47 protein-coding genes and 1 tRNA gene (2 of these 48 cut by a window edge) are annotated in these 57,671 nt (G+C 70.2%); 21 read left to right on the top strand and 27 right to left on the bottom strand.

Annotated features, from left to right (window positions below; genetic code table 11):
- A protein-coding gene (locus OG522_RS27665) for a DEAD/DEAH box helicase (RefSeq protein ID WP_443074757.1) crosses the window boundary here: on the top strand, positions 1 to 988 show its 3' portion. Its footprint begins 746 nt before the window's first position; the window shows 988 of its 1,734 coding nt (coding positions 747-1,734); its start codon lies beyond the left edge, outside the window; its stop codon occupies positions 986 to 988.
- A gap of 308 nt (positions 989 to 1,296) precedes the next feature.
- Here the strand turns inward: OG522_RS27665 and OG522_RS27670 are convergent, their stop codons facing one another.
- From OG522_RS27670 to OG522_RS27685, 4 genes are read right to left on the bottom strand one after another with little or no spacing between them, the layout of a single operon-like run.
- Complete coding sequence (locus OG522_RS27670) at positions 1,297 to 2,346, bottom strand: NAD(P)H-dependent flavin oxidoreductase (protein WP_329467759.1); 1,050 nt, start codon at positions 2,344 to 2,346, stop codon at positions 1,297 to 1,299.
- 17 nt (positions 2,347 to 2,363) lie between these two features.
- Positions 2,364 to 3,110, bottom strand: a complete 747-nt coding sequence (locus tag OG522_RS27675; protein ID WP_329465721.1) for a CoA-transferase subunit beta — start codon at positions 3,108 to 3,110, stop codon at positions 2,364 to 2,366.
- Positions 3,107 to 3,949, bottom strand: a complete 843-nt coding sequence (locus OG522_RS27680; protein ID WP_329465722.1) for a CoA transferase subunit A — start codon at positions 3,947 to 3,949, stop codon at positions 3,107 to 3,109. The genes OG522_RS27675 and OG522_RS27680 overlap by 4 nt, the downstream gene beginning before the upstream one ends.
- Positions 3,946 to 4,707 carry an enoyl-CoA hydratase family protein gene (locus tag OG522_RS27685; RefSeq protein ID WP_329465723.1) on the bottom strand — a complete coding sequence of 254 codons (762 nt, stop codon included), beginning with the start codon at positions 4,705 to 4,707 and terminating at the stop codon, positions 3,946 to 3,948. Before OG522_RS27685 ends, OG522_RS27680 begins: the two co-directional genes overlap by 4 nt.
- 55 nt (positions 4,708 to 4,762) lie before the next feature.
- Between OG522_RS27685 and OG522_RS27690 the strand changes: the two genes are divergently transcribed.
- The 3 genes from OG522_RS27690 to OG522_RS27700 all read left to right on the top strand — a co-directional run bounded on the left by OG522_RS27690 (position 4,763) and on the right by OG522_RS27700 (position 7,046).
- A complete protein-coding gene (locus OG522_RS27690; RefSeq protein WP_329467760.1) occupies positions 4,763 to 5,539 on the top strand; it encodes an SDR family oxidoreductase in 777 nt (258 codons plus the stop codon).
- Positions 5,536 to 6,501 carry an SDR family oxidoreductase gene (locus tag OG522_RS27695; RefSeq protein ID WP_329465724.1) on the top strand — a complete coding sequence of 322 codons (966 nt, stop codon included), beginning with the start codon at positions 5,536 to 5,538 and terminating at the stop codon, positions 6,499 to 6,501. Before OG522_RS27690 ends, OG522_RS27695 begins: the two co-directional genes overlap by 4 nt.
- A gap of 128 nt (positions 6,502 to 6,629) precedes the next feature.
- Positions 6,630 to 7,046, top strand: a complete 417-nt coding sequence (locus tag OG522_RS27700; RefSeq protein WP_329465725.1) for a ribonuclease domain-containing protein — start codon at positions 6,630 to 6,632, stop codon at positions 7,044 to 7,046.
- A gap of 63 nt (positions 7,047 to 7,109) precedes the next feature.
- Here the strand turns inward: OG522_RS27700 and OG522_RS27705 are convergent, their stop codons facing one another.
- From OG522_RS27705 to OG522_RS27740, 8 genes are all read right to left on the bottom strand, one after another.
- Positions 7,110 to 7,862: a GntR family transcriptional regulator gene (locus OG522_RS27705; RefSeq protein ID WP_329465726.1), complete on the bottom strand. Its 753-nt coding sequence runs from the start codon at positions 7,860 to 7,862 to the stop codon at positions 7,110 to 7,112.
- Positions 7,863 to 7,872: 10 nt separating this feature from the next.
- The gene (locus tag OG522_RS27710) at positions 7,873 to 8,520 is read right to left on the bottom strand and encodes an HAD family hydrolase (RefSeq protein WP_329465727.1); all 648 of its coding nucleotides are present in this window, start codon (positions 8,518 to 8,520) and stop codon (positions 7,873 to 7,875) included.
- Entirely contained in the window at positions 8,517 to 9,566 is a 1,050-nt protein-coding gene (locus OG522_RS27715; RefSeq protein WP_329465728.1) for an ABC transporter ATP-binding protein, read from the bottom strand. The genes OG522_RS27710 and OG522_RS27715 overlap by 4 nt, the downstream gene beginning before the upstream one ends.
- Positions 9,566 to 10,408: an ABC transporter permease gene (locus OG522_RS27720; protein ID WP_329465729.1), complete on the bottom strand. Its 843-nt coding sequence runs from the start codon at positions 10,406 to 10,408 to the stop codon at positions 9,566 to 9,568. Before OG522_RS27720 ends, OG522_RS27715 begins: the two co-directional genes overlap by 1 nt.
- Complete coding sequence (locus OG522_RS27725; protein ID WP_329465730.1) at positions 10,396 to 11,292, bottom strand: ABC transporter permease; 897 nt, start codon at positions 11,290 to 11,292, stop codon at positions 10,396 to 10,398. The genes OG522_RS27720 and OG522_RS27725 overlap by 13 nt, the downstream gene beginning before the upstream one ends.
- A 7-nt stretch (positions 11,293 to 11,299) precedes the next feature.
- Positions 11,300 to 12,466: an ABC transporter substrate-binding protein gene (locus OG522_RS27730; protein WP_329465731.1), complete on the bottom strand. Its 1,167-nt coding sequence runs from the start codon at positions 12,464 to 12,466 to the stop codon at positions 11,300 to 11,302.
- A gap of 147 nt (positions 12,467 to 12,613) precedes the next feature.
- A complete protein-coding gene (locus OG522_RS27735; RefSeq protein WP_329465732.1) occupies positions 12,614 to 13,549 on the bottom strand; it encodes a hypothetical protein in 936 nt (311 codons plus the stop codon).
- 220 nt (positions 13,550 to 13,769) lie between these two features.
- Positions 13,770 to 14,663 (bottom strand): hypothetical protein, encoded by an 894-nt coding sequence (locus tag OG522_RS27740; RefSeq protein WP_329465733.1) that lies wholly within the window; start codon positions 14,661 to 14,663, stop codon positions 13,770 to 13,772.
- Between the two features lie 170 nt (positions 14,664 to 14,833).
- On the opposite strand from OG522_RS27740, the gene OG522_RS27745 reads away from it, so the two are divergent.
- The 3 genes from OG522_RS27745 (at position 14,834) to OG522_RS27755 (ending at position 19,877) form a co-directional block, all read left to right on the top strand.
- Positions 14,834 to 15,481 carry a response regulator transcription factor gene (locus OG522_RS27745; RefSeq protein ID WP_329465734.1) on the top strand — a complete coding sequence of 216 codons (648 nt, stop codon included), beginning with the start codon at positions 14,834 to 14,836 and terminating at the stop codon, positions 15,479 to 15,481.
- 7 nt (positions 15,482 to 15,488) lie between these two features.
- The gene (locus OG522_RS27750; protein WP_329465735.1) at positions 15,489 to 16,634 is read left to right on the top strand and encodes a sensor histidine kinase; all 1,146 of its coding nucleotides are present in this window, start codon (positions 15,489 to 15,491) and stop codon (positions 16,632 to 16,634) included.
- Positions 16,635 to 16,796: 162 nt separating this feature from the next.
- On the top strand, positions 16,797 to 19,877 hold the full coding sequence (locus OG522_RS27755) for an endo-alpha-N-acetylgalactosaminidase family protein (RefSeq protein WP_329465736.1): 3,081 nt from the start codon (positions 16,797 to 16,799) through the stop codon (positions 19,875 to 19,877).
- A 74-nt stretch (positions 19,878 to 19,951) separates the two neighbouring features.
- On the opposite strand, the gene OG522_RS27760 is transcribed toward OG522_RS27755, so the two are convergent.
- A complete protein-coding gene (locus tag OG522_RS27760; protein ID WP_329465737.1) occupies positions 19,952 to 21,727 on the bottom strand; it encodes a glycoside hydrolase family 35 protein in 1,776 nt (591 codons plus the stop codon).
- Positions 21,728 to 21,853: 126 nt separating this feature from the next.
- On the opposite strand from OG522_RS27760, the gene OG522_RS27765 reads away from it, so the two are divergent.
- The 5 genes from OG522_RS27765 (at position 21,854) to OG522_RS27785 (ending at position 28,778) form a co-directional block, all read left to right on the top strand.
- A complete protein-coding gene (locus OG522_RS27765) occupies positions 21,854 to 22,741 on the top strand; it encodes a helix-turn-helix domain-containing protein (RefSeq protein WP_329465738.1) in 888 nt (295 codons plus the stop codon).
- A 5-nt stretch (positions 22,742 to 22,746) separates the two neighbouring features.
- On the top strand, positions 22,747 to 23,055 hold the full coding sequence (locus OG522_RS27770; RefSeq protein WP_382801381.1) for a chorismate mutase: 309 nt from the start codon (positions 22,747 to 22,749) through the stop codon (positions 23,053 to 23,055).
- Positions 23,056 to 23,246: 191 nt separating this feature from the next.
- The gene (pepN, locus tag OG522_RS27775; RefSeq protein WP_329465740.1) at positions 23,247 to 25,730 is read left to right on the top strand and encodes an aminopeptidase N; all 2,484 of its coding nucleotides are present in this window, start codon (positions 23,247 to 23,249) and stop codon (positions 25,728 to 25,730) included.
- 232 nt (positions 25,731 to 25,962) lie between these two features.
- On the top strand, positions 25,963 to 27,369 hold the full coding sequence (locus tag OG522_RS27780) for a pyridoxal phosphate-dependent decarboxylase family protein (protein WP_329465741.1): 1,407 nt from the start codon (positions 25,963 to 25,965) through the stop codon (positions 27,367 to 27,369).
- A complete protein-coding gene (locus OG522_RS27785; protein ID WP_329465742.1) occupies positions 27,366 to 28,778 on the top strand; it encodes a lysine N(6)-hydroxylase/L-ornithine N(5)-oxygenase family protein in 1,413 nt (470 codons plus the stop codon). Before OG522_RS27780 ends, OG522_RS27785 begins: the two co-directional genes overlap by 4 nt.
- Before the next feature lie 16 nt (positions 28,779 to 28,794).
- Here OG522_RS27785 and OG522_RS27790 read toward each other — a convergent pair whose 3' ends face one another.
- Complete coding sequence (locus tag OG522_RS27790) at positions 28,795 to 30,615, bottom strand: bifunctional metallophosphatase/5'-nucleotidase (RefSeq protein ID WP_329465743.1); 1,821 nt, start codon at positions 30,613 to 30,615, stop codon at positions 28,795 to 28,797.
- 170 nt (positions 30,616 to 30,785) lie between these two features.
- On the opposite strand from OG522_RS27790, the gene OG522_RS27795 reads away from it, so the two are divergent.
- Together OG522_RS27795 and pyk are read left to right on the top strand one after the other, a co-directional pair.
- A complete protein-coding gene (locus OG522_RS27795; protein WP_329465744.1) occupies positions 30,786 to 31,484 on the top strand; it encodes an SIMPL domain-containing protein in 699 nt (232 codons plus the stop codon).
- A gap of 190 nt (positions 31,485 to 31,674) precedes the next feature.
- The gene (gene pyk, locus OG522_RS27800; protein WP_329465745.1) at positions 31,675 to 33,111 is read left to right on the top strand and encodes a pyruvate kinase; all 1,437 of its coding nucleotides are present in this window, start codon (positions 31,675 to 31,677) and stop codon (positions 33,109 to 33,111) included.
- A 41-nt stretch (positions 33,112 to 33,152) separates the two neighbouring features.
- Here pyk and OG522_RS27805 read toward each other — a convergent pair whose 3' ends face one another.
- Both OG522_RS27805 and OG522_RS27810 read right to left on the bottom strand, forming a co-directional pair.
- Positions 33,153 to 33,920, bottom strand: coding sequence for a transcriptional regulator (locus OG522_RS27805; RefSeq protein WP_329467761.1), 768 nt, complete (start codon positions 33,918 to 33,920; stop codon positions 33,153 to 33,155).
- A 109-nt stretch (positions 33,921 to 34,029) separates the two neighbouring features.
- Positions 34,030 to 34,104: transfer RNA gene (locus OG522_RS27810), tRNA-Leu, on the bottom strand.
- 99 nt (positions 34,105 to 34,203) lie between these two features.
- Here OG522_RS27810 and OG522_RS27815 point away from each other — a divergent pair.
- Complete coding sequence (locus tag OG522_RS27815) at positions 34,204 to 34,863, top strand: ANTAR domain-containing response regulator (RefSeq protein WP_329465746.1); 660 nt, start codon at positions 34,204 to 34,206, stop codon at positions 34,861 to 34,863.
- Positions 34,864 to 34,934: 71 nt separating this feature from the next.
- Here OG522_RS27815 and OG522_RS27820 read toward each other — a convergent pair whose 3' ends face one another.
- From OG522_RS27820 to OG522_RS27855, 8 genes are all read right to left on the bottom strand, one after another.
- Positions 34,935 to 35,651: an ABC transporter ATP-binding protein gene (locus tag OG522_RS27820; protein WP_329465747.1), complete on the bottom strand. Its 717-nt coding sequence runs from the start codon at positions 35,649 to 35,651 to the stop codon at positions 34,935 to 34,937.
- Entirely contained in the window at positions 35,648 to 36,517 is an 870-nt protein-coding gene (locus tag OG522_RS27825; protein WP_329465748.1) for an ABC transporter ATP-binding protein, read from the bottom strand. Before OG522_RS27825 ends, OG522_RS27820 begins: the two co-directional genes overlap by 4 nt.
- On the bottom strand, positions 36,514 to 38,316 hold the full coding sequence (locus OG522_RS27830; RefSeq protein WP_329465749.1) for a branched-chain amino acid ABC transporter permease: 1,803 nt from the start codon (positions 38,314 to 38,316) through the stop codon (positions 36,514 to 36,516). Before OG522_RS27830 ends, OG522_RS27825 begins: the two co-directional genes overlap by 4 nt.
- 5 nt (positions 38,317 to 38,321) lie before the next feature.
- The gene (locus OG522_RS27835) at positions 38,322 to 39,251 is read right to left on the bottom strand and encodes a branched-chain amino acid ABC transporter permease (protein WP_329465750.1); all 930 of its coding nucleotides are present in this window, start codon (positions 39,249 to 39,251) and stop codon (positions 38,322 to 38,324) included.
- A gap of 102 nt (positions 39,252 to 39,353) precedes the next feature.
- Complete coding sequence (locus tag OG522_RS27840; protein ID WP_329467762.1) at positions 39,354 to 40,568, bottom strand: branched-chain amino acid ABC transporter substrate-binding protein; 1,215 nt, start codon at positions 40,566 to 40,568, stop codon at positions 39,354 to 39,356.
- 410 nt (positions 40,569 to 40,978) lie between these two features.
- Positions 40,979 to 41,434 (bottom strand): hypothetical protein, encoded by a 456-nt coding sequence (locus OG522_RS27845; protein WP_329465751.1) that lies wholly within the window; start codon positions 41,432 to 41,434, stop codon positions 40,979 to 40,981.
- A 132-nt stretch (positions 41,435 to 41,566) separates the two neighbouring features.
- Positions 41,567 to 42,034, bottom strand: coding sequence for a PaaI family thioesterase (locus tag OG522_RS27850; protein ID WP_329465752.1), 468 nt, complete (start codon positions 42,032 to 42,034; stop codon positions 41,567 to 41,569).
- Positions 42,035 to 42,192: 158 nt separating this feature from the next.
- Positions 42,193 to 44,466 carry an FdhF/YdeP family oxidoreductase gene (locus tag OG522_RS27855; RefSeq protein WP_329465753.1) on the bottom strand — a complete coding sequence of 758 codons (2,274 nt, stop codon included), beginning with the start codon at positions 44,464 to 44,466 and terminating at the stop codon, positions 42,193 to 42,195.
- Positions 44,467 to 44,729: 263 nt separating this feature from the next.
- Between OG522_RS27855 and polA the strand changes: the two genes are divergently transcribed.
- On the top strand, positions 44,730 to 47,438 hold the full coding sequence (gene polA, locus OG522_RS27860; RefSeq protein ID WP_329465754.1) for a DNA polymerase I: 2,709 nt from the start codon (positions 44,730 to 44,732) through the stop codon (positions 47,436 to 47,438).
- A 39-nt stretch (positions 47,439 to 47,477) separates the two neighbouring features.
- Here the strand turns inward: polA and OG522_RS27865 are convergent, their stop codons facing one another.
- Positions 47,478 to 48,335 carry a DUF4184 family protein gene (locus OG522_RS27865; protein WP_329465755.1) on the bottom strand — a complete coding sequence of 286 codons (858 nt, stop codon included), beginning with the start codon at positions 48,333 to 48,335 and terminating at the stop codon, positions 47,478 to 47,480.
- A gap of 266 nt (positions 48,336 to 48,601) precedes the next feature.
- Between OG522_RS27865 and OG522_RS27870 the strand changes: the two genes are divergently transcribed.
- The 3 genes from OG522_RS27870 (at position 48,602) to OG522_RS27880 (ending at position 51,605) form a co-directional block, all read left to right on the top strand.
- Positions 48,602 to 50,302 carry a lytic transglycosylase domain-containing protein gene (locus OG522_RS27870; protein WP_329465756.1) on the top strand — a complete coding sequence of 567 codons (1,701 nt, stop codon included), beginning with the start codon at positions 48,602 to 48,604 and terminating at the stop codon, positions 50,300 to 50,302.
- A 136-nt stretch (positions 50,303 to 50,438) separates the two neighbouring features.
- The gene (locus OG522_RS27875) at positions 50,439 to 50,594 is read left to right on the top strand and encodes an SPW_0924 family protein (RefSeq protein WP_329465757.1); all 156 of its coding nucleotides are present in this window, start codon (positions 50,439 to 50,441) and stop codon (positions 50,592 to 50,594) included.
- 15 nt (positions 50,595 to 50,609) lie between these two features.
- Positions 50,610 to 51,605 carry a DUF3068 domain-containing protein gene (locus OG522_RS27880; protein ID WP_329465758.1) on the top strand — a complete coding sequence of 332 codons (996 nt, stop codon included), beginning with the start codon at positions 50,610 to 50,612 and terminating at the stop codon, positions 51,603 to 51,605.
- On the opposite strand, the gene hrpB is transcribed toward OG522_RS27880, so the two are convergent.
- Both hrpB and OG522_RS27890 read right to left on the bottom strand, forming a co-directional pair.
- Positions 51,595 to 54,087 carry an ATP-dependent helicase HrpB gene (hrpB, locus tag OG522_RS27885; protein ID WP_329465759.1) on the bottom strand — a complete coding sequence of 831 codons (2,493 nt, stop codon included), beginning with the start codon at positions 54,085 to 54,087 and terminating at the stop codon, positions 51,595 to 51,597. The genes OG522_RS27880 and hrpB overlap by 11 nt on opposite strands.
- A 333-nt stretch (positions 54,088 to 54,420) precedes the next feature.
- Positions 54,421 to 55,260, bottom strand: coding sequence for a class I SAM-dependent methyltransferase (locus OG522_RS27890; RefSeq protein WP_329465760.1), 840 nt, complete (start codon positions 55,258 to 55,260; stop codon positions 54,421 to 54,423).
- Between the two features lie 362 nt (positions 55,261 to 55,622).
- Here OG522_RS27890 and rpsA point away from each other — a divergent pair, with 362 nt between their 5' ends.
- Complete coding sequence (rpsA, locus tag OG522_RS27895; protein WP_053729297.1) at positions 55,623 to 57,122, top strand: 30S ribosomal protein S1; 1,500 nt, start codon at positions 55,623 to 55,625, stop codon at positions 57,120 to 57,122.
- A gap of 341 nt (positions 57,123 to 57,463) precedes the next feature.
- Positions 57,464 to 57,671 carry the start of a PAC2 family protein gene (locus OG522_RS27900; RefSeq protein WP_329465761.1) on the top strand. Its footprint extends 731 nt past the window's final position, so only the first 208 of its 939 coding nucleotides appear in the window; the start codon lies at positions 57,464 to 57,466; the stop codon falls past the right edge of the window.

Below are 57,671 nucleotides of genomic sequence, written 5' to 3' on the forward strand. Positions count from 1 at the left end.
CCTGGACGCCAACATCGACCGCCTGGTCCGGATGTTCCTCACCGACCCGGTGGTGCACTCCGTCGACCCGTCGGCCGGCGCGGTCACCACGATGGAACACCACGTGCTGTACGTCCTGGACGAGACCGACAAGAAGGCCGTCACCACGCGCATCGCGGCCCGCGACGGCCGCGTCATCATGTTCCTCGACACCAAGCGCTCCGTGGACCGGCTGGTCAAGCGGCTGCTCTCCAGCGGGGTCCGTGCGGCCGGGCTGCACGGCGGGCGCTCCCAGCCGCAGCGCAACCGCACCCTGGACCAGTTCAAGAACGGGCAGGTCACCGCTCTGGTGGCGACCAACGTCGCGGCCCGCGGCATCCACGTCGACGACCTGGACCTCGTCGTGAACGTGGACCCGCCCACGGACCACAAGGACTACCTCCACCGGGGCGGGCGCACCGCGCGAGCCGGCGAGTCCGGCAGCGTGGTCACGCTCGTGCTGCCCGAGGAGAAGCGCGAGATGACGAAGCTCATGTCGTTCGCGGGGATCCGTCCCCGGACGGCCGAGATCAAGTCGAGCTCCGAGGAGCTCGTGCGGGTCACGGGTGCGCGCGAGCCGTCCGGTGTCCCGGTCGTCATCGAGGTCCCGGCCCAGCCGGAACCGAAGCGGGCGCCCTCCGGGGGGCGCAGCCGCAGCCGCCGCGGGGCTTCCCGTGGGGGCTCGGGCCAGGGCGCCCCCGCCCAGGCTTCGGCTCAGGGCGGCGCCCGCACCGGCTCGGCTCAGGGTGGCCGTGCCCAGGGTTCGGGCCAGGGCAACCGCACCGGCTCGGCTCAGGGCAGCCGCACTCAGGGTTCGGCTCAGGGCGGCCGCGCCCAGGGTTCGGGCCAGGGTGCTGGGCGGGGCCAGGGCGCCGGTCAGGGTGGGCGTGCGCAGGGTGCGTCGTCCCGGGCGCAGGGTGGACGTGGGCGTGGACAGGGTGGTGCGGGGCGGGGTCGGGCCGGGGCCTGATCTTTTCCCCACCCCGCCCCTTCCCGAGACCCTCCGGGGGTGATGGCGCCCTGGGGCTCCGCCCCAGACCCCGTTCGCGCCCGAAAGGCGCTAGTCCTCAAACACCGGACAGGCTGGGATGGCTAACGCCCCACCCCGCCTGGGGGCGCAGGGAACTGCGCGAGCGCCACGCACGGTCTGCGGTCGAGCGACCGTCTAGGGGCGCGGGGAGCTGCGCGGGCAACCCCGCACGGTTCGCGGCCGAATGACCCCCCTCCCCCCAGGAGGCACCGCCCCGCACGCACCGCCGCCGAGCCCGCTCGCAGGTGTCAGCCCCGTGACGGCAGGGTCGCCAGTACCTGAGCGGCCTCGTGCATCACGCGGGTGATCAGTTCGTCGCAGCTGGGGAGGTCGTCGATCACGCCGGCGACCTGTCCCGAGGCCATCACCCCGAGGTCGGTGCGACCCTCGACCATGGACGCCCGCAGCAGTATCGGGGTGTTGGCCGCCAGTAGTACTTGACTCCACGTCAGGTCCTTGCCGTGCTTCATCGCCAGGCCGTCCCGGACCAGTTGGGGCCAGGAGAGGCCGGAGAGCTTGCGGAATCCGGCCGCCCGGCGCGCCGCGCGCGCCAGCGTCCGCGCCCGGCCCGCCCCTTCGAGCGAGGCGACGAGTTCGGTACGGAGCATGCGGTGCGGCAGTCCGTCCACGGCCCTGGTGACGGTGATGTCCTTGACCGTCGCCGCCAGATACGCGGCCTTCACCGTGTCGGGGACCGTCGAGTCCGAGGTGAGCAGGAAGCGGGTGCCCATCGCGACGCCCGCCGCCCCGTAGGCCAGCGCGGCCACCAGCCCCCGGCCGTCGTGGAAGCCGCCCGCCGCGACGACGGGAATGTCCACCGCGTCCACAACCTGCGGGAGCAGCACGGTGGTTGCCACCTCTCCGGTGTGGCCGCCGCCCTCGCCGCCCTGCACGATCACCGCGTCCGCGCCCCACGCCGCGACCTTCTCGGCGTGCCGCCGGGCGCCGATGGACGGGATCACGACGACGCCCGCGTCCTTCAGCTCGGCGATGAGGTCGCGGGACGGCGCGAGTGCGAAGGACGCCACCTTCACGCCCTCCTCGATGATGATCCGCACCCGCTCGCGGGCGTCCCCCGCGTCGGCCCGCAGATTGACCCCGAACGGCGCGTCGGTGCGGGCGGCGACCTTGCGGACCGCTTGCCGCAGCTGGACCGTCGTCATCGTCGCCGAGGCGAGGACGCCGAGCGCTCCCGCGTTCGCGGCGGCCGAGACCAGGCGGGGACCCGCCACCCAGCCCATGCCGGTCTGCACGATTGGATGCCGGACGCCGACGAGTTCGGTGAGGGCGGTCTCGATGCGGGAGGGCGCGGGAGTCATGGACGTACCTCGCGGTCGCGCAGGTTCTCCGGGTCGAGCACGTCGCGGATGAGGCGCAGCTCCTCGCCGGTGGGATCGCGGGTGTACGGGACCTCATCGGCGACGGCCAGCTCGAACGCGGTGGCCTCGCGCACCTGCTCCACCGTGACCCCGGGGTGCAGCGACGCGAGCCGCATCGTGTGGTCCGGGGTGGCGAAGTCGAAGACGCCCAGATCGCTCACGACCCGCGGGATGCGGTGGAAGCGGGTGGCGGAGGGGCCCGCGGCCGCCGCGCTGTCGTAGCCGACGCCGCTGATCATGTCGACCTTCGGCACGAAGACCCGGGTGGAGTGCTTGGGCACCCAGTAACTCACCGGATTGTTCAGGGTGTTGACGGGTGCGCCTCGCACGCCGAGGAGCTGACGGGTGGGCCGCTCCCAGTCGCCGATGCAGGAGATGTTCTGGTTGCCGAACCGGTCGAGCTGGCTCGCGCCCATCATGACGTGCCGCCGGCCGCCGGTCACCATGGTGAGGTGCCGACGGTAGGGCAGCCAGCCCTCGGGCTCGCCGTCGGGGCCGATGAGCATCGCCTCGCCGTCGGTGAGCAGCAGGTCGGGCGAGAAGGTCCGCCGGGCCAGCCGGGCCCCGATCGAGGGGACCGGACCCATCGGGCTCGCGAGCACCTCCCCGTTGTCGCGCCAGGCCTCGGCGCAGGCGATCACGCAGTACTCGGCGCGGGTCGCCCGCGCGGTGCTCGTCGTCACTTCTGCTCCTCGTGCCAGCTCTGCACCGAGCTCTGGTAGGACTTCTCGTCGGGCCCGGACAGGAAGCGTTCGGCGAACTGCGGCCAGGGCGTGGTCGCGTACAGCTTCTGGAAGGGCTCGTCGCGGCCGTGGTCGGGGGCGCAGGAGGTGAAGTGGGCGCCGTTGGGGCACTCCACGACCCCGGCGACCGAATGCCGCCCCACCAGCAGGGACTGCGGCACAGCGGATCCGAAGCCGTCCACGATCCGCTCGCACGACACGTACGCGCTGTCGGCGGCCTCGCAGAACAGGTCGTCGAAGTAGGGGTCGGGGCCCAGGTACTGGCCGTTGCCGAGCCGGTCGGCGCGGTTGAGGTGGACGAGGGCCGCGTCCATGCGCAGCGCCGGCATCGCGACGAAGCTCTCGCCGTCCTCGTACGGTGAAGTCACCGTACGCAGCCGGGGGTTGACCCGCATCACGTCGGAGCCGATGCCCGCGCGGACCGGCAGGAACGGCAGCCGGTTGGCGGCGGCGTGCAGCCCCCACATGAACATCGCCTCGTCCACCTCCATCAGCTCGAAGGCGCCCCTTTGGCGGGCCGCGCGGAAGTGCGGCTCCAGGGGGATCGAGTCGAGCGTGGCGAAGGGCGCCACCAGCTTGCGGATCCTTCCGGCGGCGGCGAGCAGGCCGACGTCCGGGCCGCCGCAGGAGATGACGGTGAGGTCGGTGACCGGGGAGCGGAGCAGGGCCCGCACCAGCGCCATGGGTTTGCGGCGCGAGCCCCAGCCGCCGATGCCGATGGTCATGCCGCTGCTCAGGCGCGCGACGACGTCCTCGGGCGTCATGGTCTTGTCCGTCACCGCTCCGCCTCCTCGGTCCCCGCTGCCTTGAACGTGTCGCGCACGCGGTCGGCGACGCCGCTGAGGTTGGCCTCGAAGGTGAAGCCCTGCTCGAAACGGTAGCTGCGGCGTACGTCGACGGGGTCGATGCCGTTGATGGCGGCCTTGGCGAGCCGGATGAGGGTGCCGTCCTTGCGGGCGATCTCGCGCGCCAACTCCAGTGCTGTGGCGGGGAGTTGATCGCGCGGCACCACTTTCCACACCGAGCCGTGGGCGTGCAGCTCATGGGCCGTCGCGGTGCGCGAGGTGTAGTACAGCGCGCGCATGAGGTGCTGCGGGACGAGGCGGGCGAGGTGGGTGGCGGCGCCGAGCGCGCCGCGGTCCAGCTCCGGCAGGCCGAAGACGGCGTCGTCGCTCGCCACGATCGCGTCCGCGTTGCCGACCAGACCGATGCCGCCGCCCAGGCAGAACCCGCCCACCGCCGCGACGACGGGCACCTCGCACTCGTACACCGCGGCGAAGGCCTCGTAACAGCCGCGGTTGGCTCCGAGGAGGGCGGTGTGGCCGCGGTCGCGCTGCATTTGCTTGATGTCGACCCCGGCGTTGAAGCCGCGGCCCTCGGCGGTCAGGACCACGCAGCGCGTCTCGGGGTCGCGGCCCGCCGCGCGCACCGCGTCGGCGAGCTCGTACCAGCCGTGCACGGGAAGCGCGTTGACGGGTGGGAAGTCGACCGTGACGACGGAAATGCCCTTCTCGGGGCTTGCGGTGGAGACACCCATGGGCGGATCAGCTACCTTTCCACCAAACGTTTGTTAGGTGAGGAAGGTAGCGCGGATGGAGCTGGCCGGGAAGGCAGTCGTCGTCACCGGTGGCACCCGGGGCGTCGGCGCGGGCATCGCGAAGGCGTTCCTCGACGCGGGTGCGGACGTGATCGTGTGCGCCCGCAGACCGCCCGAGGCGGCCGTCGAATCCGGCGGCCGGAAAGCCGAGTTCCGCCCGCTCGACCTGCGCGACGCCGAAGCCGTACGGGACTTCTTCGCGGCGGTCGCGGCGGACCACGGGCACCTGTACGCGTTGGTCAACAATGCGGGCGGCACGCCCTACCGGCTGCTCGGCGAGGGCGAGGCGGAACGCCATGCGCGGGTCATCGCCCTGAACCTGACCGCCCCGCTGACGGCTTCGCTGGCAGCCCGGCCGTATCTGGCGGCGGCGCACGGCTCGATCGTGATGATCGGCAGCGTGAGCGGGGCGCGGCCCTCACCCGGCACGGCGGCCTACGGCGCCGCGAAGGCGGGCCTGGAGAACCTCGCCCGTTCGATGGCGGTGGAATGGGCGCCCGGTGTCCGCGTCAACACCCTCGTCCTCGGGATGGTCCGCACCGAACTGAGTGAACTGCACTACGGGGACGCCCGGGGCGTCGCCGCGGTGGGCAGGACCGTGCCGCTGGGCCGGCTCGCCGAGCCCCAGGAGGTCGGCGCCGCCGCCGTCTTCCTCACCGGCGCGCGGGCGTCCTACATCAGCGGCGCCTCCCTCCTCGTCCACGGGGGCGGCGAACGCCCCGCCTTCCTGGACGCGGCCAACGTCAACAAGCCCGAAGGGAACGGAAGATGAGTGGACTGTGCGAGGGCCGGGTCGTGGTCGTGACCGGTGCGGGGCGGGGCCTTGGCCGGGCCCATGCGCTGGCGTTCGCCGAGCAGGGGGCGCGGGTCGTGGTCAACGACCTGGGGGTCGGGCTCGACGGGGCGGGCGTTCCCCAAACACTCGGCTCCGCCCGTCCGGGGCGGACCCCGCTCGGCGGGCCCGCGCAGTCGGTGGTGGACGAGATCCGCGCCGCGGGCGGCGAGGCGGTCGCGCACGGCGGTGACATCGCCACCACCGAGGGCGCGGCCTCGCTCGTCGCGACGGCGCTGGAAGCGTTCGGTGCGCTGCACACGCTGGTCAACAACGCGGGGTTCCTGCGCGACCGGATGCTGGTGAACCTGGACGAGGACGACTGGGACGCGGTGGTGCGGGTCCACCTCAAGGGGCACTTCCTGCCGCTCAAGCACGCCGCCGCGCACTGGCGGGCCGAAGCCGGGGCGGGCCGCGAGGTGGTGGCGCGGGTGGTCAACACCAGCTCGGGAGCAGGGTTGCTGGGGTCGGTCGGGCAGGGCAACTACAGCGCCGCCAAGGCCGGGATCGTGGGGCTCACGCTGGTGGCGGCGGCCGAGATGGGCCGGTACGGCGTCCAGGTCAACGCCATCGCCCCGGCGGCTCGCACCCGCATGACCGAACGCACCTTCGCGGACACCATGGCCGCGCCGGGCGAGGAGGGGGCCTTCGACGCGATGGCCCCCGAGAACGTCTCACCGCTCGTGGTGTGGCTGGGCTCGGCCGCGAGCGGGGGTGTGACCGGCCGGGTCTTCGAGGTGGAGGCGGGGCGCATCACCGTGATGGAGGGCTGGCGGCCGGGCCCCACCAGCGACAAGGGGGCGAGGTGGACTCCGCGGGAGGCGGGCGAGGAGGCGCTGAAACTGCTCGCCGGGGCGGCGGTGCCGGGCGCGGTGTACGGGGCGCGGGAGGGCCGCGGGTGATCTTGGGTTTCGTACACCTTACGGTCCGGGCGCGGTTTTGTTACCTGCTCTCCATCTTGGTGAACAGGTAGAAAAATCAACAGAGTTGTCGTTGACGGCCCCCGCTCTACGCGCGTCATCATGTGTGCATGACAACCCCCCACCGCATCGCAGCCCTGGGTGGCGCCGTCGCCGCCGCCCTCGCCCTCCTCACCGGCCCGGCCGTCACCACCGCGTCGGCCGCCCCCACCGTCACCGCCGCCTCCGTATCCGTGCAGTCGGTCGGCAGCGTCTGTTATTCGGCGCTGCCGTCCGAGGCGCACGACACCCTTGACCTCATCGCCCAGGGCGGCCCGTTCCCGTACTCCCAGGACGGCGTCGTCTTCACCAACCGCGAGCAGGTGCTCCCGAGCCAGAGCAGCGGCTACTACCACGAGTACACCGTGATCACCCCGGGCGCGCCGACGCGCGGCGCCCGCCGGATCGTCACGGGCGAGCAGTCCCAGGAGGACTACTACACCGCCGACCACTACGCCACGTTCAACCTCGTCGACTTCGGCTGCTAGCACGGCAGTTGACGCGATCCGGGCCCGCTTCCCGCTGGGGGAGCGGGCCTCGTCATGGGCGGCTCACTCCTCGCCGAACCGGCGTCCCAGCGCGCTGGCCGCCGTCGAGTTGTGCACCGTGAACGCCACCGTCCCCGGCAGATAGCGGTCCTGCGACCACTCGACCGGGGCGCCCGCCGGGTCGGTGGAGCGCCGCCGCTCGCGCAACAGCGCCTGACCCGCCGGACAGTCGAGCAGCCGCACGTCGTCGGCGTCCGCGAGAACCACGTCGATGGTGTGCTGGGCGTCGGTGAACAGGACCCCGTGCAGCTCCAGTTGGTCGGTGTGCGACACCGCGTCGGACGGCATCGCGGCCACCAGCTCGCCGATCCGCTCCGGATACGTCGTACGCTCCACCATCACCGGCGCGCCCGACAGGGTGCGCACCCGCAGCACCTTGAACACCCGCTGTCCGACCGGTAGTTGGAGGTGGTGTGCCTCCTCCTCGTTCGCCGCCGCCGGCTCGATGGACACGGTCTTGCCGCCCGGCTCCTCGCCGAGCGAGCGCGCCCAGCGGGCGAACGAGCTCAGCTCCGCGAAGCTCTGCAGACGGGTGGCCCCGCCGAGCACCACCCGGCGGGTGCCGCGCCGCGAGGTCACCAGACCGTCGACGCGCAGTGCGGCCAGTGCCTGGCGGACCGTGCCCCTGGACACGCCGTATCGGCGGGCGAGTTCGTCCTCGGCGGGCAGCCGCGCCCCCGAACCGTACTCACCCGCCGCTATCGCGGTCCGCAGGTCCGCGGCCACCTTCCGGTAGAGCGGCGACTTGCTGGACACCCCGACCCCCTCAACTGCCGATCAGTGAGCGGAGCAAGGTGAGGTCCGCCTCCTCCAGACTAGTCAGCACCGTGCGGCCCGCGGCGGGCGCGATGGGTTCCACCGACGGCACCGCGAGCACCGCGCAGCCCGCGGACTCCGCCGAGGCGACGCCCGTCGCGGTGTCCTCCACCGCCACGCAGTGCGCCGGGTCCGCGCCGAGCGCCGCGGCCGCCGCCAGGTAGGGATCGGGGGCGGGCTTGGTGCGTGCGGTGTCCTCGGCCCCGTACACCGCGTCGAAGCGGTGCCCGTCGAGCGAGGTCGCGACCCTGCGCACGATGGCGCGCGGCGACGCCGACACCAGCGCCGTCGACACCCCCGACTCCCGCAGGGCACGCAGGAGTCGGAGCGCGCCCGGCCGGGGCTCGGCGCCCAGCGCGACGCGGGCCGCGAAGTCCGCGCCCAGCTCGGCCGTCAGTTCCTCGCGCGGCGCGCCGAGGAACTCGTGCAGCAGCTCGGCGGTGTCCTCGACGGAGCGCCCGTACACCGCCCTGCGGTTCTCCCCGGCCAGCACCCGGCCGTGGCGGGCCGCGACCTTCTCGACGACCTCGACCCAGGCCTCCTCGGTGTCGACGAGGGTGCCGTCCATGTCGAACAGGACCGCCCGCAGCCCGCTCACGCGTCCTCACCCGCCGCGAGCACGGGACGCGACCGCGGCCGTACGGTGACGCGGGCGCCCGCGCCGAAGGAGCCCGCGGCGTGCGACGGCAGGTCGGCCTTGACGGCGGTGCCGTCGGCGAGCCGGACGCTCAGCCGCGTACTCGCGCCGTGGAAGGCGCTGCCGGTCACCGTGTCGGGCCCGCCGTCGGTCACCTCCAGGGCCTCCGGGCGCAGCAGGAACGCCGTGCCGGACGCCGGGCCGTCCACGGGCAGCCGCACGCCGAGCACCTCGGCGAGGCCGTCGGCGGTGATCTTTCCCGGGACGCGGTTCATGGTGCCGATGAAGGAGGCCACGAACGCGGTCGCGGGACGGTCGTACAACTCGGCCGGGGCCGCGCACTGTTCGAGCCTGCCGCCGCGCATCACCGCGACCCGGTCGGCCATCGAGAGGGCTTCCTCCTGGTCGTGGGTGACGAAGACGGTGGTGATGCCGAGTTCCAGCTGGAGGCGCCGGATCTCCTCGCGCAGCTGCACGCGGACCTTGGCGTCAAGCGCGGACAGCGGTTCGTCCAGGAGCAGCAGCCGGGGTTGCAGGGCGAGCGCGCGGGCGAGCGCCACGCGCTGCTGCTGGCCGCCGGACAACTGGTGCGGGAAGCGGTCGCCGTGGTCGGGCAGACCGACCAGTTCCATCAACTCGGCCGCGCGGGCCCGGCGTTGGGGAGCCGCCACCTTGCGCATCCGCATGCCGAACGCCACGTTGTCGGCCGCGCTCAGATGCGGGAAGAGGCTGTACGACTGGAAGACCATCCCGGTGTCGCGCCGGTTGGCGGGCACCGGCACGATGTCCTCGCCGTCGAGCAGCACCTCGCCGGCATCGGGGCGCTCGAAGCCCGCGAGGACCCGCAGCGCGGTGGTCTTGCCGCAGCCGGACGGGCCGAGCAGCGCCAGGAGTTCACCCGGCGCCACATCCAGGTCGAGCCCGTCCAGGGCCACGGCGGACCCGAAGGCGCGGCGAAGCCCCCGGATCGTGAGGGCGGTGCCGGTGCGCGGCGGTGCGGTGGTCATCAAACGGCTTCCTTCTTACGAGACTTGACGGGGCCGCGCGAGCGGGCCAGGCCCGTCACCACGAGCAGTAGCCCCCACGTCAGCAGCAGGCTGAGCAGCGAGACCGCCACCGACAACTGGGCGTTGGAGCCGGACGCCTGCACGATCCACACCGCGAACGGCTGGAACCCGAGCAGCGAGGCCACGGTGAACTCGCCGAGCACCAGCGCGAGCGCCAGGAACGAGGCGTTGAGCAGTGCGGTACGCAGATTGGGCAGGACGACGGCGAACAGGGCGCGCGGCCAGGAGGCGCCGAGGTCGCGGGCGGCCTCGACGAGGGTGCGCACATCGACGGCCCGCAGCCCCGCCTCCAGGGAGCGGTACACGAAGGGCAGTGCCATCACGACGTACGCGAAGACCAGGATCAGCGGGAAGGACGGTTTCTGGATCGCGACGAACGTCTCGTACAAGGGGGTCGTGGCGAGCTGGTCCGGCCCCCACTTGAGGACCGTGCCCAGGCCCGCCACCAGTGCCACCGGCGGCACCACCAGCGGCAGCGTGCACACCACTTCGAGCACTGCCCGCAACCGCCCCGAACCGGAAAGCCGCACCGCGAGCGCGGCCGGCAGGGTCAGGACCAGCGCGAGCGCCACCGTGCACAGACCGAGACCCAGCGACCGCAGCAGCGCGGCGGTGAAGCCGTCGGCGGCGAAGATCTGGGTGTACGAGGAGAGCGTGAGGCCCGTGCCGGGGACGTCCACGGTGAACACGAAAGAGGCGAGCAGCGGGACCAGGAAGTAGGCGCCCGCCACCAGCAGGACCGCGCCGCGCCACGGGCGCGGCGGATGCGTCAGGCGAGCCATCGGGCGCTCCTTCGTTGCAGGGGCAGATGGACGGCCATCACCAGGAGGGCGACGATCACCATGTCGAGGCTGAGCGCGAGCGCCACGTTCTCCTGGCCGACCAGCACGTTGCCCGACAGCGCGTCCGCGATCTGCATGGTGACCAGCGGCACCGAACTCCCCACCATCGAGGCGGCCGTGGCATACGCGGCGAACGCGCTGCCGAACAGCAGGACGAAGCCGCCGAGCAGAGTGGGAAGCAGCACCGGGATGCCGACGTGGCGCCAGTACTGCCAGGCGCCCGCCCCGTTGTTGAGGGCGGCCTCGCGCCACTGCGGGCGCAGGCCGTCGAGCGCCGGTGCCACGGTGAGCACCATCAGCGGGATGAGGAAGTAGAGGTAGGTCAGGGCCAGGCCCCAGAAGCTGTAGAGGCTCCAGCCGTGCTGGGCCAGACCCAGCTTGGTGGTCAGGACGCCCGCGTTGCCGAGGGTGGCGACGAAGGCGAAGGCGAGCGGCACCCCGCCGAAGTTGGCGAGCACCCCCGAGGCGGTGAGCACGGCCTCGCGCAGCGCCTTGCCGCGCGAGGTGACGACGGCCTGCGCGAGCAGCAGACCCAGCACGGCGGCGAGGGCGGCGGTGGTGGCCGCGAGCTTCACGCTGCCGAGCAGGGCGGTCCAGTACGCGCCGTGCAGCGACTGGCTGAGATTGCCGAGCCCGTACGAGCCATCGACGGACAGCGCGCCGTTCAGCATGGCGAACGCGGGCACGCCGAAGGCGAGCGTCACGAAGGCGAGCAGCGGAGCCGCGGCGAGCCAGGCGCCGGGACGCCTGCGGCCCCGGCGTCGCGTCGGCCGCTCAACGTCCGTGATGGCGACCGGAGTTGAGGTGGTAGTGGTGAGGGTCATGGAGTGATCAGCCCGAGATCGCCTTGGCCCAGCCATTGGCGAGGACCGTCTTCGCCTGGGTGTTCTGCGCCTCGGTGGGGAAGGTGGGGGTGCCGGCGACCTTCGGGAGCTTGGCGGCGGCGGCCTTGTCGAGCGTGCCGTCCTGGTCCATGGCGGGCATGAGCGCCGGGCGGGCGTACCCCTTCAGCCACAGGTTCTGGCCCTCGGCGGAGTACAGGTACTCCTGCCACAGGCGGGCGGCCGCCGGATGCGGGGCGTCCTTGTTGATGGCCTGCGAGTAGTACTGGGCGTAGACGCCGTCGGAGGGCACGGCGGTCTTCCAGTCGAGGCCCTTGCCCTTGAACTCGTCGGTGTAGCCGGCGTTCAGGTAGTCCCAGTCGATGGAGATGGGCGTCTCGCCCTTCTCCACGGTCGCCGGGGTCGACTCCACCGGGTTGTAGTTGCCGGCCTTCTTCAGCTTGGCGAAGAAGTCCAGGCCGGGCTGGATGTTGTCGAGCGAGCCGCCGTTGGCCAGGGACGCCGCGTACACCCCGGCGAAGGCCGAACCCGACTTGGTGGGGTTGCCGTTGAGCGCGACCTGCCCCTTGTACTCGGGCTTGAGGAGGTCCGCGAACGTGGTCGGGCACACCTTGACGCGCCCCGCGTCGCAGCCGATCGAGACGTAGCCGCCGTAGTCGTTGAACCAGCGGCCCTGCGCGTCCTTCTGGGCCGCGGGGATCTTGTCGAAGCCCTCGACCTTGTACGGGGCGGTCAGGCCCTGCTCGCCCGCGGACTGCGCGAAGGAGGCGCCGAGGTCGAGGACGTCGGGGGCGCGGCCTTGGCCCTTGCGGGTCTTGACGGCGTTGATCTCGTCGGCGCTGGTGCCGTCCGGGTTCTCGACGGACACCTTGACGCCGTACTTCTTGGTGAAGCCGTCGATGAGCGCGCCGTAGTTCGCCCAGTCGCGCGGGATGGCGATCGCATTGAGCGTGCCCTCCTTCTTCGCGGCGGCGGCCAGGGCGTCGATGCCGCCCGCGTCCTTCGCGGAGGTGGCGGACGCGGGGCTCGCGCCGCCCTTGCCGGCGTCGGCCGCGGCGGTCGAGGGGCCGGGCTTGGCGCCGCAGGCGGCGAGGGCGAGCGCGGAGGCGGCCAGGGTCACGGCGAGGCCTGCGGTGCGTATGCGTGGGGCGGTCACGGGAGCTCCAAGTTGTACGGACAACTGTTGTACAGACAACTCCATTACGAGGGTGGTGGGTGTCCCGTCGGTGAACGCGGGGCGAAGCGCGCGATGCGGTTGGCGGGCGGATCCGGTCAGCTGGTTTCGGCCACGCGGGCAGGACGGTCAGGAAGCGGCATCGCCGGTGTGACGGTCGCCGCCGCCACGGCGCAGCAGACCGTACGCCCAGCGTTCGTTCAGGCCCGCGAGGAAGCCGATCGTGCCCCAGAAGAAGAACGCCTTGATCAGCGCCTCGTGGGCGGCCAGCGACAGCGGGCCCGCGGCGCACAGGCCCGCGGGGGTGGCGGGCGGCGCGAAGATGGTGAGGACACCGCCGTTGATCAGCAGGAACAGCGAGGTGGCGAGGAACCAGCCCACCACCACCCGGTACCAGCCCTCCTGCCGCATGATCTGGGCCAGCTGACGCGGATCGGGCGGTATGTTCTGCACCCCGCCGCGGCCCGGCGCCCGCCGCATCAGCTGGTAGGCGTTGCGCAGCCGGACGATCACGCTGAAGACCGCGCCGAGCGCCCCGCCCGCGAAGCAGACAAGGGCGTGCATCAGGCTCAGCTGCTCCGGGCAGGCGAGCTTGGCGTGGAAGAGCGCGGGCACCGCCTCGCCGACGGCGAAGGCGAGGACCAGGACCACCGGGCTGAGCACCATGCCGAAGGCGAGCCCGGTGTTGAGCCCGCGCCCGCTGGCCAGTGCCGCGTCCGCGTCCAGGCGCCGGGCCGCCGCGTCGGCCTCGTCCTTGAGCCGCTCGGCGGCCGCGGCCCGCGTCTCCGCGTGCTCGACGGAAGCCATGCGCACCCCGCCCCGCACCGCCTGCTCCAGTGTCCGGCACACATCGTCGCGGGTCCGCCGCTCGAAGGCCCGCTGCGCCGCAGCGTAGAGCTGCTCGATCCGGTCGAGCTGCTGCGGCTGCCACCGCCACAGGCGTTGCAGATCGGGGGAGTTGTCGGCCAGATCGAGCGCGTCCGACAACGTCCTGGCCTCGGGAACCGCCGCCCCCGCCAGCCACTCGCCGATCCGCCGCACCCGTCGAGTCCGCTGCGCACCCATACGTAACACCACCCCGTCGTCCACCGGGGCAGTCCTGACGTCGCAAACCCCTGGTGGGGAACATTAGTTGGCGCGACGCCGGGGGCTCCAAAGGGCCCGGGGAACCGCGCGACCAGCCCACGACGGACGGTTGGCGCGCGGCGTCCCGGATGGCGGAGATGCACCACAGGGGCGCGAAGCCCCCGAGGCCCCGGCCGATGACGCGCGCCCCGGTGGAGCGCTACGCGTCGCACTCCAGGACCGTGCGGCACAGCCCGCACCGAGCCCGGACCCGCCCGCGCGCGGGCACCCGGATCCGCTGGCAACAGGTCGGGCAGGCGAAGCAGACCCGCGGCCCGTCCGGGCCCGGCTCGAAGGAGTACGGGGCGCCGGGCCCGGACCAGTCGCCGCCGTGTTCGCGTGCGTACCGCCGGTCCTTGGCATAGCGCCGCCGCCCCGCCCAGCCGGCCGCGACCAACGGGGGCAACTGCGCGTCGCCGCGCGAGCGGGCCGCGCCCGCCGTGTAGGCGGGATAGGCCTGCGGGCTGGTGAACCACGGCGAGGGGTCCTCACCGAACAGCTCGGCCCGCTTGGCCAGGACGTACCCGAACTCCTCCGGGGTCAGATAGCCCAGCTTCTGGCTGGAGAGGTCATCCTCGCGGAAGGCGTCCAGGAGCAGCCAGCCCGCGCCGAGATAGGTGGTCGCCGTGTCGGTGAGGATCTCGTTGTCGCGGGTGCCGGGGAACGTCAGGTCCAGGCGGTGCAGGAGCACATGGGTGATCTCGTGCGCGAGGGCGGCCCCGATGTCCCTGCGATGGGTACGGAAGCGATCGTTCAGCTCGATGAAGTACTCCGGCCCGGCGGCCAGTTCGACGCTCGCCGCGTGCTGCATCTCGCGGAAGCAGACGATCATCCGGGCGTCCGGCAGATGCAGGTGCTGCACCAGTGCGCGAGCCACACGCTGGGCGCCCAGGTGCAGGTCGTCGTGGTCGGCGAAGGCCACGTCGGCGGGCAGCACGCTGGTCGGGTACCCCTGGAGGCCGTCGTAGGAGAGCCGCCGGTGCAGCGCGGTGATCGCCGCGCGCACCGTCTGCAGGTGCGGATATCCGTGCACGACCGGGCTGTCGGCGCCCACCCTGCCACCCCCGTTCCCAACCGCGGACCGGATTCCACTGTAAGGGCGGCGGGCGCGCCCCGGTGCCCGCCGGAAAGGCCCTTGTGAGGGGCGCGGCGGCCGCCGGGCGCCCGCTCCGGCCGGGCGCCCCGCGTTTGCGGGCATCCGGCCCAACCTGGTCATATGGGGGCATGTCGATCACAGTGGTCATCGCGGACGACCAGGAAATGGTCCGGACGGGCTTCCGCATGATCCTGGAGAGCCGCTCCGACATCGAGGTCCTGGACGATGTGGTCGACGGGCTCGCCGCCCTCCAAGCGGTCGACCGCCTCAACCCGGACGTGCTGCTCCTCGACATCCGGATGCCCGGCCTCGACGGACTCGAAGTCACCCGCCGCCTGGCCGGCCGCGACCGCCCCCGCATCGTCATCTGCACCACCTTCGACCTCGACGAATACGTCCACGCCGCGCTGCACGGCGGCGCCTGCGGTTTCCTCCTCAAGGACGCCAGCCCCGAAATGCTGGTCGAGGCGGTGCGCGCGGCGGCCAACGGAGACTCCCTGGTCTCACCCGCCATCACCGTCCGGCTCCTGAAGGAACTCGCCCGCCCCGCCCAAGGCGTGCGCACACCCTCGGAGGCCCTCACCGACCGCGAACGCGACGTCGTGCGCTGCCTGGCCCGCGGCGCCACCAACGCCGAGATCGCCGGCGAACTGTACGTCTCGCTGTCCACCGTCAAAACCCACCTCGCCAACGTCCAGGGCAAACTCGGCGCGCGCAACCGCGTGGAGGTCGCCGCCTGGGCCTGGGAGAGCGGGCTCGCCACGAGCCCGGCGTGAGCCGCCCGTGAGCCCGCTGCGCAACTGGACCGGGCGCCATCCGCGCGCCGCCGCCACCACGCGCCTGCTGCTCGCCGCCGTCCTCGTCACCCTCGTCACCTACGAAGGCGTCGCCCTGGCCCGCCAGCCCACCGCGCCGCACGCCATCGTGTGGAGCGCCGGGATCGTGGTCTGCGTCTGCGCGGTGCCCTGGCCGAGTATCCCGCTCATCCCGCGCGCCTGGACCGCGGCTGCCGTCAGCTGGACCGCCACCGGACTGCTCTTCACCGACCGCCCGGAGATCGTCTGGGGCATGGGCGAGGCCATCGCCCTCCTGGTGCTGCTCTCCTCCGTGCTCCTGTACGCCCCCGCCCGCACCGCCGCCGTCCTCGGCCCGCTGCTCGGCCTCGGCTGCACCGCCGCGCCCGTACGCGACGCCCAGCCCGGCCGGTTCACCCTGCTGTTCGCGGTGCTCGCCGTCGTCGTCGGCGCGTACTCGCTGCTGATGCGCGCCCAGTCGGGCCAGCGGGTCCGCGACCTGGAGGCCGTCCGCGCCGCCGAACGCATCGAACTCGCCCGAGAACTCCACGACTTGATCGCCCACCACGTCACCGGAATCGTCGTCCAGGCCCAGGCCGCCCGCTTCACCGCCCTATCCGGCGAACGCGCCGCCGAGTCCTTCGCGCGGATCGAGGAATCGGGCGGCGAGGCGCTCGGCGCGATGCGGCGCCTGGTGCGGGTGCTGCGCGAGGGCGCCGCCGAGACCCGGCCGGTGGCCGGCATCGCCCAAATCCGCTCGCTCGCCGAAGGCTTCTCCCGCGCCGGACCGCCCGCCGTGCTGTACGTGGAGAGGGGCCTTCAGGAGCGGCTGCCCGGCGACGTGGCGGCCGTCGCCCACCGGGTGGTGCGCGAGTCACTGACCAACGTCCGCAAACACGCGGCGAACGCCACCGCCGTACGCATCGGCCTGCGCACCACCCCCGGCGGACTCGAAGTGCGCGTCGCCGACGACGGGTCGAGCGCCGTGGAACTCGCCGAGCAAGCCCGCGGCGGCGGCTTCGGCCTGGCGGGACTGACCGAACGCGTCACCGCCATGGGCGGCCACCTCACCGCGGGCCCCGCACCCGAAGGCGGCTGGCAGGTCACCGCGGTCCTGCCGCTCGACACCCACTAGCCCATCCGCGACCCGGCAGCCCCGCAGCCGCTCGCGGCGCACCGATTCCTCGCCGACGCACCCCCGTTAGTCCAACACCTGTCACTCCTTTGTCCATGGGCGCACCCGCGCACCTCGGCACATCGTGGCGTGCACCCGAAGCCGTCACGAGGAGGAGCGAGCGTGAACGCCGAACAGCACGGGCCGAAGCGGAGGACGGTGGTCGCGGCCACCGCGCTGGCCGGAGCCGGAGCCGCCCTGGGCATCCCCTCGACAGCGCGCGCCGCCGACCGCACACCAGCGGAGGCCGTGGTGCGCTCCGCCGCACTCGACGTACGCGTCGACACCAGGTTCCCCCGCATCGTCTCGTACACCGACCGCGCGAGCGGCGCCGTCCTGCACGGCCAGGAGGACCCCCTCACCGACGTCGTCATCGACGGCACCGCGCACACCCCCCGGGTGACCTCGCGTCCCGGCACGGACCGCATCACCTACACCCTCGCCTTCGACGGCGGCACCGAGGTCGGCGTCGAGATCCGCGCCGAGGGCCACCGCGTCGACTGGCGCGTCACCCGCATCGCCGACACCGCCGCCCTGCGCGTCGGCACCCTCCAGATCCCGGGCCTCGCCCTGCTGTCGGTACGCAGCGACCAGCCCGGCGCCCAACTCCTGGCCGCGATACTCCAGTTGGACAAGGCCAAGAGCGGCGACACCCTCATCACGCCCACCGCCACCACCACCCCCGACGCGGCTCCCATCGGCTGCGCCTACGCGGTCCTCGCCCACCACGGGCTCGGCGGCGCCATCGAGACCAACACCGTCTACGACAATCCCGCCGGCACCCCCGGGGCGAGCTGGGAGAACGGCCGGCTGTGGCGCCAGACCCTCAAGCGGGACGGTTACGTCAAGACACAGCTGGCACCCGGACAGTGGACCCACCGCGCGGCGACCGCCGCCACCGCCGACACCGAGCCGCTCCCGTACGCCACCGTCGTCGTCACCGGCGACCGGGGCGGCGACGGCGTGGTCGACTGGCAGGACGCCGCCATCGCGTTCCGCGACATCATGGTCACCCCGCTCGGCGCCGACGACCAGCACCTCAGAGTCGTCCCGCACATCCCCTTCAACTTCGCCTCGCAGGCCACCAACCCGTTCCTGGCCACCCTCGACAACGTCAAGCGGATCTCGCTGGCCACCGACGGCCTGCGCCAGTACACCCTGCTCAAGGGCTACCAGTCGGAAGGCCACGACTCCGCCCACCCCGACTACGCGGGCAACTACAACCAGCGGGCCGGCGGACTCGCCGACCTCAACTCGCTGGTACGCGAAGGCAAGAAGTGGAACAGCGACTTCGCCGTCCACGTCAACGCCACCGAGTCCTACCCGGTCGCCCACGCCTTCTCCGAAACCCTCGTCGACAAGACGAACCCCCAGTGGGACTGGCTCGACCAGTCCTACCGCATCGACCAGCGCCGCGACCTCATCTCCGGCGACATCGTCCGGCGCTTCGCGGACCTGCGCCGCGAAGCCGACCCGGCCCTCAACGCCGTCTACATCGACGTGTTCCGCGAATCCGGCTGGACCTCCGACCGCCTCCAGCGCGCCCTGCGCGACCAGGGCTGGCTGGTGGCCTCCGAATGGGCCCACGGCCTGGAACGCTCCTCGCTGTGGTCGCACTGGGCGAACGAGACGGACTACGGCCCCGACACCTCGCGCGGCATCAACTCCCAGCTGATCCGCTTCGTACGCCACCACCACAAGGACGTCTTCGCCAACAAGTGGCCCACCCTGCTCGGCCACGTCCACATGGGCAACTTCGAGGGCTGGGTCGGCAAGACCGACTGGACGGCGTTCTACGATCTGATCTGGACCGAGTCGCTGCCCGCCAAATACCTCCAGGCGTACCCCGTCCAGCGCTGGACCGACCACGAGGTCACCTTCTCCGGCCCCACCCGCACCTCCGTCTCGGACGCCTCCGGCGCGCGCCGCATCACCACCGACACCCGGCTCGTGTACGACGGCGGGACCTACCTGCTGCCGTGGGAGCCACGCAACGCCACCGACCCGGCGAAGCTGTACCACTACAACCCGGCCGGCGGCACCAGCAGTTGGCGCCTCCCGCGCGGCTGGGCGGGCCTTGGCAAGGTGGCCCTGTACCGGCTCACAGACCAGGGCCGGGTGCACGTCCGCGACCTGCCGGTCCGCGCCGGAAAGATCACCATCGAGGGCGCGGCGGCCGGGCAGCCCTACGTGGTGTACCGGGACCGGGCACCCGCCCAGGGCGACCCGCGCTGGGGCCAGTTCACCCCCGTGCACGACCCCGGGTTCAACTCCGCCTCGCTGAAAGGCTGGCAGGTCACCGGCACCGCGAAGGTCGCCCTCAGCCCGCTCGGCGACTACGAACTCGTCCTGCCCGGCGGCGGCGCCACCACCGTCGCCCAGCGCCTGGCCCGCCTCGCCCCCGGCAGCTACGTCGCGTCCGTCCAGGTCGAGGTCGGCGAGAGCGCGGGGGAGCGGCGCCGGGCCGCACTCGACATCCGCACCGCCGACGGGGTGACCGCCACCAACTGGACGGACACCTCCACCGCCGGGAACCACGTCGCCGCCGACCGCAAGCACGACACCCGCTTCCAGCGCATGTCCACCCCCTTCACCGTCCCCGCGGGCGGCGGCCCCGTCACCCTCACCCTGCGCGCCGACGCGGGCGCGGCCCGGGTCCGCTTCGACAACGTGCGCGTCGTGCCGGCCGCCCCCACCACCAAGCCCGGCACCCTCGCGTACGAGGACTTCCAGAACGTTCCCCAGGGCTGGGGCGTCTTCGTCAAGGGCGACGCGGGCGGCTCCACCGACCCGCGCACCCACATCGCCCAGCGGCACGCCCCGTTCACCCAGCGCGGCTGGAACGGCAAAGCCATCGACGACATCGTGGACGGCACCCAGTCCCTGAAGTCCCGGGGCGAGAACAGCGGCCTGGTCTACCGCACGGTCCCGCACACCGCCCGCTTCCGGCCGGGCCACCGCTACCGGATCTCGTTCCGCTACGAGAACGAGAAGGCGGGCCAGTACGCCTGGATCACGGCCGTCGACGGACCGGCCCCGCGCGAACTGACCCGGGCCGCCCTCCCGGCCACCACCGAACCGGCCCTGTTCTCCTACGAGTTCACGGCACCCGCATCGGGGGAGGCGTGGGTGGGCCTGCGAAAGGTGGGCGACGACGGCTCGGCGGAATTCACCCTGGACACCTGGGAGGCGCAAGAGCTCTAGCGGGGCCCGGGTGGCCCCCCACGCGGCGATGGCCGCACAGTGCCACAGCGGGAAGGGGCGGGCGGAAGCGAAGGTCAGCCCAAGCTCACGGCGTCCGCTTCCTGCGCCCCTTCCAGCTCAAGCACCCACACCTCGTTCACCCCCGCCCGCAACACCGGCCCCGGCACATGCAGCACCCGCTGCGGACCCACCCACCAGTACCGCCCCAGACAGAACCCGTTCACCCACACGAACCCCCGCCCCCAACCAGGGAGTTGAAGCTCCGCCCAGGAATTCGCGTACGAGGAGGAAGGCGCGCCGGCGGGGAGGTCGACCCAGCCCCGGTACAGCCCCGCCGCCCCCACCTCCGCAGGTTCGCCGAAGGCCACCTTCGCCACCGCCCCGACCACCTCGAACGCGTCCAGCCGCAGCCCCTGAGATCGCACCCCGTGCAGATACTGCCGCTCATGCAGCACCCCGCCCGTGATCCCCTTCGGCTCCCCGCTGCACGGCCCGTAGTTGACCCGCCCGAGCGACTCCACCCACAACTCCACCACCGCACCCCCCGCCACCGGCTCCGCCAGCGTCGCGTCCTCGGTGTCCAGGACCCCCGCTCGCTCCCCGTCGACGTACACCGTCGCCAGATCGCGGAGACCGAGCACACCCAGCGGATACGGCTGCCGGGGCCCGGGAACGTCCACGCGGTAGCGGACCAGACCCCGATCGACGTCCAGCTCCTCGAACGTCGCCGGGAGGGGCGACTCGCTCTCCTCGCCGCCCAGCACATCCAGGACACCGGCCAAAGGCGCCCAGCCGTCCAGCCGCGCCGCATGGGTACCCGCCAACCGCACCGGCTGTGGCGGCAGTTCGGGCAGCGGCCCGTCCTGGTAGGACGCCAGCACCTCACGCAATCGCCAGAACTTCTCCGTGGGCCGGCCCGCCTCGTCGACGGGAGCGTCGTAGTCGTACGACGTCGCCGTCGGTTCGAGCACCCCCACATGCAGCTCACCGGCCCGGTTGGCACCCGACCAGCCCGCGAAGTTGGTGCCGCCGTGCGCCATGTAGATGTTGACCGACGCCCCGCACTCAAGGATCTCGCGCAGCGTCGCCGCAGCGTCCGCCGCGTCCCGCACGACATGGTCCGCACCCCAGTGGTCGAACCAGCCGCACCAGAACTCCATGCACATCAGCGGCCCCGACGGCTGATGGCGGCGCAGCACCTCGAACGCCTCGCGCGCCCCGCTGCCGAAGTTCGCCGTGGCCAGCACCCCGGGCAGTGAGCCCCCGGTCAGCATGTGGTCCTCGGGCCCGTCCGAGGTGCACAGCGGCACCGTGATGCCGCACTCGCGCAGCAGATCGGCGAGATGGCGCAGATAGCCGCGGTCACTGCCGTAACTGCCGTACTCGTTCTCCACCTGCACCATCAGCACCGGCCCGCCCCGGTCGATCTGCCGCTCGGCGACCTGGGGGAGCAGCGTGCCAAACCAGCGGTCCACATGCGCCAGGTACTCCGCGTCACCGGTCCGCGCCCGCCGCCCGAGCCGGCCGGTCAGCCAGTGCGGAAGCCCGCCGTTCTCCCACTCGGCACAGATGTAGGGGCCCGGCCGCACGATCGCCCACAGACCGGCCTCCCGCGCCGCGTCCAGGAACCGGCCGAGCGCCGCCACATCGCGGTACTTGCCGGGGAACGGCTCGTGCACGTTCCACGGCACATACGTCTCCACGCAGTTCAGGCCCATCGCCCGCAGCATCGCGAGCCGGTGGCCCCACTGCGCCTCGTGCACCCGGAAGTAGTGCAACGCGCCCGAAAGCAGGCGCACCGGCCGCCCGTCGAGCAGAAAGTCCTCGTCCCCCACGGTGAAGTCGCCCACCGGCCGCCCGCCCATCTCTCTCGGTCACAACGCCCCGCCCACTCTTGCCCCTGGCGCGACGGGGGTCCATGGACAAAGATCGGCGCTGATTGGACCCAAGGGGGACATCGGAGAGGGCAAACCGCCATGTATCACACCTGGATGCGGTATTTCACCCCGAGCCCGGCCCACCATCGGCTCGGCCTGGTCTGCCTCGGCGTGGGACTCCAGCACGGCACCCTGCCCACCGTCGGCCCCCGCACCCTCGACCACCACGTCGCCGTCGTCATCGGCGCGGGCAGCGGCTGGTTCAGCGGCGCCGACGGACGCCGGGTCCCCGTCGCCGCCCCCGCCCTGATCTGGCTCACCCCCGGGGTCCCCCACCACTACGGGCCCGACCCGGCCACCGGCTGGGACGAGTCCTTCGTCGACTTCACCGGCCCCGCCACCACCACCTACACCGAACTCGGCTACATCGAACCCGACCGCCCCGTCGTCCCCCTCGGCGACACCGCGGGCGCCCGCGCCGCCGTCGGACGCATCGCCCGAGCCGCCCGCCGCGGCAACCCCCTCCTGGAAGTCGAGACCGCGGCCGCCGTCCACGAACTGCTCGTCGCGCTACGCCGGGCCCGCGCCGACATCGCCCCCGACGGCGACCCGGTCCTTCAGGCCCTGGCCCGCGACGCCTTCCAGCCGCTGTCGGTCGCCGAACACGCCGCCCGCCACGGCATGAACCCCGCCGAACTGCGCACCGCCGTCCGCAGGGGCGCCGGATGCAGCCCCAAGGACTACCTCCTCGGCATCCGCCTCGGCCGCGCCAAGGAACTCCTCGCCGCCACCGACCTGCCCGTCGCGGCCATCGCCCGCCGCGTCGGCTACGACGACCCCGCCTACTTCTCCCGGCTGTTCACCCGCCGCGTCGGCCTCGCCCCCGTACGCTTCCGCGAGCAGCAGCAACGCACCGTACCCGGAGGGTGGAGCAACCGGATCCCGCATCCTGAACATCCGCCGACCATCGCGGGCCACGCCACGTAAGCTCGATGACCATGACCACGATCGACCCCTCCGTGCAGGCAGAGCTGACCCGGCTCCGCGACAGCATCGACAACATCGACGCGGCTGTCGTGCACATGCTGGCCGAACGCTTCAAATGCACCCAGCAGGTCGGCCACCTCAAGGCCGAACACAAACTCCCCCCGGCCGACCCCTCGCGCGAAGCCGAACAGATCGCCCGGCTGCGCCGCCTCGCCGAAAGCGCCAAACTCGACCCGGCCTTCGCCGAAAAGCTCCTCAACTTCGTCATCGCCGAAGTCATCAGACACCACGAAACGATCGCCAAGTCCGCCTGACTCCCTCGTCCCGCAGTGCCGCACTCCCTGCGGGACGAGGAAGAGCAAAGCTCCACCTCGACTCACGCGCGCTCCTCCCACTCCCGCTCCCGCAAGCCGAGACCCCAGCGCCGCGCACCCGCACCCCCTGACCTCGCCGGAAGATCCCCCGGCCCCTGTGCGGGCCCGCTCGTTTCAGGCAGCATGGCCCCATGCCCGTACTGACGCGCGACGAAGCGCAGACCCGAGCCCAACTCCTCGACATCCAGCGGTACGAAGTCGACCTCGACCTCACCACCGGCGAGGACACCTTCGACTCCCACACCGTCATCCACTTCACCGCGCACACCGCCGGGGACACCTTCGTCGAGCTCAAGCCCGCCACCCTGCGCACCGTCACCCTCGACGGACAGCCCCTCGACCCGGAAACCCTCCTCGGCAACCGGCTCGCACTGAACCTCACCGCCGGCCCCCACGAACTACGCGTCGACTGCGCCATGCGCTACTCGCACACCGGCGAAGGACTCCACCACTTCACCGACCCCGCCGACGGCGAACGCTACGTCTACACCCAGCTCTTCATGGAAGACGTCCAGCGCGTCTTCGCGGCCTTCGACCAACCCGACCTCAAAGCCGTCTTCGACCTCACCGTCACCGCCCCCGACGGCTGGAGCGTCCTGGCCAACGGCATCACCGAGCAGCAGGACGACGGCCGCTGGAAAGCCGCCCGCACGCCCCTGCTCGCCACCTACTTCGTCGCCGTCGCCGCAGGCCCCTGGCACTCCCTCACCACCGAACACGCCGGACTGCCCTTCGGCCTGCACTGCCGGCGCTCACTCGCCCCCCACCTCGACGCCGACGCCGACGAACTCTTCGAGATCACCCGGCAGTGCTACGACCGCTACCACGAGAAGTTCGAAGAGCCCTACCCCTTCGACTCCTACGACCAGGCCTTCGTCCCCGAATTCAACGCGGGCGCCATGGAAAACCCCGGCCTCGTCACCTTCCGCGACGAATTCATCTACCGCTCCGCCGTCACCGACACCGAACGCCAGACCCGCGCCATGGTCATCGCCCACGAAATGGCCCACATGTGGTTCGGCGACCTCGTCACCCTGCGCTGGTGGGACGACATCTGGCTCAACGAGTCCTTCGCCGAGTACATGGGCTACCAGACCCTCACCGAAGCCACCCGCTTCACCGACACCTGGGTCGACTTCGGCATCACCCGCAAGGCCTGGGGCTACGACGCCGACCAGCGGCCCTCCACCCACCCCGTCGCCCCCGCCCCCGACGCCGTCCCCGACACCGCGTCCGCGATGCTCAACTTCGACGGCATCTCTTACGCCAAGGGCGCCTCCGCACTACGCCAACTCGTCGCCTGGCTCGGCGAAAAGGACTTCCTGGCCGGCATCAATACCCACTTCAAGCGCCATAAGTTCGCCAACGCCACCCTCGCCGACTTCATCGACTCCCTCGCCTCCGCCACCGACCGCGACGTCCACGCCTGGGCCGCCACCTGGCTCGGCACCACCGGCGTCGACACCCTCACCCCCGAGATCACCGAGACCGAGTCCACCTGGGCCCTCGCCGTCAACCGCGACGGCAGCCGCCCCCACCGCATCACCGTCGGCGCCTACGACACCGACCCCGCCGACACCAGCCGACTCGTACTGCGCGAACGCCTCGACATCGACGTGCCCGGCGAAAACCACATCCGCCAGGGCAACCGCCCCGCCCTGCTCCTGCTCAACGACGGCGACTACACCTACGCCAAGGTCCGCCTCGACGCCGACTCCTGGAACACGGCACTGCGCTCCCTGTCCGGACTGCCCGACCCCCTGACCCGCGCCGTCATCTGGAACGCCGCCCGCGACATGGTCCGCGACGGCCAACTCGCCCCCACCGCCTACCTGGAAGCCGCCCGCGCCCACCTCCCCCACGAAAACGACCTCGCCGTCGTCCAAGGCGTCCTCCAGTTCGCCGCCGCCCAGGTCACCGACCGCTACCTGCCCGCCGCGCAGCGCCCCGCAGCCCTCGCCCTGCTCACCGACCTCACCCGCGACCTGATCCGCCGCACCGAGGACGGCTCCCACCCCGGCCTGCGCCTCACTGCCGTACGCCACTTCATCTCCGCCGCCGCCCAGCCCGACACCCTGCGCGCCTGGCTCATCGAAGACAGCGTGCCCGGCGGCCCCGAACTCGACCCCGAACTGCGCTGGCGCATCCTCACCCGGCTCGCCGTACTCGGCGCGAGCGACGAACGGGAGATCGCCGCCGCTCTCGCCGCCGACCCCAGCGCCACCGGCGAAGAAGGCGCCGCCCGCTGCCGGGCCGCCCTGCCCGACACCTCGGCGAAAGAAGCCGCCTGGACGGCCATGTTCACCGGCGACGCCCTGTCCAACTACCTGTTCACCGCCACCGCCCAAGGCTTCTGGCAGCCCGAACAAGCCGAACTGCTCCAGCCGTACGTGGCCCGCTACTACCAGGACGTCGTCCCCCTCGCCGTCCGCCGCGGCCCCGCCATCGCCGACGCGGCAGGCCGCCACGGCTTCCCGCTGCACGCCATCGACGAGGAATCCCTGACCCTGGGCGAAACCTGCCTGACCCAACCCGACCTCCTCCCCGCCCTCCACCGCAAACTGACCGACCAGGTGGACGACCTGCGAAGGGCACTCAAGGTACGCAGCGCCTGACCCGAGCCCCCGCGGCCGAGCCACCACGCGGCACTAGCCGCAACATCGCACAACGGGTAAGGGGCGGGCAGGGGGACAGGATCCGCAGGGCAATACCACCCCCCACCCTCCCCAACTCCCCCGAACCGCCGGGGAGTACCACTTTCGGGTTGAGATCGTTCGGCACGACGGCTGCACCAGCAGCACCCACCGCACGCTGGTGCAGCCGAGCCGTACACCCGAAGGAACATTCATGCACCCGCCCCTCGCCGGGGGCCCCGCAGGCCCCACCGCCCTGCGCCCCCTGCTCGACGTCGTCCTCGACGCCCTCCACCACGGCGCCCGAGCACGAGGCGGCCCACTACCCGACGGCGGACCCCAAGCCGTCACCCAGCGCGTACGCGACGCGGCCGCAGACGTATTCCCACAACACGGCACCGGCGCCGAAGAAGCCCTCACCACCCTCGTCCGCACCCTCGCCGAAGGCTCCGCCGACCCCGCCGAACCACACTGCGCCGCCCACCTGCACACCCCGCCGCTCGCCCTCGCGGCCGCCGCCGACCTCGCCGCCAGCGCCCTCAACCCTTCGATGGACTCCTGGGACCAGGCCCCGGCCGCCTCCGCCCTCGAAACCCTCGTCACCACAGCACTCGCCACCGAGATCTGGCCCCACGCGGACGCCCTGGTCACCACCGGCGGGACCGAATCCAACCAACTCGCCCTCCTCCTCGCCCGAGAACGACACGGCCCCATCCAAGTCGTGTGCGGTGCCCCCACCCACCACTCCATCCACCGCGCCACCTGGCTCCTCGGCCTGCCCCAACCCGTCGTCATCCCCGCCCCCGCCGGCACCATCGACCTCGCCGCACTCGACACCGCCCTCACCGGCCACCACCAGCCCCTCCTGGTCGTCGCCACCGCCGGTACCACCGACACCGGCGCCATCGACCCGCTGCCCGCCATCGCCGAGCTGTGCGCCACCCACCACGCCGAACTCCACGTGGACGCCGCCTACGGCGGCCCCCTCCTGTTCAGCGACCGCCACCGCCACCAACTCGCCGGCCTGGAACGCGCCCAGTCCGTCACCCTCGACCTGCACAAACTCGGCTGGCAACCCGTCGCAGCCGGACTCCTCGCCGTCCCCGACCCGGCCCAGCTGGCCCCCCTCACACACACCGCCGACTACCTCAACGCTGACGACGACACCGACGCCGGCCTACCCGACCTCCTCGGCCGCTCCCTGCGCACCACCCGCCGCCCCGACATCCTCAAAATCGCCGTCACCCTGCGCGCCCTGGGCCGCGACGGCCTCGCCGCCCTCATCGACCGCGTATGCCAGACCGCCCAGGAACTCGCCCAACTCATCGACAAACACCCAGAGTTGGAGCTCTACCAACAGCCCACCATCAGCACCGTCCTGTTCCGCCCCCACGGCGCCGACGACCCCACCGTCGCCCACATCCGCCGCACCCTGCTCACCAACGGCACCGCCGCACTCGGACGCGCCCGCGCCGACGGCCGCCTCTGGCTCAAAGCAACCCTCCTCAACCCCCACCTCACCCCCCACGACCTGCACACACTCATCGACACCGCACTGCACACCAGCGAAACGAGCACCACCGCACCCCCCACCCACCCGGAAGGCAGCACCCCCCGATGACCCCCCAGCCCCCCACCCCCGAAGAACAGCCCCACCACCTCGTCGGCATCGGCATCGGCCCCTTCAACCTCTCCCTGGCCGCCCTCGCCCACGGCGTACCCGGCGGACTCGACACCGCCTTCTACGAACAACGCCGCGCCTTCCACTGGCACCCCGGCCTCCTCATCGAAGGCGCCAACCTCCAAGTCCCCTTCCTCGCCGACCTGGTGACCCTCGCCGACCCCGCCAGCCCCTGGTCCTTCCTCAACTACCTCAAGCACCGCCAACGCCTCTTCCCGTTCTACTTCGCCGAAAAGTTCCACATCCAACGCACCGAATACGACGCCTACTGCCGCTGGGTCAGCGAGAACCTCACCGACCTCCACTTCTCCCACCAAGTCGACGCCGTGCGCTGGAACACCGAACGCGCCCTGTTCGAAGTCGACTTCACTCACCTCGACAGCAACGGCCAAGCCCAAGCCCTCGGCCGCAGCTACGCCCGCAACCTCGTCGTCGGCGTCGGCACCGAACCGTACGTACCCGACACCCTCAAACCACTCGCCGACGCCCCCGCCGTCCCCGTCATCCACTCCGCCGACTACCTCGACCACCGCGAACAACTCCTGGCCGCCGAACACATCACCGTCATCGGCTCCGGCCAGTCGGGCGCCGAAGTCTTCCTCGACCTCCTCAAGAACCGGCCCGAAGGCGCCGAAAAACTAGCCTGGCTGGCCCGCACCGAAGCGTTCGCCCCCATGGAGTACTCCAAGCTCGGCCTCGAACACTTCACCCCCGACTACACCCGCTACTTCCACGCCCTGCCCGAAGCCGCACGCGACCAGCTCCTGCCCCGCCAATGGCAGCTCCACAAGGGCATCGACGCCGACACCCTCGCCGCCATCCACGACGAGCTCTACCGCCGCACCCAGCACGGCGGCTGGCCCGACGCCACCCTCACCCCCGGCGTCACCGTCCGCACCGCAGGACGCGTCGCCACCACCAAGGTCGAACTCCACCTCGAACACGTCCAGCAGAACACCCGCTCCCGCCTCACCACCGACGCCGTCGTCCTCGCCACCGGCTACCGCGAACGCCCCCTCGGCCAGATCCTCGCCGGACTCGACCCGTACATGCGCTACGACGAAGCCCAACGCCCTTGCGTGGACGAACAGTTCAGGCTCGTGCTCGACCCCCAGGTCACCGGCTCCGTCTACGTCCAGAACGCCGAGAAGCACACCCACGGCGTCGGCGCCCCCGACCTCGGCCTCGCCGCCTGGCGCAGCGCCGCCATCCTCAACTCCGTCACCGGCAAGGAGCCCTACCCCCTGCCGACCCGCACCGCCTTCACCACCTTCGGCCTCCACAAAAAAGACCAGGCCCGCCCGGCACAGCAACCGGAGGGCCTGGTCCCACTCGTCGAGCAGAGGTGACACATCAACCAGCGGCTCAGAACACGGCCACACCGTTCTGCGTCAGCTTCCAGTCCACCGAAGCGAACTCCGCCTGATCAATGACACCCTTCGCCTTCACCCACGCGATCATCGTGTTACGGATCTCCTCGGAACTCGACCACACCTGCTGGGCGGTGGCGACCCCCGGGAAATTGCCGCCCCCATTGGCCCGGTAGTTGTTCACCGCCAGCACGAACTGCGCCTTGTCGTCCAGCGGCTTGCCCTGGAACATCACGTTCGCGATCCGCGACCCCGCCGGCTTCGCGATGTCGACCTCGTACGAGACACCGCTCACCACGTCGTAGTTGTAGTCCGGCGTGCTGTTCGCGTTGGTGATCGCCGCGGGATCGACCTTGCCCGTCGTCTGCACGTAGTAGTTCGCCGAGAACTCCAGATACGCCCGCACCTGAGCCCCCGTCAGAAGCCGCGCCTCCAGCGTGTTCTCGTACACATACAGGCCCGCGACATCCTTGATCGTCACCTTGCCCGCCGGAATCACCGCGGAACGCGAGAAACACGCCGCCTGCGAAAGCACCGGCAGCGACGCGTACTGCGACGACGCGAGCGCCGTCTTCACCGTCTCCGCCTGAATGTGATTGATCAGATCGATGATCGGGACATCCTTGTACGGAGCCTCCACCGACCGCATCTCCGCACCATTGGTGCCCACCACCTGGTTCACGTACGCCACGACCTTGTCGTGCTCCGCCTTCACCAGCTTCGCCACCACCGGGTCCTCAGCCACCATGTTCGCGTTGCGCACATCCGCCGTCACCGACGTCACGTGCCAGCGCCCCCGCGAAAACTCCAGCGCGAAGTCGAAGACACTCAGCCGCATGCCCCACATGTACGGCTCCGACAGCACCACGGACTTCCCGGTCTCCTTGTTCACCACCGTCCGCGACGCCACCTCCTTGTGCGTGTGCCCCACCAAAATCGCGTCGATCCCCGGCACCTGCTCCGCCACCAACGACGAAGCGTTCTCCGGATACGGCAACGCGTCCCCATAGGACGTACTGCCATCGAGACCCGAGTGATCCGTACAGATCACCACGTCACAACCCAGCGCCCGCAACTTCGGCACATAGATCTTCGCCTGCTCCACCAGACCCGGGAACGTCATCTGGCCCTGCACATTGGCCTTGTCCCAGATCGCGATGCCCGGATTCGTCAGACCCAGGATCCCGACCTTCACATCAGGACCGTGCGGCACCTTCAGGCAGCGCACCGTGTACGGAGGGAAAGCGGGCTTCAGCGTCTTCGCGTGCAACGCGTTCGCACCCAGCAGCGGGAAGTCCAACTGCTCCTGGAACGCCCGCAGCGTCGGAATGCCGTAGTTGAACTCGTGGTTGCCCAGCGCCGCCGCGTCGTACCGCATGTGGTTCATGGCCAGCGCCATCGGATGCTCCGGACCACGCTTGCCGTTCGACCCCGTGATCGGCTCCACCCGCGCGTAGTAGTACGCCAGCTGGGTGCCCTGGATGATGTCACCGGCGTCGATCAGCAGCGTGTTGCGGTGGCCCTTCTCCTTGCGGACCTGCTCCACCAGCGTCGAGATCTTCGCCAGGCCGACGTCGTTGTGGCCCGCGTCGTCGTACTCCTTGTCGGTGAAGTAGTCCCAGTTGAACACGTGGCCGTGCAGATCCGTCGTGCCCATCACGGTGAACGCGTACCGCTTCGGCTCGTGCCCGTGCCCATGGGCCAGATCCTGGTCCTGGGTCTTCGCCTCGGCGGGCAGCGCGGTGCCCGTGGCGACGGCGACACCGGCTCCGGCGGCGGCCGTACGGCCCAGGAACGTCCTGCGGTTCAGCGGCATGGTCTCTCCCTGAAGTGGTGTGACGCGCGTAGAAGTTGGCGCAGAGACCGCGACGCGCGTAGACCCCCGGATTCTGACGCAGAACCAACCACCCGCAACACCCCCCGCAGGTTTCGATCTGATGACCGGACCCTGACAGAACCGCAAGCGCCAGATGCCACAGTGAGCCCATGACCACCACCCAGCCCTACGGAACCCCCGAAGCCCCCCGCCTCGCCGTCCACGGCGAAGCCCACCTCGACGTCGACCCCGAACTCGCCCGCATCACCATCACCATCACCGCCCGAGGCACCAACCGCCGCACCACCCTCGACGACCTCACCCACCGCAACACCCACATCATCACCCTCGTCAAAAGCTACGGCGACGCCGTCGAAAAACTCGAAACCAGCGCCTTCTCCCTCAGCCCCGAACTCACCAAACACGGCCGCGGCGAACGCGTGAAGACCTACCGCGGCACCGCCTGCACCAGCGCCGAACTCACCGACTTCACCGCCCTCGGCGAACTCACCACCCGCCTCGCCGACCTCGACCTCACCCGCGTCGACGGCCCCTGGTGGTCCCTGCGCCCCAACTCACCCGCCCACAGCGAAGTACGCCGCCGAGCCGTCCACCAAGCCGTCGCACGCGCCCGCGAATACGCCGACGCCCTCGGCACCACCCTCGCCGCCCTCGTCGAACTCTCCGACCCCGGCGCCGAGAACACCGCCCCCGCCTACGGCCGGCCCGCCGCAGCCGGCATGGCCTTCCGATCCGCCGCCCCCGGCAGCGCCGAACCCACAGCCCCCGCCCTCGACCTCGAACCCCAACGCCAATCCGTCCACGCCCGCGTCAACGCCCGCTTCATCATGACCCCACCCACCCTCTAGCCCCCGCCACGCCGCCACAGTGAAGGCCGCAGTGAAGGCCGTGGTGAAACCGCGCGCCGGGCACCCCGGAATGCTCATCGGAGCGCCCCCGCGCACAATTCAACACTTGTCAATAACCCTTCACGCAAAGGTTGTTGAGTCGTCATGCCGGACCAATTCTCTACCCACCGGTAAGCCCTAGGCTCGAACCATGCGCCGAGCCAAAATCGTCTGCACCCTAGGGCCCGCCACCGACACATACGACCAGATCAAGGCACTGGTCGAAGCCGGAATGGACGTAGCCCGCTTCAACCTCAGCCACGGCACCTACGCCGAGCACGAGGAGCGCTACCAACGCGTCCGCAAAGCCTCCGACGAAACCGGCCGCAGCATCGGCATCCTCGCCGACCTTCAAGGCCCGAAGATCCGCCTCGGACGCTTCCGCGAAGGCCCCGTACTCCTTGAACGCGGCGACGAGTTCACCATCACCGTCGAAGACGGCACCCAAGGCGACCGCCACCTCTGCGGCACCACCTACCCCGGCCTCGCCGCCGACGTCACCACCGGCGAACGCATCCTCGTGGACGACGGAAGGGTCGCCCTCCAAGTCACCAACATCGACGGCCCACGCATCCACACCCTCGTCGTCGAAGGCGGCCTGGTCTCCGACCACAAAGGCCTCAACCTCCCCGGCGTCGCCGTCTCCGTACCCGCCCTCTCCGACAAGGACCAGGACGACCTCCGCTGGGCACTGCGCACCGGAGCCGACATCATCGCCCTCTCCTTCGTCCGCAGCGGCCGCGACATCCAAGACGTCCACCGCATCATGGACGAAGAAGGCCGCCGCCTCCCCGTCATCGCCAAGATCGAAAAGCCGCAAGCCGTCGACAACATCCAAGACATCGTCGCCGCCTTCGACGGCATCATGATCGCCCGCGGAGACCTCGGCGTCGAAATGCCCCTCGAACAGGTCCCCATCGTCCAGAAGCGAGCCATCAAACTCGCCAAACGAAACGCCAAACCCGTCATCGTCGCGACCCAAATGCTCGACTCGATGATCGACAACTCCCGCCCCACCAGGGCCGAAGCGAGCGACGTCGCCAACGCCGTCATCGACGGCACCGACGCCGTCATGCTCTCCGGCGAAACCAGCGTCGGCAAATACCCCGTCGAAACGGTGAAGACGATGAGCCGCATCGTCGAAGCGGCGGAAGAGGACGTCCTGGCCAAGGGCCTGCCCCCACTGACCGAACGCAACAAACCCCGCACCCAAGGCGGCGCCGTGGCCCGCGCGGCAGCCGAAATGGGCGACTTCCTCGGCGCGAAATTCCTCGTCGCCTTCACCCAGTCCGGCGACACGGTGAAGCGCTTGTCCAGGTACCGCTCCCCGATCCCGCTCCTTGCCTTCACCCCGGTGCCGGCCACCCGCTCCCAGCTCAACCTGACGTGGGGCGTCGAGACGTTCCTCGGCCCGCACGTCGAATCCACCGACGAGATGGTGGCCCAGGTCGATGAAATGCTGCTGAAGGTCGGCCGCTGCCAGAAGGGCGACGTGGTCGTCATCACCGCGGGCTCCCCGCCGGGCGTCCCCGGCTCGACCAACCTGGTCCGCGTCCACCACATCGGCGAGGACGACAGCCCCAAGTAACCCTGGGGACTGGCCCCTTGTCCCTGTGCGCAGGGGGCCCCTCAGTATTTGGGACCGATGTGCTGGTCCATCAAGGCGACTGAGTCCCGCTTTGCGATGGAAGTGTTCTGGGCATTCGAGGGCTTCCATTCGACGCCGACCGCGTCGAGGGCGCTCGTGAAGAGACGGATGATGTCCGCCGACCTGTTGGTGAAGAAGTAGCGCGGATACTCGTACCGCTTGCGCTCGCCGCCGACCAGGCGAGTGGTCCAGTTCGTGATCCGGCAGCCGTCCGAGTGCACAAGGCCGCGGATGAACTCCCAAGGGTGCGCGTTGACGATGTCCCGCTGCCAGGGTTCGAGTGCTATGGACCGGTCGTGCTTTCGCCCTGGCCCGTGTTGCGGGAAGAGACATGGCCAGTGCCGACCGTAGCTGGTCACCATGACGCATCCCTGCTTCTGCAGGACGTACACCTGATCTTCCGGGCGGACAGCCTTGATCGCGCTTCGGCACGCCTCGATGAGGCCGGGCCAGGCGTCGGCGCATGCGATGCGCAGGTAGTGGCCGACGCCGCGCGGGTGCGCACTGATGCAGCCGTCGCCGAGGTAGAGCCCGAGCAGATACGCGTACGCGGCGGTGTCCTCCGGTGCGCCCGGCACGGGGCGGCATCTCGGGCATGGAGTGATGAGCAGGCGGGGCAGCGGCTCGATCCGGGTCTGCCAGGCGCGTATCGCTGCGCGGGATATCCCGGTCTGCTTGCTGACGGAGTTCAGGCTGCGGCCGCTCGCGACCAGGGCGACGGCGTGTTTGCGGGTGTCGATGCCGTACATGAGTACGAGCGTCATGGAATGAACGCCGCGGAGTGGCCGGAACGATATGCATTCACGCGGGCGAGTGAAGATCACAATTTGCGAGCTGACCTTCGAAGTGAAGGAAAAGTGCCCCAGGTGGGATTCGAACCCACACTGTCCGCTGTTTGAGAGCGGCCTCTCTGACCAGTTGGAGTACTGGGGCCTTAGAAAGCAAGGCGCCTGGTCACCCTGCGTGCACCCACCATACCGCAGCTAGGTACGCTCTTGGGAAGCAGTACTTGCCTTAAAACGAGGAGCCCCCGTGACCGCCCCCGAGTCGCCCCAGCCCATCGCAGACGACGACGATGCGACGCACGTCCCGCCGCTGACGACCCGCGTCGTCATCGCCGAGGACGAGGCCCTCATCCGCCTCGACCTCAAAGAGATGCTCGAAGAAGAGGGCTACGCGGTCGTGGGTGAGGCCGGTGACGGGCAGCGGGCCGTTGAGCTCGCCCGGGAGCACCGGCCCGATCTGGTGATCCTCGATGTGAAGATGCCGGTGCTCGATGGGATCTCCGCCGCGGAGTTGATCGCGAAGGAGTCGATCGCTCCGGTGTTGATGCTGACGGCGTTCAGTCAGCGGGATCTGGTGGAGCGCGCGCGGGATGCGGGTGCGATGGCGTACCTGGTGAAGCCGTTCTCGAAGAGCGATGTGGTGCCGGCGATCGAGATGGCGGTGTCGCGGTTCACGGAGTTGAAGGCGCTGGAGCAGGAGGTCGCTGACCTTTCGCAGCGTTTGGAGACGCGGAAGCTGGTGGATCGGGCGAAGTCGATTCTTCAGACGCAGTACGGGTTGTCGGAGCCGGCGGCGTTCCGGTGGATTCAGAAGACGTCGATGGATCGGCGGATGTCGATGCAGCAGGTTGCCGAGGCGGTTATTGAGGACGCTGAGGAGAAGAAGGCGGCGGCGAAGGGGGAGTAGTTCCCGGGTTCGTATGGGAGTGGCCCGCATCCGGGTTTTGGATGCGGGCCACTTTTGTGTTGTTCCGGGGTTCAGTCTTCGCCGAGGTAGGCCTTGCGGACGGATTCGTCGTGGAGGAGGTCCTGTCCGGTTCCGGAGAGGACGATTTTGCCGATTTCCATGACGTGTCCGTGGTCGGCGAGGGAGAGCGCGGCTTGGGCGTTCTGTTCGACGAGCAGGATGGTGGTGCCTTGGGCTTTGAGTTCGCTGATGGTGGCCATGATTTTCTGCATCATGATGGGAGACAGGCCCATGGAGGGCTCGTCGAGCATCAGGAGCTTTGGCTGGGACATCAGTGCGCGGCCCATGGCGAGCATTTGTTGTTCGCCGCCGGAGAGGGTGCCTGCGGCTTGTTTGCGGCGTTCTCCGAGGATGGGGAAGAGGTCGTAGGCGCGTTGGATGTCTTTTTCGATGCCTGTTTTGTCGTCGCGGAGGTAGGCACCAAGGCGGAGGTTGTCCTCGATGGTCATGCGGGGGAAGATGTGGCGGCCTTCGGGGGAGTGGGCCATTCCGAGTGCGACGATTTTGTGTGCGGGTACGTTTTTGAGGGGCTTGCCGTCGAATTTGATTTGTCCGGCGAGGGGTTCGAGGAGGCCGGAGAGGGTGCGCAGGGTGGTGGTTTTTCCGGCGCCGTTGGTGCCGATGAGGGTGACGACTTGTCCTGCTTCGACGCTGAAGGAGATGCCTTTGACGGCTTCGATTTTGCCGTAGGCGACCCGGAGGTCCTCGACTTCGAGGAGTGCGGTCACGGGGTGTCTCCTTCGGTGCTGGTGGTGCTTTGTGCCGTTTCGGCGGCTTCGACTTCGGCTATTTCCTCGTCTCCGGGGGCGCCTTCGAAGGGGGTGCCGAGGTAGGCGGCGATGACGCGTTCGTCGGCTTGGACGGTTTCGGCGGTGCCTTCGACGAGTTTTTCGCCTTGGACGAGGACGGAGACGCGGTCGCAGAGGTTCATGATGAACCGCATGTCGTGCTCGATGACGAGTACGGCGATGCCTTGGTCGCGGATGGCGAAGATGAGTTCTTCGGCGGCGCGGGTTTCTTGGGGGTTCATGCCGGCGGTGGGCTCGTCGAGGAGGAGGAGTCCGGGTTCGCTGGCGAGGGCTCGGGCTATTTCGAGCTTGCGTTGTTCGCCGTAGGGGAGGTTGCGGGAGAGGTGGTCGGCTTTTGCGGCGAGGCCGGTGAACTCCAGGAGTTCCATGGCTCGTTCGCGGGATGCGTTTTCTGCTTTTTTGAATCCGGGAAGGCGCAGGAGTGCGGACCAGAGGCCTTCTTTGGTGCGGGTGTGGCGGCCGACGAGGACGTTTTCCAGGACGGTCATGTTGGGGAAGAGCCGGATGTTCTGGAAGGTTCGGGCGACGCCGGCTTTGGTGACGAGGTGGGGCTTGGGGGGCAGGACGGTGTCCTTGTACGTCACTTTGCCTTCGGTGGGGACGTACAGGCCGGTGAGGCAGTTGAAGAAGGTGGTTTTGCCTGCGCCGTTGGGTCCGATGAGGCCGACGATTTCGCCGCTGTTGACGGTGAGGTCGACGCCTCGTACGGCGGTGAGTCCGCCGAAGCGCATGGTGACGCCGCTGGCGTGGAGGACGGTGTTGGGTGTGGTGGTCATGCTGGTCACGCCCCCGCCTTGGTGACGCCGACGGGTGTGTCGGTGAGGCTTTGTTGTTCTGGGATGTCGAGTTGGCCGGTCTCGTGGAATTCGAGCTTTTTCCTGCGGTCGGCGACGATGCCTTCGGGGCGCAGGCGCATGAGGACGATGAGGGCGACTCCGAAGAGGAGGAGCTGGTAGTCCTGCATGAATTGGAGTTTGGCTGGGATGAGGTAGAGGAGGGCTGCGCCGATGAGGGGTCCGCTCATGGTTCCCATGCCGCCGAGGATGACGGCGGCGAGGAGGAAGGCGGAGTTGGGTGGTACGGAGCCGGCGAATTGGTATTGCTCGGGGGTGACGGTGCTGGTGAGGTGGCCTTGTACGGTGCCGGCGAGTCCGGCGAGGGTGGCGCCGAGTGCGAAGGCGATGAGTTTGACGCGGAAGCCGTTGATGCCCATGGCGGTGGCGGCGGTTTCGTCTTCGCGGATGGCGACCCAGGCGCGGCCGATGCGGGAGTCGGCGCTGCGTCGGAAGACGGTGACGACGATGAGGGTGATGACGAGCATCAGCAGGTAGTAGTTGCCGGGTTTGCCGAGGGTGAAGCCGGCGACGTTGTGGCTGATGCCGAGGTCGTATCCGAAGATGGTGATGTCGGGGATGGCGGGGATGCCTCGGGAGCCGTTGGTGACGTTGGGTCCGCTGTTCCCGTTGAGGTTGTTCATGGTGATGCGGAAGATCTCGCCGAAGCCGAGGGTGACGATGGCGAGGTAGTCGCCGCGTAGCCGCAGGGTGGGGGCGCCGATGAGGACGCCGAAGACGAGGGATGCGCCGGCGCCGACGAGGATGGCTGCCCAGAACGGGAAGTGGACGCCGAGGCTGGATTGGCTGGCGCCGGAGACGAGGGCTGCGGCGTAGGCGCCGACGCCGAGGAAGGCGACGTAGCCGAGGTCGAGGAGGCCGGCGAGGCCGACGACGACGTTGAGGCCCAGGGCGACGGTGGCGAAGATCAGGATGTTGGCGCCGATGAGGGAGTATTCGTCGCTGGACTGCGTGAAGGGGAAGCAGATGGCGGCGACGAAGGCGGCGCTGAGGGTGACGGTGCGGTGTTGTGCGGTGAGTGCGGAGAGGCGGGCGAGGAGGCCTGCTTGGGTTACTGCGGCGAACGTGAACACGGCGGTGATGAGGAAGCCGATGAACAGTTCGGTGTATGCGGTGTCGATGCCGTAGGCGAAGACGTAGAGGCCGATGGCGAAGGCGGCGACGATGATGAGGATGCCGGCCCAGTCGGGGATGGGTTGGGCGCGGCGGGGGGTGGGGGCGGCGAGGGTGTGGCGGATGCGCTGCCAGAGGTTGTCGTTTGTGGTGTCGGTGCTGGGGGTGTCGGCGGGCAGGGCGAAGGCGCCGATGGTGGCGGCGAGTGCGCCGATGCCGGAGACGTAGGCGCCGGGTTCGAGGTTGACGAGGCCGCCGAGTTCGCTGGAGATCGCGCCGAGGGTGTAGCCGGTGGTGCCGAGGGTGGCGATGGCGAGGAGGCGGAGGGGGGCGTTGGTGGCTGCGGGGGTGAGCCAGCGCAGTCCCTTGGTGCCGTATGCGGAGAGGGCGAAGAGGATGGTGAGGGCGGCGGTGGTGAGGGTGAGGAGTTGGAGGCCGCCGGGGTAGCCGGTGACGGTGAGGTCGCCGGGGAAGGCGCTGGTCCAGGTCCAGGCCATGAAGGTGCCGATGAGGGCGAGGGCTGCGCCTGCGGTGGTGGTGTGGCGGGCGAGCGTGGCCGGCAGCGGGATGAGGGGCTTGGCGCTGTCGGGGTGTGTGGTGGTGTGGGTGTTGGTCATGGTGTTCACGCCCTGTCCGCGACGCGTTCGCCGAGCAGGCCTTGGGGTCGGACGAGGAGGACGACGATGAGGAGGACGAAGGCCCATACGTCCTTCCAGGCGCCGCCGCCGAAGAGTTCCATGCTGGGGATGTTGCCGATGTAGCCGACGGCGAGGGATTCGGCGAGGCCGAGGACGATGCCGCCGAGCATGGCGCCGTAGATGTTGCCGATGCCGCCGAGTACGGCTGCGGTGAAGGCTTTGAGGCCCATGATGAAGCCCATGCGGAAGCCGACTTGGCCGTTGTGGAGGCCGTAGCCGACGGCGGCGATGGCTGCGAACGCGGCGCCGATGGCGAAGGCCATGACGATGATGCGGTCGGTGTTGATGCCCATGAGTTTTGCGGTGTCGGGGTCTTGGGCGGTGGCTTGCATGCCGCGGCCGGTGCGGGTTTTGGTGACGTAGAACCCGAGGGCGATCATGCAGAGGGGGGCGGCGATGAGGATGAAGAGGTCGCCGCGTTGGATGTTGGCGCCGAGGATGTGGAAGGGGGCTCCGTCGAACTGGGGGAAGGAGCGGTCCTTCTTGGCGTCGGGGTACCACTTCCATACGGCCTGTTGGAGGGCGAGGGAGAGGCCGATGGCGGTGATGAGTGGGGCGAGGCGGGGTGCGTTGCGCAGGGGCCGGTAGGCGAAGCGCTCGGCTGCGGTGGCGACGAGGACGGAGATGATGACTCCGCCGATGATCATGAGGGGGATGGCGGCGAGGAGTGAGAAGCCGGCCGGGAGGGCGATGAAGACGGTGAGAGCCCCGAAGCCCCCGACCATGAATATCTCGCCGTGGGCGAAGTTGATGAGCTGGACAATGCCGTAGACCATCGTGTAGCCGATCGCGATCAGACCGTACATCGCGCCGAGGATGAGTCCATTGGCCAGCTGTTGCGGCAGTTCGTGCACCGCGGGGCCTCCGTGTAGTGATCGGATATGGCACCGCGCGGGAGCGCTGGTGGCGCTCCCGCGCGGTCCGTTCAGTTCAGTGCGTGTGGCGGGATCGCCGGGTTACGGCTTGTAGGCCTCGCTGAGTTCGGGCTTCCAGGCGCCGCTGGTGACCTTGTAGGCGGTCATCATGGTGTTGGTGGTGTCGCCGTATTCGTCGAAGGAGACGGGGCCGGTGACGCCGTCGAACTTGACCTTGCCGACGGCGTCGAGGACCTTGGCGCGCAGGTCGCTGCTGGGGACCTTGCCGTTGTTGGCGGCGACGACTGCCTTGACGGCTTCGATGATGGCCCAGGCGGCGTCGTAGGTGCCGCCGCCGTAGGCCTCGTAGGCGTCCTTGTATCCGGCGGCCTTGTAGTTCGCGATGAAGGTCTTGGCGGAGTCGAGCTGCTCGACGGGCTTGCCGACGGAGGTGGCGAGGTCGCCTTCGGCCTTCTTGTTGAGCTTGATGAAGTCGGCGCTGTAGATGCCGTCGCCGCCCATGAGCGGGATGTTGGTGCCGCTGTCCTTGAGCTGCTGGGACAGGGGGCCGGCCGCGGGGTATTCGCCGCCGTAGTAGAGGGCCTTGGCGCCGGTGGTCTTGACCTTGGCGACGATGGCGTTGAAGTCGCGGTCGTCGGGGTTGATGTGGTCGGATCCGACGATCTTGCCGCCGAGCTTGGTGAAGGTGTCCTTGAAGGAGGCGGCGAGGCCGGCGCCGTAGGTCTTCTGGTCGTCGATGAGGTAGACCGAGTCGATCTTGGCGTTGTTGAACAGGTACTTGGCGGCGAAGGCGCCCTGGACCTGGTCGGTGGTGGCGGTGCGGAAGAAGGTCTTGTAGGGACGCTTCTTGGTGCCGGTCTTCCAGCCGTCGCCCTGGGTCAGTTCGGTGCCCGTGTTGGCGGGGGAGATCTGGGTGAGGCCGGCGTCGCTGAGCGGCTTCTGCATGGACTGCGAGACGCTGGAGTTCAGGGGGCCGACGATGCCGACGACGGTGTTGTCGCCGATGAACTTGGTGGCGTTCTGCTGGCCGACGGACGGCTGGGCCTGGTCGTCGAGCGGCTGGGTCTTGAACTCGACGCCGGGGACGAGGTTCTGCTTGTTGGCCGTCTGTGCGGCGAGGTCGGCGGAGTTCTTGATTCCGAGGCCGAGGGCGGACAGGTCACCTGTGAGGGGTGCGTCTACACCGATGACGACGGTCTGCTTCGAGCCGCTGCTGGTGTCGCCGCCTTTGTCGCGCGACCCACAGGCGGTGAGGGTGAGTGCGCCTGTGGTGAGCACTGTGGTGAGTATGAGCAAGGAACGGTGTCGCACGATGGGTCCTTTCCCTGGCGCGGCCTCCTCGTGAGTGAGGTGCCGTGTCGGTCGCCGGGGCGTACTGGGTGGTAAGGGCCGTGCAGTAGTCGCACCCGGCGGCGCGGTGACTGGCCGTGACTCTAAGCGCAGCCGGGGAGGGTGGGGAGCGGCCGGGACAGGATGTGACTTTCTTGTTATGCCAAGGCCAAACCTTGCCGGTGCAGTGCGGACAATTTGTACAATTTAGGGTGCCGGGATTTCTCGCATGGTGAGAACGCCCAGTTCCGCTAAGGGGCTTGAGGGGATCATGGTGCTGACAGGCCGCCGGGCGTCCGGATGCCGGTCGCTGGCGGGCAGGCTGCTCGCCGATGGCTGGTATTCGCCCTTCGCGGCCTCTCGAATGTTACGGAGCGTTACGGTGAGCCGGAGGGGGTGGGGAGCTTGGTCTGCGCCCAAGGGTCCGTCGTCGGGGTGCCGTTGCGGTAGCGCTCGGCGCAACCGAGGTGCGCCTGCTGCTCGATGAGGCGGTCCCCGGCGGCCGCGCCGTGAGCGGCGCGCTCCTTGCGGGCGGCGGTCAGCGTGGCGAGGAGGATCTCGTTCTGCCCGTCCGACAGGCCCTTCTCCTGGTAGTCGAGGCCCGAACCCCGGCCTTGGTCCAGCTCCTGTTTCGCCCAGTAGACGATCAGGTGGGTGCAGAGGTCCTGCGGTGAAGTCGCCTGCGGAGAGGGCGAGTTGGCCCCCCGGGCGCTGATCGGGACGGTGGCTTCGTCCAGGGGGTGATGAGCGCCGTCGCAGCCGGCGAGGAGGGCCACCGCGGCGAGTGCGCCCGCCAGGGCGAGGGGTGCCCGCAGCCGTCCTTGGGTCCTCATGGCACGAAGTTAGGGCGCCGATCGGGACATGACAATGGCCGGTGAGTGGTCAACTCACCGGCCGATAAACGGACTTGAGAGCTCCGCGGGATGTGCGGTCCGCGTCGCGATGATCCCGGGTGTTGCGGAGGGTCAGCCCTTGGTGCCGTCGGCGTCGCGCAGCAGACAGGTGAGGCGGGCCGTGCAGACCCGCTTGTCCTGCTCGTCGGTGATGACGATCTCGTACGTCGCCGTCGAGCGCCCGCGGTGCACGGGGGTGGCCACGCCGGTCACCAGGCCGCTGCGCACGCCGCGGTGGTGGGTGCAGTTCAGGTCCACGCCGACCGCGACCTTGCCGAGGCCGCCGTGCAGCATCGAGCCGACCGAGCCGAGCGTCTCGGCGAGCACCGCGGAGGCGCCGCCGTGCAGCAGCCCGTACGGCTGGGTGTTGCCCTCGACCGGCATGGTGCCCACCACGCGCTCCGCGGAGGCTTCAAGGATCTGCACGCCCATGCGGGTGCCGAGGTGTCCGGCCGAGAACAGGGCGGGCAGGTCGACGCCGAGGGCCGCGTACTCGTCGATGACTTCCTGCGGGAACTTCACGCTGCTCTGCTCGCCCATGGGCTCCGGCTCCGTTCAAGAAGGGGTGACTGCGATGTCCGCACCGTCATACCAGATGCTCTGAGCAAACGCTTAGGACCCAGCTCTCATTCCGGATCGCGGACGCCCGCTGTCCCCCTGACTCCTGTGCCTCCTGCCCTCCCCTGTGCGTTGGTGGACTACTCGGTGCGTTCGAACCGTACGATCACCGATTTGCTGGCCGGGGTGTTGCTGACGTCGGCCGTGGAGCCCAGCGGCACCAGGACGTTGGTCTCCGGGTAGTAGGCGGCGGCGCAGCCGCGCGCGGTCGGGTAGTGGACGACGCGGAAGCCGGGCGCGCGGCGCTCCACGCCGTCCTTCCACTCGCTGACCAGATCCGTGTACGAGCCGTCGGCCAGGCCCAGTTGGCGTGCGTCCTCGGGGTTGACCATGACGATGCGGCGGCCACCCTTGATGCCGCGGTAGCGGTCGTCAAGGCCGTAGATGGTGGTGTTGTACTGGTCGTGCGAGCGCAGCGTCTGGAGCAGCAGCCGGCCCTCGGGCAGCTCCGGGAACTCGACGGGCGCGGCCGTGAAATTGGCCTTGCCGGTGGCGGTGGGGAAGCGGCGCTCGTCGCGCGGGCCGTGCGGGAGCTGGAAGCCGCCGGGGTGGGCGACCTTCTTGTTGAAGTCCTCGAAGCCGGGCACCACGCGGGCGATGCGGTCGCGGATGGTGGCGTAGTCCTTCTCGAACTCGGCCCAGTTGATGGCGGAGCTGGCGCCGAGGGTGGCCTGGGCCATGCGGACGACGATGGCCGGCTCGGACAGGAGGTGGGGGCTCGCGGGGGTGAGGTTGCCGCGGGAGGCGTGCACCATGCCCATGGAGTCCTCGACGGTCACGAACTGCTTGCCGCTCTTTTGGACGTCCTTGTCGGTGCGCCCCAGGGTGGGCAGGATCAGGGCGCGCCGCCCGGTCACCGCGTGCGAGCGGTTGAGTTTGGTCGAGACGTGGACCGTCAGCGAGGCCCGTCGCATCGCGGCTTCGGTGACCTCGGTGTCGGGGGTGGCGCCCACGAAGTTGCCGCCCATGGCGAAGAACACCTTCGCCTTGCCGTCCCGCAGCGCTTCGATGGACCGTACGACGTCGTAGCCGTGCTCGCGGGGCGGGGCGAAGCCGAACTCCTTCTCCAGGGCGTCGAGGAACGCGGGCGCGGGCCGCTCGAAGATGCCCATGGTGCGGTCGCCCTGCACGTTGGAGTGGCCGCGCACCGGGCAGACTCCGGCGCCGGTGCGGCCGATGTTGCCGCGCAGCAGAAGGAAGTTGACGACTTCACGGATGGTCGGCACGGCGTGCTTGTGCTGGGTCAGGCCCATCGCCCAGCACACGATGGTGCGCTTGGAGGCGAGCACCATGGCGAGAGCCTGCTCGATCGCGGTGCGGGTCAGGCCGGTCGCGGCGAGCGTCTGGTCCCAGTCGGCTTCCTTGGCCGCGGCCTTGAACTCCTCGTAGCCGTGGGTGTGTTCGCGGACGAACAGCTCGTCGACGGCGCCTTCGGTCTCGATGATCAGTTTGTTGAGGAGGCGGAAGAGTGCCTGGTCGCCGCCGATGCGGATCTGCAGGAACAGGTCGGTGAGGTCGGCGCCCTTGATCATGCCCTGCGGGGTCTGCGGGTTCTTGAACTTCTCCAGTCCCGCCTCGGGCAGCGGATTCACCGAGATGATCTTCGCTCCGGCGGCCTTCGCCTTCTCCAGGGCGGACAGCATCCGGGGGTGGTTGGTGCCCGGGTTCTGCCCGGCGACCACGATCAGGTCGGCCTGGTGCAGGTCTTCGAGGGAGACGCTGCCCTTGCCGATGCCGATGGTCTGCGTCAGTGCCGAGCCGGACGACTCGTGACACATGTTGGAGCAGTCCGGAAGGTTGTTGGTGCCGAACTCGCGGGCGAACAACTGCAGCAGGAACGCTGCCTCGTTGCTGGTGCGGCCCGAGGTGTAGAAGAGGGCCTCGTCGGGCGAGCCGAGCGCGTTGAGCTCCTCCGCGATGATCTCGAAGGCCCGCTCCCAGGTGATCGCCTCGTACCGCTCGGCGCCCTCGGGCAGATACATCGGCTGGGTGATGCGGCCCTGCTGGCCCAGCCAGTATCCGCTGCGCTCGGCGAGGTCGGAGAGGGGGCGCGCGGCGAAGAAGTCCGGGGTGACGCGGCGCAGGGTCGCCTCCTCGGCGACGGCTTTGGCCCCGTTCTCGCAGAACTCCGCGGTGTGCCGCTTGTCGCCCTCCGGCCAGGCGCAGCCCGGACAGTCGAAGCCGTCCTTCTGGTTGACCTTCAGCAGGGTCTGCGCGGTGCGGCGCAGGCCCATCTGCTCCTGGGCCATGCGCAGGGTGTGGCCGATGGCGGGAAGACCGGCGGCGGCACGCTTCGGCGCGGCGACCTGCGGCGCGTCCTGGACCGGTTCACCTACGGGCGGCTTGCTGACCATGGCGCTGCTCCCCTTCGAGCGGACACGTCGTACGAACACGTGGTGCGGACACTTCGCGCGCAGATCGCGTACGGATACGGCGTACGGATACCGCGCACGTACACGTGCGTGTGGACACTTCGTGCGGATACTTCGTGCGGATGCGAGATGTGTGCGTGTCCGATCCTGTCACGCGGCACTGACAGCCCCTCCGGACAGGTCGCGAGGGCCGCCGGGTCCGGGGCTGGCGGGGATTGTCAGTGGGGCGTGGCAGGATCGGGGGCATGGCTGAGACAGCATCGAAGAATGCCCCGGACAACCGACCGCGCCTGCTCCTCATGGACGGGCACTCCCTGGCGTACCGGGCGTTCTTCGCGCTGCCCGCGGAGAACTTCACGACCGCGACGGGCCAGCCGACCAACGCGGTCTACGGCTTCATGTCGATGCTCGCGAACACCCTGCGTGACGAGGCGCCCACGCACTTCGCGGTGGCGTTCGACGTCTCCCGCAAGACGTGGCGCTCGACGGAGTTCCCGGAGTACAAGGCGAACCGGTCGAAGAGCCCGGACGAATTCAAGGGGCAGGTCGAGCTGATCGGCGAGCTGCTCGACGCGATGCACGCCGACCGGTTCGCGACCGACGGCTTCGAGGCCGACGACATCATCGCCACGCTCGCCACCCAGGCCGAGGCGGCGGGCTTCGAGGTCCTCATCGTCACCGGTGACCGGGACGCCTTCCAGCTGGTCTCCGAGCACGTCACCGTCCTGTACCCGACGAAGGGCGTCTCCGAGCTGACCCGGTTCACCCCGGAGAAGGTGGTGGAGAAGTACGGCCTGACTCCGCAGCAGTACCCGGACTTCGCGGCGCTGCGCGGCGACCCGTCGGACAACCTGCCGGGCATCCCCGGCGTCGGTGAGAAGACCGCCGCGAAGTGGATCAACCAGTTCGGTTCGTTCGCGGAGCTGGTCGAGCGCGCCGAGGAGGTCAAGGGCAAGGCGGGGCAGAACTTCCGCGACCACATCGAGGCGGTCAAGCTCAACCGGCGCCTGACCGAGATGGTCAAGGACGTCGAGCTGCCCAAGGGCCCGGCCGACCTGGAGCGCGCCCCGTACGACCGTGCCGCGGTGACCGGTGTCCTCGACGTCCTGGAGATCCGCAACCCGTCGCTGCGCGAGCGGCTGCTCGCCGTCGACCCGGGCGCGGGTCAGGACCAGGCTCCGGCGCCGGAGGCCGCGGTGGAGCTGGACGGCTCGGTGCTGGCCGCCGGCGAGCTGGCCGGGTGGCTGGCCGAGCACGGCGGTCAGCCGCTCGGGGTGGCCACGGTCGACACCTGGGCGCTGGGCACCGGCAGCGTCACCGAGATCGCGCTGGCCGCGGCCGGCGGTGCGGCGGCCTGGTTCGACCCGGCCCAGCTCGACGCGGCCGACGAGCAGGCCTTCGCCGCCTGGATCGCGGACGCCGCGGCGCCCAAGATCATGCACAACGCGAAGGCCGCCATGCGGGTCTTCCCCGAGCACGGCTGGAGCGTCGCGGGCGTCGCGATGGACACCGCGCTCGCCGCCTACCTCGTCAAGCCGGGCCGCCGCTCCTTCGCCCTGGACGCGCTGTCCGTCGAGTACCTGGGCCGCGAGCTGGCGCCGGCCGCTGCCGACGGTCAGCTCGCCTTCGGCTCGGACGACGAGGCGGAGGCTGACGCGCTGATGGCCCAGGCGCGGGCTGTCCTCGACCTGGGCGGCGCGTTCACGGAGCGCCTGAAGGAGGTCGGCGCGGCGGAACTGCTGCACGACGTCGAGTTGCCCACCTCCCTTCTCCTCGCCCGCATGGAGCGGTACGGCATCGCTGCCGACCGGGCCCATCTCGAAGCGATGGAGCAGCAGTTCGCGGGTGCGGTGCAGCAGGCCGTGAAGGAGGCGCACGCCTCGGTGGGCCACGAGTTCAACCTGGGCTCGCCCAAGCAGCTCCAGGAAGTTCTCTTCGGTGAACTGGCCCTGCCCAAGACGAAGAAGACCAAGACCGGTTACACCACGGACGCCGACGCGCTGGCCTGGCTGGCGGCACAGACCGAGCACGAGCTGCCGGTCATCATGCTGCGCCACCGCGAGCAGGCGAAGCTGCGGGTCACCGTCGAGGGCCTGATCAAGACGGTCGCCGCGGACGGCCGCATCCACACCACGTTCAACCAGACGGTCGCGGCGACCGGCCGCCTCTCCTCGACCGACCCCAACTTGCAGAATATTCCGGTGCGTACGGACGAGGGCCGCGCGATCCGGCGGGGCTTCGTGGTCGGCGAGGGCTACGAGTCGCTGCTCACCGCGGACTACAGCCAGATCGAACTGCGCGTGATGGCCCACCTGTCCGAGGACGAGGGCCTCATCGAGGCGTTCGCCTCCGGTGAGGACCTGCACACCACGGTCGCCTCGCAGGTGTTCGGCGTGGCCAAGTCCCGGGTCGACCCGGAGATGCGGCGCAAGATCAAGGCGATGTCGTACGGCCTCGCGTACGGCCTGTCGGCCTTCGGCCTCTCGCAGCAGCTGAACATCGAGGCGGGCGAGGCACGCGGTCTGATGGACACGTTCTTCGAGCGCTTCGGCGGTGTACGGGACTACCTCCAGCGAGTGGTGGAGGAAGCGCGCGCGACGGGCTACACGGAGACCATGCTGGGCCGCCGCCGCTACCTGCCCGACCTCAACAGCGACAACCGCCAGCGCCGCGAGATGGCCGAGCGGATGGCGCTCAACGCCCCGATCCAGGGCACGGCGGCGGACATCGTGAAGGTGGCGATGCTGAACGTGGACCGCGCCCTGACCGAAGCGGGTCTCACCTCCCGCCTCCTGCTCCAGGTCCACGACGAAATCGTCCTGGAAATCGCGCCGGGCGAACGCGAGCGGGTGGAGGAGCTGGTCCGCCGCGAGATGGCGGGAGCGGTGGAGCTCCGCGCTCCCCTGGACGTGTCCGTGGGAGCGGGCAACGACTGGGAGTCGGCCGCGCACTGAGGGACGGCGGGCAGGGCCGTCGCCGGACCCGCCCGCTCGTCACCCTGCGTTGTCCGGCTCGGCCGGCCCGGACAACGCAGGGTCGTCCCGGGGCGCGCCCCGGCCGAGGCCCCCTGATCTCCACGCCCACGCGTAGGCCAGCGCCGCCGCCGTCAGCCCCACGCCGCCCCCGAAGCACGCGCTCGGGATGAGGCCGAGGACCGAGACGTCGCCGTACAAGGCGTACCAGCGCAAGCACCGGTAGGTCGCGGCCACCGCCGTACAGCCGATCAGCACGGACAGCACCAACCGGCGTTCCCGCACGGCGAGTCCGGCCGGCGCCTGCCCGTGGTGCGCGGGGGCTCGGCGCAGCGCTGTCAGGGCGAACCAGCCGATTCCCGTCATCGCCAGGGCCGAGCCCCCGTACTGGGCGTACCAGTAGAAGGGGAGGCCGGCGATCTTCTCGCCCAGCGCCGGCAGCACCCGGGTGCCGAAGCGGTCGGCATGCGTGAACGCGTCCCACGCCACATGAGTGGCCGAGCCGATCACAGCCGACAGCGAGAACCAGCCAACCAGGAACGGGGCGAGAGGGCGCTGCCAGGAGCGGCCGCGGACGACCGCGTACACGCGGGAGCGCCAGGATGTCCGAGGCAGCAGCGCGATCAGGGGCTCTCGCATCAGTAGCCACATCGCGACCAGGGCGTACGCGGTCAGGACGTCCACGGTGACGACGCCGAGTGCGGAGTGCGTGATCCGGCCGAACGGCATGGCGTCAGGCACGGCCGTCGCGACGTAGTACGTGACGTCCGGCGCGAACGAGCCCGCGACCAGAGCCGACGCGACGAGCCGTCCGCGTGCCGTGCCGTTCCTCCGGATGCCGGGCAGCACCGCCGCGGCGTGGCTCAGCGTGAACGGCATACGTCCCTCGTCAGTCGGTCGATCTCACCTGTCGGCGTCAACCCTCGGCCGGTAGGCGTCATTTGCTCGCATCCATTACCCATCAGCGATCAACAACGTTCGGTATCCGGAACAGGTTCCCTTGTTATCGACAGGGCAACGCACAGGTGGCGAATCAGTGAAAACCGGTCAGACGGCGGTGTCATCGCGCCGTTGGTTGCCGTAGTGTCACCTGAGTTCTCGCGCTGGGGAGCGCGGACAGCCGAGTACGGGGAGGGACTTGACGTATGGCACCGCACATGGGCCGACGACTGCGCAAGGGAGCGGGGACCACGGCGTTGGCCGCGGTGGCGGTGGCGGCGCTTTCCGCATCGCAGGCGCCGGGAGTCGTGCACGCGAGCAACCCGGGCGACCAGGCGGCCTCGGACGCCACACCGACGCCCACCCCGAGCAACCCGGCATCCGGTAACTCCCCGTACTACACGGACCTTCCGCCGCTCGTGTCGCCGACGCCGCCGAACCCGAACCTGAACCCGAACCCGACGGCGAGCAACCCCGTCGGCGGTGACCAGCAGGGCATACCGGCGACCGTCCTGGACGCATACAAGAAGGCCGAGGCGGCGCTCGCGACGGCCCGGCCCGGCTGCCACCTCCCCTGGCAACTGCTCGGCGCGATCGGCAAGGTCGAATCGGGGCATGCCGACGGCGGCCGCGTGGACGCCAACGGCACCACCCTCACCCCGATCCTCGGCCCGGTGCTCAATGGCGCCGGCTTCGCCAACATCGCGGACACCGACCACGGTGCGTACGACGGCGACAAGGTGTTCGACCGCGCGGTCGGGCCGATGCAGTTCATCCCGTCGACTTGGGCGACGTCGGGCAAGGACGGCAACGGCGACGGCATCAAGGACCCCAACAACGTCTACGACGCGGCTCTCGCCACGGGCTTCTACCTCTGCGCGGACGGCCGCGACGTCGCGGTGAAGAAGGACCTGGACAAGGCGATCCTGAGCTACAACCAGTCGCAGGAGTACCTGACCACGGTCACGACGTGGTTCGACTTCTACCGGCGCGGCAGCTTCCAGGTCCCCGACGGCACGGGCCCGCTGCCCGGCCGCCGCAGCGACCGGACGCCCAGCAAGCCGCCGGTCACGCCGAAGACGCCGCCTAGCCAGAAGCCGGCCCCCAAGCCGACGCCGAACCCGCCCGCCCCGCCGGTGAAGCCGCCGGTGCCGCCCGTCAAGCCGGGTGGCGACGGCGGCACGCCGACCCCGCCCGTCGCACGGCCGACGACGTTCGAGAACGCCGGCACCAGCGAACTGACGGCCTTCGCGGGCGGTGCGTTCGGCGGGCAGCCGACGGCTCGGGTGAAGGACGCGTCCGGCAAGGCGATGGCGAAGCTGTCGGTGAAGTTCGAGATCGTCGGTGACACCGACACCCGCTTCCCCGGCGGTGCGACCACCGCGGTGGTGGCCACCGCGACGGACGGCACGGCCGCCGCCCCGGCGCTGACGGTGGGCGAGAAGACCGGCACGTTCACCGTGCGAGCCACGCTCGTCGACGCCGCGCTTTCCGCGGTGGACTGGAAGGCGACGGTTGTCGCCCGGCAGGCCGACGCCCTGGTCCGCAGTGACGCCAAGGTGCTGACGGCCGCGCCGAACGGCGAGTTCGCCAACCAGGTGTCCGTCAAGGCGACCTTCAAGGGCGCGGTCGCCCCCGCTGTGGCCGCCTCCGCCGCCCTGATCGTGACCCCGGCCGCGGGCGCCGACCCGAAGGCCGAGCCCAAGGTCAATGACAAGGGCCCCTACTTCAAGGACGCCGAGGGCAACCCGGTCCGCGAGCTCAAGGACCTGAAGACGGACGCGAAGGGCTTCCTGGTCCTGCCGAAGATGTACGCCGACAGCCAGACCGGCACGTTCCAGCTCCGTCTCACGACCGACGGCGGGGCCACGCTCACCGTCGAACTCAAGGTGGCCGCCGCCTCCTAGGCCCGTCTGACCCCGCTTGTCCCAGCAGCCCCCTTGCCGCCCGTCGGCAGAGGGGCTGCTCGACGTGTTCTCATCTCGGCCGGGCGTTGCTACGGTGCCCCCTCCTGACGATCCATCAGTTCCACGGAGGCCGAGCATGCGCGCCCTCATAGCCGCCGCGATCGGACTGGCCGCCGCCCTCGCCATCGTCCTGACCATCTCGGCCATCGGCGCCCCCGAGGGCAAGACCTCGCCCAAGCCGCTGCTCACCACCGTGCCCAGCGCCCCCGGGAAGATCACCCAGACCAAGTAGAGGGAGAGCAGGTCCATGCGACGCAAAGCCAGTCTCGTCCTGCTCGCCCTCGCCGTGTTCTTCGGCGCCCTGTCGCCGCTGCTGCGCTGGTACGCCTTTCCCCGGCTGGCCAAGATCCCGCCCAGCCAGTACCAGGAAGCCGTCCTCGAAGCGAAGAACGCCACCTTGATCGACTACGGAACCATGCAGTCCAAGGTGGTTCCCAAGGTCACCGTGGTCCAGACCCTCAAGGGCAATGTGGAGGCGTCCCGGGAGATCGAGAAGAGCGCCAGCAAGGACGTCGTCGTATGGGACACCCTGTCCTACATCCAGGGCCCCGACGGCAAGATGGTCTCCCAGATCCCCGAGCGCTACATCTTCGACGCGCACACCCAGGCACCCGTCCACGCCACCGGCGAGATGGTCGACGGCGACCCCGTGCAGCGCCAGGGCATCGAGTTCAAGTGGCCGTTCCTGACCGAGAAGCGGGACTACGAGTACTTCGACTTCCAGGCCCGCACCGCCGCGCCCATCCACTACAAGGGGACCCAGAAGTTCCACGGCCTCGACGTCTACTACTTCGAGCAGACCATCCCGTGGACCAAGGTGCCCTACCCGAAGAAGATGCCACTGTCCGGCGTCGACTCCAGCACCCTGGAGAAGACCACCGGAACCACCCTCTGGTACACCACCGTGCGGAAGTTCTGGATCGACCCCGTGACCGGTGCACCGGTCAACGGGGAGGAGGTCAACCACGAGGAACTGCGCGGCGGCACCCTGCTCGGCGGCCGGGACAAGGTGACCGTCTTCGCGGGCGACGTCAAGATGCGCGACGACTACGTCAACTACACCGTCGACCTGGTCAAGAAGAACCGCACCCTGGTCCTCCTGCTCACCTCCTACCTGCCCTGGGGCTTCCTCGGTCTCGGTATCGCCCTGCTCTGCCTCTCCCTGTGGCTGGAGGCGCGCGGCCGCCGCCCCAGCGATCCGCCTCCTGCCGTGACGGAGCGGCTCGAACCCGTCATCGCCTGAGCCGCGCCTTGGTGAAGCGCGTCGCCTCGGCTGCCGTCGGATCCTCCGGCCACGGGTGCTTGGGATAGCGACCGCGCAACTCGGCGCGGACAGCGCGGTAGCCGTCGCGCCAGAAGTTCGCCAGGTCGGCGGTGACGGCGGCGGGCCGCCCGGCCGGAGAGAGCAGATGGACCACCACCGGCACCCCGGCCACCGTCGGCGTGCCGTCCAGGCCGAACATCTCCTGCAACTTCACGGCCAGGACCGGCTGTTCACCGCCGTACTCCACCCGGATCCGTGACCCGCTGGGCACCTCGATGCGCTCCGGGGCCAGCTCGTCGAGCCGGGCCGCCTCTCCGGTCGCCCACGGCAGCAGCCGGTTCAGCGCCTGCCCAGCCTCGATCCGCCCGAGGTCGGCCCTGCGCCGGGCCCGCGAGAGCTCGGGCTCCAGCCACTGCGCAGCCCGGTCGAGCAGCGCGGCGTCACAGACCTCAGGCCACGGATCCCCGAGCACCCGGTGCAAAAACGCGAGCCGTTCCCGCAGGCCCTGCGCATCACGGGTCCAGCGCAAAAGGCCGAGCCCGTCACGCGCCAGGCCTTCCAGCAGCGCGCCGCGTATGAGGGCCGGGTCCGGGTTCTTCAGTGGTCGCACCGACATCTCGACCGCGCCGAGCCGGGCCACCCGGCGGGCCACCACGTCACCGTCCTCCCAGTGCACCTCCTCGCCCTCCGTCAGCAGATGGCCCGCCGCGAGCCGGGCGGTCGGCTCGTCGATAACGGCGGCCAGGCGCACCCTCGCGGAGGCCGCCTGCACGGGCCGGTCGGCGACGGCCACCGCCAGCCAGCCGGCACTGCGCAGCCCCGAGCCCTCCGCCACCTCGGCTCCGGTGCCGGACACCATGAGGAAGGAGCCGCCGCCGCGCGCCCGCGCCACCCGTTCGGGGAACGCCAGCGCCGCGACGAGCCCTGCGGCGGCCTCGGCGGAGCTCTTCTGGGGGTGCTTCCCGGCGAACCCGGCGAGCCGCCGCACCTCCTGCGACCAGCGCGCGCTGTACGCGTCGCCGCCCCGGTGAGCCGTGCGCCAGGCCGCCGCCAGGTCGTCCCCGTACTCCCGCGGAGGTTCCTCGCTCAGCAGCGCCACCACTTCGGCAGCCCGCTGCCCGCCGACCTCGGCCGCGCCGTCGAGAAGGGCTCGGGCGAGGCGAGGGTGCAGGCCCAGCCGGGCCATCCGGGCGCCGCGATCGGTGGCCCGGCCGTGCTCGTCCACCGCGCCGATCGCCGTCAGCACGGAACGGGCCGCGGCCATCGCCCCCGCCGGCGGCGCGTCGAGAAGGGCGAGGCCGTCCGCCGACGGGTCGCCCCAGCAGGCGGCCTGCAAAGCGAAGGCAGCCAAGTCCGCGACCCGGATCTCGGGGGCCGGGAAGCGCGTCAGACGGATGTGCTCGGCCTCGGTCCAGCAGCGATAGACCGCGCCAGGTGCCTCCCGCCCGGCCCGGCCCGCGCGCTGGCGGGCCGCCGCACGAGAGGCCCGTACGGTCGTCAGCGCCCCGAGACCGCGGGCATGGTCCACGCGTGGCTCGCGAGCCAGGCCGCAGTCCACGACGATCCGCACGCCGGGCACGGTCAACGAGGACTCGGCGACGGAGGTGGCGAGAACCACCCGCCGCCCGGTGGATCCGGCGAGCACCGCGTCCTGGACAGAGGCAGGGGCCCGCCCGTGCACCTGGAGCACCTCGATTCCGGGAAGATCGCCCAACTGCCGTGCCACACGGGCGATTTCCCCCACGCCGGGCAGGAAGCAGAGCACATCCCCGTCCCGCTCGGCCAGCGCCCGCCGCACCGTCGAGGCCACATGCGTGAGCAGGGCCGGATCCACCCGCATGCCGTGCGGTGGCCGCACCGGCTGCGCGGGCGGCGCCCACACCACCTCCACCGGGTGCGCGATCCCGGCTGCCTCGACGACGGGCGCGTCCCCCAGCAGCCGTGCCCAGCCCTCGGCGTCGGTCGTCGCCGACGCCGCCACCAGACGCAGCTCCGGCCGCAGTGCCGCCCGCACATCGAGGAGGAAGGCGGCCACCGTGTCGGCGTCGAGGTGTCGCTCGTGGCACTCGTCGATGACCACGACATCGACGCCGCTCAACTCCTGGTCGCGTTGCAGGCGTTGGAGGAGCACGCCGGTGGTGACGACTTCGACCACCGTGTCCGGCCCCACGGACCGTTCGCCCCGCACGGTGAATCCGACCCGCTCGCCAGTGCGCTCGCCGAGCAGCCACGCCATGCGGCGCGCGGCCGCGCGGGCCGCTATCCGGCGCGGCTCGGCGACCACGACCCGGAGCACTGGGCCGCCGCCGACGAGCCCGGCGAGTACCAAGGGAACCAGCGTGGTCTTGCCCGTGCCGGGCGGCGCGCACAGCACGGCCGTCCCGTGCCCGTCGAGCGCGGTGAGCAGCTCGGGCACGGCGTCGCGTACCGGCAGGACGTCGAGTGCGTCGGTTCGGATCATGCGCTCAGTGTCGTACGTCTCGCCGGGCGGCGTGCGGCTCTGTCCACAGGCCCGGTGGTCTTGTATGACTATCCCCGGGTAACTCTGCCCCGAAGCCGGTCAGGCCCCGCCCGCCCCGGCCCCGGTCCCGTATGCATCGGGCCTGGAGGCATCCGGCCGGTGTGTCACTCGCGTACTACCACCCGCGCCTCGTAGGCACCCGGCCGGCGCGTGTCAGGCGTGTACGTATAGGTCCCACAGGCACCAGCCCCGTAGGCGCCCGGTCGATGAGTGCCAGCGGCGTACGTACAGGTCCTACCCGCGCCGGCCCCGTAGGTATCCGGCCCGCCCGCCTCAGTCCCGTACGCACACGAAGATCGCGGTTCCCGGGATCAGATTGCCCCGCAGCGGGGACCAGCCGCCCCACTCCTGGGTGTTCCAGGCCGGCCACTCCGGCTCGACGAGGTCCTCCAGGCGGAAGCCGCCCGCGACCACGTCCCGGACCCGGTCGCCCAGCGTGCGGTGGTGCTCCACGTAGACCGCCTCGCCGCTCTCGTCCTGCTCGACGTACGGCGTGCGGTCGAAATAGGAGGCGGCGACGGACAGGCCCTCGGGCCCCGGCTCGTCGGGGAACGCCCAGCGGATGGGGTGGGTGACCGAGAAGACCCAGCGGCCGCCGGGACGCAGTACCCGCCGCACCTCGCGGAAGACCTTCACCGGATCGGCCACGAAGGGGACCGCGCCGTACGCCGAGCACGCCAGGTCGAAACTGCCGTCCGCGAAGGGGAGCGCGCCCGCGTCCGCCTCGACCAGGGCGAATGTGCCTCCGTCGATGCGCAGGGCGTGCTGGAGCTGCCGGTGTGAGAGGTCCAGGGCCACCGGGCGGGCGCCCTGGGCGGCCAGCCAGCGGGAACACTGGGCGGCTCCGGCGCCGATCTCCAGGACGTCGAGTCCCTTCAGTGACCCGGCCGGGCCCAGCAGACGGGCATCCGACTCGTCCAGGCCCTCGGGCCCCCAGACGAAGCGGTCGTCGCCGAGGAACGCTCCGTGATCGGTCTGGTACTCGTCGGCGTTGCGGTCCCACCAGCCCCGGCTGGCCCGGCTGCTCTCCGTGTCCCCGGCGGCACGCCGAGTCGCCTCCGGCTCGGATTCGGGGCCGTTCTCGGACTCGTACGCTTGGATCTCTTGGCTCATCGTGTCCGTCGTTGTAGTTTGCGCGGAACGCGACCTCGTGTTCCGGAGAGGTCTGCGGGGCCCATCGTGGCCTCGGGGAACCTTAGTTGTGCCGGGAATGCGGGGATCCGCCCCGGGTGTGCGCCTTCGCGCATTGACCCTGTCCGGCTGCCCCCGTATGCTACAAGTTGCGCTGCGAGCCTGCGCACCTCAGACCTAGCAGGCGCGCTTCCATCTGTTGTATGTCCCCTCGGTTCTCGAGGCGCCATCCGGACCGACCCGGATTGGTGCTTCCCAGGCTGTCCGGCTTCTGCAGAGGCGATACGGGCTCTCGGCGTGGCAGTACCTACGACTTTCTGTCCGTAACCGGAGCCCTTTCCCACATGACGAGCAGCACCGAGACCACCTCTACCACTCCGCAGGTAGCGGTCAACGACATCGGTAACGAGGAAGCCTTCCTCGCCGCGATCGACGAGACGATCAAGTACTTCAACGACGGCGACATCGTCGACGGCGTCATCGTGAAGGTCGACCGGGACGAGGTCCTGCTCGACATCGGTTACAAGACCGAAGGCGTGATCCCGAGCCGTGAGCTCTCGATCAAGCACGACGTCGACCCGAACGAGGTCGTCAAGGTCGGCGACGAGATCGAGGCCCTGGTTCTCCAGAAGGAGGACAAGGAAGGCCGTCTGATCCTGTCCAAGAAGCGCGCTCAGTACGAGCGTGCCTGGGGCACGATCGAGAAGATCAAGGAAGAAGACGGCATCGTCACCGGTACCGTCATCGAGGTCGTCAAGGGTGGTCTCATCCTCGACATCGGCCTCCGTGGCTTCCTGCCGGCCTCTCTCGTCGAGATGCGTCGTGTCCGCGACCTCCAGCCCTACGTGGGCAAGGAGCTCGAGGCGAAGATCATCGAGCTGGACAAGAACCGCAACAACGTGGTCCTGTCCCGCCGTGCCTGGCTCGAGCAGACCCAGTCCGAGGTTCGCCAGACGTTCCTCACCACCCTGCAGAAGGGTCAGGTCCGCTCCGGCGTCGTTTCCTCGATCGTCAACTTCGGTGCCTTCGTGGACCTGGGTGGCGTCGACGGTCTCGTCCACGTCTCCGAGCTGTCCTGGAAGCACATCGACCACCCCTCCGAGGTTGTCGAGGTCGGCCAGGAAGTCACCGTCGAGGTCCTCGACGTCGACATGGACCGCGAGCGTGTCTCCCTGTCGCTGAAGGCGACGCAGGAGGACCCGTGGCAGCAGTTCGCCCGTACGCACCAGATCGGGCAGGTTGTCCCCGGTAAGGTCACCAAGCTCGTTCCGTTCGGTGCGTTCGTGCGCGTCGACGAGGGCATCGAGGGCCTGGTCCACATCTCCGAGCTGGCCGAGCGTCACGTGGAGATCCCGGAGCAGGTCGTCCAGGTCAACGACGAGATCTTCGTCAAGGTCATCGACATCGACCTTGAGCGTCGCCGGATCTCGCTGTCCCTGAAGCAGGCCAACGAGTCCTTCGGTGCCGACCCGGCGTCGGTCGAGTTCGACCCGACCCTGTACGGCATGGCCGCGTCCTACGACGACCAGGGCAACTACATCTACCCCGAGGGCTTCGACCCCGAGACCAACGACTGGCTCGAGGGCTACGAGACCCAGCGCGAGGCGTGGGAGGGTCAGTACGCCGAGGCGCAGTCGCGCTTCGAGCAGCACCAGGCCCAGGTCATCAAGTCCCGCGAGGCCGACGAGGCCGCTGCTGCCGAGGGTGCTGCCGCCCCGGCCGGCGCCCCGGCGGGCGTCTCCGGCGGTTCGTACTCCTCGGAGTCGGACGACAACTCCGGCGCCCTGGCGTCGGACGAGGCGCTGGCTGCCCTGCGCGAGAAGCTGGCGGGCGGCCAGAGCTGACGCTCTGACCCCAGCTGGTAGATAGCTGAAAGTAAGGCCCGCTCCCTATAGGGAGCGGGCCTTACTTCATTCCCCCGGAGAGGGTCGGGCCGCCATTGCGCAGTGATGGGGCTGCCCGGAACGGCGGGGTGCGTGCGCCTGACAGCGCGGCCAACTCCCATTCCCCGCGCCGCGATTGGCGCGTAGCGAATCCGGACAGCCCTTCGTTCAAGAGGCGGTGAGGCGTCGCCCGGCCCGCGGTTCTCCACGCGTGGCGAGGCTTTTCGGGAAAGCGGCGATCACGGGAATGCCCGCGCCCCGCCGGTCGTTCTTCCTGGTGAACACGAGGAGGAGTGGTAATCGTGCTGGATCCGCAGGATTTGTACGAATGGGAGCCGAAGGGCCTCGCCGTCGTCGACATGGCGCTCGCGCAGGAGTCGGCAGGCCTGGTCATGCTCTACCACTTCGACGGTTACATAGACGCAGGTGAGACCGGCGAGCAGATCGTCGAGAAGCTGCTGGACACGCTGCCCCACCAGGTGGTGGCCCGCTTCGACCATGACCGCCTGG

This window comes from Streptomyces sp. NBC_01431, from assembly GCF_036231355.1.
Taxonomy (GTDB): Bacteria; Actinomycetota; Actinomycetes; order Streptomycetales; family Streptomycetaceae; genus Streptomyces.

Excerpts from the sequence above, each read along its gene's own strand:
- OG522_RS27685 (WP_329465723.1), bottom strand. The coding sequence starts at position 4,707 with ATGGGTGTCTCCACCGCAAGCCCCGAGAAGGGCATTTCCGTCGTCACG.
- OG522_RS27690 (WP_329467760.1), top strand. The coding sequence starts at position 4,763 with ATGGAGCTGGCCGGGAAGGCAGTCGTCGTCACCGGTGGCACCCGGGGC.
- OG522_RS27695 (WP_329465724.1), top strand. The coding sequence starts at position 5,536 with ATGAGTGGACTGTGCGAGGGCCGGGTCGTGGTCGTGACCGGTGCGGGG.
- OG522_RS27700 (WP_329465725.1), top strand. The coding sequence starts at position 6,630 with ATGACAACCCCCCACCGCATCGCAGCCCTGGGTGGCGCCGTCGCCGCC.
- OG522_RS27715 (WP_329465728.1), bottom strand. The coding sequence starts at position 9,566 with ATGACCACCGCACCGCCGCGCACCGGCACCGCCCTCACGATCCGGGGG.
- OG522_RS27720 (WP_329465729.1), bottom strand. The coding sequence starts at position 10,408 with ATGGCTCGCCTGACGCATCCGCCGCGCCCGTGGCGCGGCGCGGTCCTG.
- OG522_RS27725 (WP_329465730.1), bottom strand. The coding sequence starts at position 11,292 with ATGACCCTCACCACTACCACCTCAACTCCGGTCGCCATCACGGACGTT.
- OG522_RS27735 (WP_329465732.1), bottom strand. The coding sequence starts at position 13,549 with ATGGGTGCGCAGCGGACTCGACGGGTGCGGCGGATCGGCGAGTGGCTG.
- OG522_RS27745 (WP_329465734.1), top strand. The coding sequence starts at position 14,834 with ATGTCGATCACAGTGGTCATCGCGGACGACCAGGAAATGGTCCGGACG.
- OG522_RS27765 (WP_329465738.1), top strand. The coding sequence starts at position 21,854 with ATGTATCACACCTGGATGCGGTATTTCACCCCGAGCCCGGCCCACCAT.
- OG522_RS27770 (WP_382801381.1), top strand. The coding sequence starts at position 22,747 with ATGACCATGACCACGATCGACCCCTCCGTGCAGGCAGAGCTGACCCGG.
- pepN (WP_329465740.1), top strand. The coding sequence starts at position 23,247 with ATGCCCGTACTGACGCGCGACGAAGCGCAGACCCGAGCCCAACTCCTC.
- OG522_RS27780 (WP_329465741.1), top strand. The coding sequence starts at position 25,963 with ATGCACCCGCCCCTCGCCGGGGGCCCCGCAGGCCCCACCGCCCTGCGC.
- OG522_RS27785 (WP_329465742.1), top strand. The coding sequence starts at position 27,366 with ATGACCCCCCAGCCCCCCACCCCCGAAGAACAGCCCCACCACCTCGTC.
- OG522_RS27790 (WP_329465743.1), bottom strand. The coding sequence starts at position 30,615 with ATGCCGCTGAACCGCAGGACGTTCCTGGGCCGTACGGCCGCCGCCGGA.
- OG522_RS27795 (WP_329465744.1), top strand. The coding sequence starts at position 30,786 with ATGACCACCACCCAGCCCTACGGAACCCCCGAAGCCCCCCGCCTCGCC.
- pyk (WP_329465745.1), top strand. The coding sequence starts at position 31,675 with ATGCGCCGAGCCAAAATCGTCTGCACCCTAGGGCCCGCCACCGACACA.
- OG522_RS27805 (WP_329467761.1), bottom strand. The coding sequence starts at position 33,920 with ATGTACGGCATCGACACCCGCAAACACGCCGTCGCCCTGGTCGCGAGC.
- OG522_RS27830 (WP_329465749.1), bottom strand. The coding sequence starts at position 38,316 with ATGACCAACACCCACACCACCACACACCCCGACAGCGCCAAGCCCCTC.
- OG522_RS27845 (WP_329465751.1), bottom strand. The coding sequence starts at position 41,434 with ATGAGGACCCAAGGACGGCTGCGGGCACCCCTCGCCCTGGCGGGCGCA.
- OG522_RS27850 (WP_329465752.1), bottom strand. The coding sequence starts at position 42,034 with ATGGGCGAGCAGAGCAGCGTGAAGTTCCCGCAGGAAGTCATCGACGAG.
- OG522_RS27855 (WP_329465753.1), bottom strand. The coding sequence starts at position 44,466 with ATGGTCAGCAAGCCGCCCGTAGGTGAACCGGTCCAGGACGCGCCGCAG.
- polA (WP_329465754.1), top strand. The coding sequence starts at position 44,730 with ATGGCTGAGACAGCATCGAAGAATGCCCCGGACAACCGACCGCGCCTG.
- OG522_RS27865 (WP_329465755.1), bottom strand. The coding sequence starts at position 48,335 with ATGCCGTTCACGCTGAGCCACGCCGCGGCGGTGCTGCCCGGCATCCGG.
- OG522_RS27870 (WP_329465756.1), top strand. The coding sequence starts at position 48,602 with ATGGCACCGCACATGGGCCGACGACTGCGCAAGGGAGCGGGGACCACG.
- OG522_RS27875 (WP_329465757.1), top strand. The coding sequence starts at position 50,439 with ATGCGCGCCCTCATAGCCGCCGCGATCGGACTGGCCGCCGCCCTCGCC.
- OG522_RS27880 (WP_329465758.1), top strand. The coding sequence starts at position 50,610 with ATGCGACGCAAAGCCAGTCTCGTCCTGCTCGCCCTCGCCGTGTTCTTC.
- hrpB (WP_329465759.1), bottom strand. The coding sequence starts at position 54,087 with ATGATCCGAACCGACGCACTCGACGTCCTGCCGGTACGCGACGCCGTG.
- OG522_RS27890 (WP_329465760.1), bottom strand. The coding sequence starts at position 55,260 with ATGAGCCAAGAGATCCAAGCGTACGAGTCCGAGAACGGCCCCGAATCC.
- rpsA (WP_053729297.1), top strand. The coding sequence starts at position 55,623 with ATGACGAGCAGCACCGAGACCACCTCTACCACTCCGCAGGTAGCGGTC.